Genomic DNA, 43687 nt, shown 5'->3' with positions numbered 1-43687 from the left:
TCGGCGGAGGGATTATTGGTCTCTCTGTTGCCTTTTATCTCGCCCGCGCCAAATACGGGCAGATTGTCGTGCTTGAGAAAGAACGTTTTCTCGGTTCAGGCTCCACCGCCAAAGCCGCAGGCGGTATCCGCGCTCAGTTCGCCAATAGAGTGAATATCGAGCTTTCGATGCTCTCTGAAAAACTTTTCCGCCAATTCAAAGAGGACACCGGATGGGATGCCGTATTCGATCAGGTCGGCTATTTATTCCTGCTCTCCGATGATTCAGATATCGCCCAGTTCAAAAGGAATTTCGCGCTTCAGCGGTCTCTTGGTTTGAATGTGGAGATGATGCAGCCATCGGATATCCCCCGTGTTGCGCCGCATGTCCGTCTCGATGACATCAGATGCGCGACCTTCTGCCCCGATGACGGACTCGGCGACCCGTACCAGTTTCTCTCAGGGTACGAGCATGCCGCCAGAACAAATGGCGCAGAAATAGAACCTGATACAGCAGTGACCGGATTTACCATGGCGGGCGATGTCATCACGCATGTTAATACTTCGAGAGGGACTATAGCGTCCCCTCTTGTCATAAACTGCGCTGGCGCGTTTGCTGGAGAGATCGGAAAAATGGCCGGATCGGATATACAGGTTCTCCCCTATCGCCGCCAATGCGTCACCACCGGCGAACTCGATTTTATTGAGCCGTACTTTCCTATGGTTGTCGATGTCAAATCCGGGCTCTACTGCCACAAGGAATCGCGCGGACTACTTCTCGGCTGGGCCGACAAAGCAACAAAACCATCATACGATATTTCAATCGATCCAGATTACACCGATGCCATTGTCGAGAAGGCTTTGGATCGAATTCCCGGTTTGGAGACGGCAGAGGTTGCAAATGTATGGGCCGGACTGTATGAAACGACCCCTGATCACCAGGCCATTTTCGGCTGGGACAGCGGAGTTCAGGGATTATTTCATGTAGCGGGGTTTTCGGGACATGGCTTTATGCAGGCGCCGGCGGCAGGGTTGATTACATTGCAAATTCTTACTGACAAAAAACCATCGGTCGATATTTCTGAACTGCGTCCGGATAGATTTGTTGCTGGAAGCGTAATAGCTGAAACAAATGTAATTTAATCAGTTGGATTATTTGAGCTGAAACTTTCTACTGTTCATTCTACTCTTTGCTCTCTTCTTTGCCATTCCCGAGATCAATCATTGTTGTGCCTTCGGCATACTCGATGGAGCGCGCGGAAGTGATTCTCAACAGCTTTTGTGTGACATCGCGAATTTTCATAGCTGAGGCTTCGATTGTCTTTAGCTTGTTGGTAAGCTCGGGGTCCAAATCCTGTCGTTTCAAAAGCAACAACTGCACATTACCGAGAATGGCCGTAAGCGGGTTGTTGATCTCATGGTTGACCGTGACGGCGGTTTCAATGATCGCCCCAAGCCTTTCCTTGTCAAGTGTTTCCCGCGTCGCGGAGGCATTTCGAATTGCGCCATCGGCAACGATGCTTAGCGATAAAGCGGCGCTAAGGGCTTCGAGAAATAAATCTTCACCAATAAGCTTCCCGTTTCCTGCCTGGATTCCCACAATTGCTCCGAACACTCTCTCGCCGTGTTTAAGCGGAAGGGTAAAAGATTGGAATGGAGCTTCTCCCCCAAAACTGAGATAGGCTGTGAGTAGTTGACGATGTCTTCGTAGCGAATCAAAAAGGTCTCGTTCTATAACTTGTAGACTCTGCTGGAAAGCCTCGGAGACAGAATGAGAGACGGAGAGAGTAAGCTCATGTTTGGCATCCCAGAGATAGACCGAGACAGCGGACAAGCCCACAAGATCGGCGGCTTGTCGGATAGCATCCCCCGCTGTTTTCTGCAGACCCTCGCCTGCTGCACCAGCAAGTGTCAGCCGTCTGAGAAACTCATAACGGTCATCGTTCGGATTGTGTCTTCCATCAGTCGTGGTCATCTATTCTCTTAGAGCAAAACCGTTGCTGGAGTAAGAAAAAACCCAAAATGGGCGAAGTAATCAGTTGAACTTTGCTAACATACCATCCTGTCATCGATTAATCCAGCCATTTCAGCTGTACAAAAAATGCACATCGCACTTTTGGCAAAACCGAGCATAATTCTCCTGCACTCTAGTTCATACTGTCGGAACAGATACTTCAGGAGGTTGTTGACAATAGTGAGCCGCCACGATACATTGGCGGCTTCCTGTTTCGGAAAATGAGAAAGGTCTCGGATGCTCGATTCGATGGTGCATGATAAGTGTGGTGTTTTTGGTATTCTCGGCAACCCGCGAGCCGCTGAACTGACTTACCTTGGATTATACGCGCTTCAACATCGCGGACAGGAATCAGCGGGGATTGTCACCTCGGATAAGGGGGCCATCCATATCCACAAAGGGATGGGACAAGTCGCCGATGTCCTCTCAAAGAAAGAAGTCCTCGAAAGACTGACCGGCGATATTGCGGTCGGCCATACCCGTTATAGCACAACCGGCGCTTCTTCAATCATAAACATCCAGCCTTTCCTCATCACCAACCGCTCAAGTTCGTTGGCCATAGCGCACAATGGAAATCTAACAAATGATGTTGAATTGCGGCAAAAGCTGGACGAAAATGGTTCGATTTTCCAGACTACTTCAGACACTGAAATAATTCTCCACCTTGCCGCTGTCTCCCGTAAAAAGAGCCGAATGGAACGTATCTGTGAGGCTCTCCAAAAGGTCGAAGGCGCATTTTCGCTTTTGATCCTCACTGAAAACTCGCTCATCGCCGCTCGCGATCCGAATGGATTCAGACCGCTTGCGCTGGGCAAATTCCGTGATGCCTATGTTGTGGCCTCTGAAACATGCGCCTTTGATATTATCGACGCTCAGTATATTCGGGATATCGAGCCGGGCGAAGTGCTCGAAATTACCCACGAGGGACTTCAGTCGCATTTCCCTATGAAAAAGGCCGAGCCATCGGCCTGTATATTCGAGTTCATTTATTTTGCCCGTCCGGATTCTAAAATTTTCGGCGAAAATGTAGACAAAGTCCGCCGAAGACTCGGCCGGCAGCTCGCCAAAGAGCACCCCGTTGACGCCGACATTGTCATCGGAATCCCCGACTCGGCTAACACCGCCACACTTGGATATTCCGAAGAATCAGGTATACCGTTCGAATTGGGTCTTATAAGAAATCACTACGTCGGCCGGACTTTTATTGACCCCCATCAGAAGATTCGCGATCTCGATGTTCGCGTGAAGTTTAATCCCGTCAAAGGCGTTTTGAAAGACAAACGGGTTATTGTTATCGACGATTCTATCGTGCGGGGAACGACATCAAAGAAACTCGTTTCAATGATTCGCGAAGCTGGCGCGAAGGAGATTCATTTCCGCGTCTCATCCCCGCCCATTATTTCACCGTGCTATTTTGGTATCGACATGCCCTCGAAGAGCGAACTTATCGGGGCAAACATGTCTATCGATGAGATCGAAAAATATTTAGGTGTGGACTCGCTTCGCTATCTCTCGCTTGAGGGAATGCTCTCGATGCCGTCACTTCCAAATACGTCATTCTGTCATGGGTGTTTTTCGGGGAATTACCCGGCACCGATCCCGAAGATAAATGGCAAGCATCGACTCGAATAACGGGTCAACACTAATCCGTTAAACGCTCCGCAACTACCTGTTTCTCGTCTACAGGAATGTGAAGATTGCGGCCTGGGAGAGCTTCAGAAGTTGCTCAGGGAAAAATCCGAATCCAAAAGTTCCGGCTAACGTCACCAAAATCACTATCGTAATCGACGGACTCAACGCGACTGGCGCGAACTGGCCCTCGAACTCATCAAAATAACTCGTTTTAACAACCCGCAAATAATAGTAGACCGAAACAAACGAGTTCAGTACACCAATTACGGCAAGCCAGATAAAGCCTGATTTAACCGCTGCAGAGAAGATATAGAATTTGCCGAAAAAACCAATGGTCGGCGGAAAACCAGACAACGCAAACATGAAGAGCGCAAGCGATGCCGCAAGATATGGATGTCTTTTGGCAAGGCCGGTCAGTTCCGAAAATTCTGATTTTGTCCCGGTTCGCGTCTCAAGCAGTGAGATGACAGCGAACGCGCCAAGGTTGAAAAGCGTGTATGCCACGAGATAGAAAATGGCGGCCGAGATTGCGTCTGATCCTCCCACAGCCACCGCTACGAGAATATAACCAGCATGGGCTATCGAGGAATAGGCAAGCATGCGTTTGATGTTATTCTGACGCAAAGCGAGCATATTTCCAACCGTCATAGTCAACACGGCAAGCACCCAAAAGACGTCAGTAAGCGGTTCCATATCCGCAAAGCCAAAGTTGAAAATTCGCAAAATTACGGCAAACCCGGCAGCTTTCGGACCCACAGAGAAAAATGCCGTAATCGGTGTGGGAGCGCCTTGGTAGACATCGGGCACCCAGGTGTGGAAAGGGACAGCGGCGACTTTGAAGGCAAAGCCTATGAGAATTAGCGCGGCACCGACAAGCATATATGCCCCGCGACGGGCAAGAATAAAGCTCAAGTCGGAGCTGATTTGGCGAAGGTCTGTCGATTCCGCCGCGCCGAAAACAAAGGCAATCCCCATCAGCAGGAATGCAGTGGCAAAGGCTCCCATAATAAAATATTTAATGCCGGCTTCGTTGGATTCAAGCGAGCGTCGGTTGAGAGCGGCCATGATGTAGAGCGGAACAGACATTATTTCGAGCCCGAGGAACATAACGATAAGATTGGTGGTGTTGGCCATGACCATCATGCCGATGGTTGAGACCAAGAGCAAGGCGTAAAATTCAGGTTTATCGATGCGCTTCACATTGAGAAATTTGTAGGCGATCAAGAGCGACAAAAGCGATCCGGCCGAAAAGATAATTCTAAAAATGATGCCGAAATTATCACTTGTGACCATCCCAGCAAAACCGGAATGCTGATTGTTCCATTGCTGGATAGACAATGCCAGCGCGACCGCCAGTCCGATTATTGCAGCCACCGGCGCAATAGTGTGAGCGCGTCGGGTGAATGCAGTCAGCATCACCACGAACGAAGCCAGCAGGAGCGCTATTTCAGGTCCAATCAGGCGAAAATCGACTGTGAGAAATGTAACGTAATCAGGCATATTTCTTTATTTCAAAAGGCATGGTCTTCAATGCGCGACGACCGCCGCGCGTCAATCAGACGCCTCATCCTCCCCCAAAGCCGAGTTTGATTTCCCCATCGCCTACAATAACTGGGACAATACTTTTGCCTCCGGTGAGCTCGAGCAATTTCTCTTTCGCTCCCGGTGTCTTCGGCACATTCACTTCCGTGAATGTTTTCCCCGCTTCAGTGTAGTGCTTCTTTGCAGCTGCGCAATAGGGACAGCCATCTTTTACATACAATGTCAGTTCACTCATTTTGTCTCCTCTCGTATTACTGCTGGTTCCGTTGACTCGGCCATTTTTTTTGCGTCAACAGGAATAAATTGTCCGCTCTTTTGGGCCAATGGCCCGCTTCTGGTAATTTGACCTAATGTGCTTCGAACGGCAGGTTCAATCCTGTCAAAGAACGGTTTTGGATAAATCCCTATCCAGAATATCAGCGCGACAAGCGGAACAAGAATTAGCTTTTCGCGCGGACTGAGATCTTTCAGGTGCTGATTTTCAGGTCTCGTAACTTTGCCAAATATAACCCGCTGGTACATCCATAACATATAACAGGCGGCCAAAATCACACCGCTAGCGGCAATCACCGCATAGGTTGCGTGGGCTTTGAAAGCGCCAAGCAGAATAAGAAATTCGCCGACAAAGCCATTTGTTAAGGGCAGACCTATTGAGGACAGCATCACTATCATGAAGAAAGTCGCAAAGGCCGGCATGGTGTTGGCAATGCCGCCAAAATCTTCGATAATTCTTGTATGACGACGCTCATATAACATTCCGACAAGCAAAAAGAGCGCACCTGTTGAGATGCCGTGGTTGAGCATTTGCAACACCGCTCCCTGCATCCCCTGCTCATTGACTACAAACATCCCAAGCATAATGAAGCCCATGTGCGACACCGATGAAAAGGCGACAAGAGACTTTATATCCCGTTGGACCATCGAGACCAAGGCGCCATAGATAATTGCTATCACAGAAAGTACACAGATATAAGGCAAATATGCGGCTGTGGCTTCGGGAAGCATCGGCATACAAATTCGCAGAAAGCCGTAAGTGCCCATTTTGAGCATGACTCCCGCCAGGATTACAGAACCGGCGGTCGGGGCCTGAACATGGGCATCGGGCAGCCAAGTATGAAAGGGCCAGAGAGGGACTTTGACCGCAAACGCCAATGCGAATGCGCCGAACAGCCACAGTTGGGGTTGAATCGGTAGTGAAATCGCGGTAAGCTTGAGGATGTCAAAGGTATATTCGCCTGATGTTGCCTGATATGCAAAATAAACATAGAGAATGGCCACAAGCATTAATAGCGAGCCAAACATAGTAAACAAAACAAATTTGATTGCGGCATAGATTCGCCGCGGGCCGCCCCAGACACCGATGATGAAATACATCGGCACAAGCATGACTTCCCAGAAAATGTAAAACAAAAACAAATCGAGCGAGCAAAATACGCCGATCATTCCGGTGGTAAGGACCAGCATCGATATGAAATATCCTTTGACTCCATGAGTGACAGAGTTCCAGGAGGCAAGAATGCACAAAACAGTCAGAATTGTTGTGAGCAATACCAGCAAGAGAGAAATGCCATCGATTCCGAGCTTGTAATGTATGCCAAGCGATGAGACCCATTCCCGGTCAATGTGGAATTGCATCCCGCTGGCAACCGGATCAAAGAGCCCGTAAATCCAAAACGAGAGCGCCATTGTGGCGAAAGCGACAAAGAGGCTGACGCTCTTGATTGTATTATGCTGGTGCGATGGCACAAGCATCAATAACAGCGCGCCAACAAGCGGCAAAAAGATAACAGCAGTAAGCGGATCCAAATTATACCATCCTAATACAAAAAGTAGGCGACCATGGCCACGACACCCGCGGCAAAGAGTGTGGCGTAGGTTCTGACGCGTCCAGATTGGCTATAGCGCATCGTGTCCGAGATTCCCTGCCCGAGTGTGGCCATGCCGTTGATGAGTCCGTCAATTATGACGACGTCGACTATCTTCCATAGAAAAACCGAACCAGCGACAACCGGCCGGATAATGAGCGTACCGTAGATTTCATCGACATAATATTTATTCACAAGCAGATTTTTAACTGCGGAAAGCTTTTGAGCTATGGTTGTGGAAAGCGAGCTGTGCGACTTATACAGTTTGCGCGAGAAGAGCCAGGCAAGCGCGACCAGAGCAACCGAGGCGGCCATTAGCATAAGTTCCATCCCGGTGTTACTGGTGGCAGAACCAAGTGCCGGCGCGGATTCAAGGCCATGTGTTCCGCCAATAACAGGCGCGAGCCACTCCTCAAAATAATTGGTGAAACCGAAGACATGCGGCATTCCGACAAAGCCGCCTACAACGGACAGGACGGCCAAAATAGAGAGCGGCACGGTCATGGATTTTGGCGATTCATGGATGTGACTTTTAACAGTGGCATCCATCCGCTCTTTACCATGGAATGTCAAATAGAGCAGTCTGAACATATAGAAAGCCGTAAGTCCTGCAGTTATGAAGCCGACGGCCCAAAAAATCGGATGGCCGAAGGGGGATGAAAATGATTTCCAGAGGATTTCATCTTTTGAGAAGAACCCTGAGAATGGCGGAAAACCAGAAATTGCAAGTGTCGCTAAGAAAAAGGTCAGATACGTCACAGGGAGATATTTTTTGAGGCCGCCCATTTTACGCATATCCTGTTCGTTTGACATGGCATGGATAACTGAGCCAGCGCCAAGAAACAGGAGGGCTTTGAAAAAGGCATGAGTCATCAAATGAAACACGCCTGCTGTAAAGGCGCCGACACCACACGCAAGGAACATATATCCAAGCTGGCTTATTGTCGAATAGGCCAATACGCGTTTGATATCATTCTGCACAAGTCCGATAGTCGCCGCCAAGAGCGCGGTCGCCGCTCCGATAACTGCAATGATAAATAATGTATCAGGAGACATCGCGAACAGCACATTCGAGCGGGCTATCATATAGACGCCCGCAGTAACCATCGTTGCGGCATGGATAAGGGCTGAGACCGGGGTTGGACCTTCCATCGCATCCGGAAGCCAGACATAGAGCGGAATCTGGGCTGATTTACCTATTGCGCCAACAAAGAGAAGCAGGCATGCCGCAGTCACCAATCCGCTTCCAAAGACGAAAGCTGTAGGCGCTTTTTGCATGACAGTAACGAAATCAAGGGAACCGCACTGCCAGAATATAATGAACATGCCGAGCAAAAATCCGAAATCGCCTATGCGGTTCACAATGAATGCTTTTTTGCCGGCATCTGATGCCGATTTCTTCTCATACCAGAAACCGATAAGCAGATACGAGCAGAGTCCCACGCCCTCCCATCCGACAAACATGAGGAGAAAATTGTTGGCAAGAACAAGCGTAAGCATCGAAAATGTGAAGAGATTAAGGTATGCGAAATACCTGCTGTACGACGCGTCGTGACTCATATATCCGGCAGAATATATATGAATGAGCAGTCCCACACCAGTAACGATCAGAATCATAATTGCCGAAAGCGGATCGAGCATGAATGCAATGTCGACATTGAACTCGCCCGATGGAATCCAGGTGAACAAAATTTGCTCGATTATCCGACTGTCAGAAGGCAAGGATACCAGGTCAAAAAAGAGCATGACGGAGAGAATAAATGCCAGCCCGACCGATCCGCATCCGATCAGTGTCACTACTGGTCTCGGTAGTTTATTCAAAAACAGGCCGTTGACGAGAAAGCCTATAAGCGGCAGAATCGGTATGAGATATAAATAGTCGGCCATCAGGTTACCATTTCAACATACTGAACCGGTCGATATTAGTCGTGCCACGATTTCGATAGAGTGTGACTATCATAGCAAGTCCGACTGCGGCCTCGGCTGCAGCAACAGTTAGAATTAGAAACACAAAGACATGGCCATCGACAAGATTCACGGCTCGTGAGAATGCAATAAGCGCCAAATTTGCGGCATTGAGCATAAGCTCCACGGCCATAAAGAGAATAATCATATTGCGAGAGATCAATACTCCAACGGTTCCTATTGCAAAGAGAACGATGGCTAAAATGAGATATGCGGCTATTGGAACCATATAATATCTATTTCACTGATTTTTGCAGAGGCTCCGGTGGAACATCGCTTGTAATGTGAATCGGAGGCAAATCATCACTTTCGTCATCATCGCTTGATTCTCTCTTAGCAATTACTACCGCGCCAACCACGGCGATCAACAGAAGGACGCCTGTCAGTTCAAAGGGATAAAGATATTTGGTAAACATGAGCATCGCGACGGACTTGATGGATCCAAAATCATCAACCGGGACGCTCACGATGCCGGTGGCCATTCCGGGGAGAAATACTTCCTTAATTGCAAAGACCAACTCGACAACCAAAAGAATACTGATAGTAAACTTTGTTGCCTGGTTGAGGGGGGCCGAGCCTGCTCCCAGATCCTCGCTTCCCCGAAGATTCAAAAGCATAATCACGAAGAGAAAAAGGACCATAATTGCGCCGGCGTACACTATGACGAGAATCGCGCCCAGAAAAAGCGCTCCAAGCTGGACATAGCAGACCGCCTGCGCGAGCAGGGAGAGAATGAGATAAAGAACCGACGCCACCGGATTGCGCTGAGAAATAATCATTGTGGCGCCAAAGACCGCGACAACGGCAGAGATAATGAAAATGACGCTATCAGGGCTCATCGACGGATGCTGCCTATTCCATACGCACGGCGGACAAAACGGAGTAATTCTTTCACTGGATTACCTTTGCGGGGGTGCGGCACAAGCAGCATTTCTTTGGTGTAGATGAAATCATCGCGATTATCCTTTGAGAATTCGTACTCGCGCCCCAAAAAAATGGCTTCTTCGGGACAGGCTTCCTCGCAGAATCCACAGAAAATACAGCGAATCATATTTATCTCGTAAACTTTTGCCAACCTCTCCCCTTTTTCGTTTTCCATCGGCTCCATGTAGATGGCATCGGCCGGACAGGCGGCGGCGCACAGTCCACAGCAAACACATCGCTCGCTTCCGTCATCATAGCGCTCCAAATACTGAAGTCCCTTGTAGCGCGGGGCCATCGGCTTTTTCTTCTTGGGATAATCAAGCGTCACCGGTTTTTTGAAGATATGTTTAAATGTCACCCAGAAACCTTGCGGCATTTTCCAGAAGACATTAAAAAGCGCTTTAAGCATTTCTTTCATTGTATTTCACTTCCTCGCATTATCTCAATCAAGAACAACAAAGAATGCGGTTACCATGGTATTGAGAATCGCCAGCGGAAACAAGACTTTCCATCCGAAATTCATAAGTTGATCGTATCGGAAACGAGGAAAAGTCGCGCGTAGCCAGATGTAGAAGAACATAATGACAAATACTTTGGCCAGAAACCAGAATATTCCCGGCAAAAACGGCCCGGTCCATCCGCCTAAGAATAGCGTCGTGCCCACTGCGGCGACAGCAAGCATGTTGGCATATTCTCCGATAAAAAACATTCCAAAGCGCATCGACGAATACTCGGTATGATATCCTGCGACGAGTTCAGACTCAGCTTCGGGGAGATCAAACGGCGCGCGGTTTGTCTCGGCAATCGCACACGTGAGGTACAGAAAAAAGCCAAGGGGCTGTTTCCAGATATACCAATTTGAGAAAAACCAGATTGAGTCTGAGGCTTGATTAGTGACAAGTTCGCGCATGGAAAGCGTGTTGGCTATCAGCACTACACCTACGATGGAAAGGCCGTAGGCAATCTCATAGGATATCATCTGAGCCGAAGCCCGTATCCCCCCCAGCAGCGAATATTTAGAGCCCGACGACCATCCCGCAAGAATGATGCCGTAAACTCCGAGCGAAGTAACCGCGAAAATCCAGAGCACTCCGATATTAAGATCCGACAGCGCGCCACGAACCGGGTAGCCAAACATAGTAAAATCGTCGGAAAACGGAACGACAGCAAAAGATAGAAGGGCTGGAATGAGCGTTACAATCGGCGCAAGAGCATAGGCGAATTTCTCCACCCGGTCGGGAACGACATCCTCCTTGAAAATCATCTTGATGGCATCGGCAAGCGGTGTGAGCAATCCCCAAGGTCCGGCAGTTATCGGACCAACGCGGTGCTGCATATAGGCAACCACCTTGCGCTCCATGAGTGTGGTATATGCGCAGGCAGTGAGCACTGCAAAGACGACGACGAGAACCTGAACCGATGAGATGATAATCGTTTCGAGCATTATCCCTGAACCTTGCTGAGCCTGACCCAATCAGTGCGTCGCTTGCGGGAGAGCAAACAGTTGACCGGGGTGGCGGAGAAATTCCTGGGGATAAAAACTGTGTCGCTATCGAGTACTGAGGAAATTTTCGCTTTCACAATAATTTTGCCGGTCTCCGATTCAACTCGTATCTGGTCTCCGGATGAAATCTTATGTTTGGCGGCCAAATCCGGCGACATTTCCATATAGGCTTCACTAACAAAATTAGAAAGCGAGATCGATTTTTCGGTGAGATGCCCGACATGGTGCGGGTCATCGCCGACCATCAAAGGTACCGGATAATCAAGCGGGCGACTCTCGGGAGAGATGGTGACCTGGAGATAGTCATTCGGCCACGCCGTGACGGTTGCGGATTTTAGCAGGTTTGTGATTTCGGCCTGCATTTCCGAAGCAGATCCGAAAAGAGGTCGGCCGAACTTGGAGGCGATAAGCGAAACTATTTCATGCGCCGGTTTCGATTCAAATTTTGGTTTGATTGCAGCTTCGGCAAATTGGACACGTCCCTCGAGATTTACATAGTGACCGTTGTACTCAGCCCATGAAGACAAAGGAAACACGACATCGGCCAGGGCAGTGGTCTCGGTTTCATAGAGATCAGCAACGACGAGAAAATCGAGCGCCTTGAACGCATCTTGGACAAACTGACGGTCGGGATAGAGCATCATGGGATTCGCGCCGACAATAAGATAGCCATTGAGCTCCCCTTTTTTCATAACAGAGAACATGGCGTCGGTCGACAGACCCGGTGCCTCCGGCGTTTTCCCCCAGAGATTATTCAGTTCGCTCTTGAGGTTGTCGGAAAGCTCGGGAAGAAGACCAAGCCGAGCGGCTCCGGCTGAATTGGCATGACGCGCCAGCACGCCAATCTGCCCCTTATTCTCGATTCCGAAAAGTTTGTTGAGATTGCACACTGCCGCCGAGATGTTTTCTCGAGCTGATGACCGGGTTATCAACTCGCCGCAGATAAATGTAATCTTCCGACCCTCAGCAATCGCTTTTGCTACAAGTTTGAGTTCTCCGGCATCGATTCCGGATGCCAGAGCAGTCTCGGCAAAATTCGCCGTTCCCAATTTCCCCTTAAGTTTTCCATCGTCCGAAAGTCCCAATTCGATTCCGGCAAGCGCGAGGGCGTTAAGGGCAAGTTCATCGCCGCCAACTGCGTAAATAAGCTCGGCATCGGCAATGTCTGCGGCTTTTGTGGCGAGGGGGTTTATGAAAAATACACGCGACCTGTTGAACTGTTTGGCTTTGCGAATGCGGAGGTATTCGTTTGGATGTTCTTTATGCAGGTCAGAGCCAAAAACTACAACAACATCTGAAGTGTCGATATCGGCAATTTTGAACGGACGCGAGGCGAGCGCAGCATACACAGTATCCCCAATTTTAGGAAGCATACGATACTCACCGCGGAAATCGACATTGTTGCTCTGAAAATTATGACGCATCAGCTTGTTCAGACTGTGCAAAGCGGCATTATCAAGCGAGGGCGCGGCAAGAGCGCCAAGACAAACGCCCCCTTTGTTCTCGGCAATCTCCTTGAATTTCTTGGCAACAAGTGTGACAGCTTCGTCCCACGTTGCCGGCGCCTGTTTGCCATTTTTCTTGATTAGCGGCGATTGCAAACGGTCTTCCGAAGTCGCTATTTGATATCCATAACGGGTGACATCTGCAAGCCAGCCATCATCGATCAAGTCATTGCGTCGTGAGGTCACTCGATAAATCTGATTCTGTTGCCGTTCTTTGTAAAAGAGAATATTTGAACCGGAGCTTGTAAACGGACAGATTGATGGAACTTGTTCGGTCAGCCAGACACGAATTTTGTAGCGCCAGTCGGTGTTAGTCAGGGCGCCGACAGGGCAAATTTCGACAAGGTTGCCGGAAAATGGATTGTCGACTTGCTCACCGGGCGCAGCATTTATTTCTGTAATATTGCCACGCTCGTAGGCGCCAAGGTCATATTCACCGAAAGCTTCTTTGTTCGCTCGAACGCATTTGAAGCAGAGAATGCACCGGTTGCGGTTCAAAACAATTTCCGGACCTATCCGGAGGTCATCGAAAGTCGACTGCTTGCCCTCCTCGGTGAATCGATATTTTTGAAATTCGAACCGGCTGTCATCATAGCCATGCGCGAAAGTCAAATCCTGAAGATCGCACTCGCCGCCTTTATCGCAGGTAGGACAGTCAAGCGGGTGATTGATGAGTGTAAATTCCAGTACCGCTTTGCGACCGCGTTTAACTAAATCGGAATTAGTGTGTACAACCATTCCGTTTGTGGCTTCGGTTGAACAGGAGACCATGAGTTTAGGCATCTTCTCAATTTCGACATAACACATACGGCATGCCCCGACTGATTTTAGTTTCGGATGCCAGCAAAACGAAGGGACGTGGATATTGTTATTAAGCGATGCCTCAAGGACACTTGTTCCTTTCGGAACGGTGATGCTTTGGCCGTCGAGAATGAAAGTCACCGTGTCGACTGCTTTTGCCGGCGGATTTGCCGCTTTTAATTCTTCTGCCACACTTCCCTCTTTAAACAAACGCGAAATTTGTGGTAACCATTGGTTTATGGTTATCTATTGCATACTGCCATTCATCGCGCCAGTGCTTAAGAGCCGATTGAATGGGCATGACTGCCGCATCTCCGAGCGGACAAATAGTACGGCCGAGAATATTCTCGCACAGAGATTCGATTTTCTCAAGGTCGCCCGGTTTGCCATTGCCATGCAGGATATTACTTACAATCTGTTCGAGCCAGCCGGTTCCCTCGCGGCAAGGAGTGCATTTCCCGCACGATTCATGTCGGAAGAAATGAATGAGCTTATATATAGTCCATATGATGCATGTGTCTTCGTCAAAAACAATAACGCCCCCCGAACCAAGCATCGAACCGATACTTGCAAGTGATTCATAGTCAAGACCGACATCGATCATTTCAGGCGTGAGAAAGGGGGTCGATGCCCCGCCGGGAATGACGCCCTTGAGTTTTTTATCGTTCAGAATTCCGTTGCCGTAGGCCGGATCATAGAGCAGCTTGCGAAGTGAAAATCCAAGCTCGACTTCGTAATTGCCCGGGCGTTTGACATGGCCGCTAAGAGAAAAGATTTTTGTTCCGGTTGATTTTTCAGTCCCCATTGTGCGATACCAGGCTGCGCCGCGATTGATGATATGCGGCACTGCAGCAAGCGTTTCGACATTATTCACAATTGTCGGGCAGGCGTAAAGACCTTCTATTGCCGGAAATGGCGGACGAATGCGCGCGAGTCCTTTTTCGCCTTCGAGCGAGCTGATCATGGCGGTTTCTTCTCCGCAGATATAGGCTCCACCGCCGGTGAACACGAGCATCTCCAGGTCATAGCCAGAGCCGTAAATATTTTTGCCAAGATGCCCTTTGGAATAGGCATCGTGCATTGCGGCTTCCATGACTTTTATCGAATAACCAAACTCCCCCCGAATATAACAAATCATGAGGTGACTTTTGATAGCGAAAGCGGCAATGGCCATACCTTCAATAACGGCATGCGGGTCACGCTCCAGCAGCACACGGTCTTTACATGTCCCGGGTTCGGATTCATCTGCATTGCAGACCAAATAACGCGGTTTTGGAGAATCTTTCGGCACGAATGTCCATTTCATACCAGTTGGAAATCCGGCGCCGCCTCGTCCCCGAAGCCCTGAGTTTTTCACTTCAAGTGCAACCTGTTCGAACGTCATTGATGATAAAACTTTGCGCCATGCCGTATAGCCGCCGTGTGATTCATATATTGCAAGTTTCTGTTGCTGCGGGTCCTCGACAAACTTAAACAAATGCAGCCGTTCGCTCGCGGTAACTTCTTTGGCGTTGGTAATGACAGGTGAATAAAACATCAGTTTTTTGTTTTCAACTCCTCAATAACCTGGTCGACCTTGACGCGCGTAAGATTCTCATAAAACTCATCATTAACCTGAACCATTGGAGCTGTGGAGCATGATCCAAGACATTCCACCGAAATGAGGGTGAACTTATTATCAGGGGTTGTCTCCCCTTTTTTGATGTTAAGCTTCTCCTCGAGATAGCCAATCATGTTATCCGCGCCGACTAAAGCGCAGGATATATTGTGGCAAACTTGGATTAGATGTTTTCCCACCGGTTTTTTCGGGAATAGTGTATAAAAAGTTGCCGCTTCGGCAATCTCCACATAGGGGATATGTATGACTTTGGCTATCTCCCTGTAGATGGACTCGTTTAAATGCCCGACCTGTTGACAGGCGATTGTCAGACAAGGTAAGATTGCCGATTTGCGCTGTGGATACTCGGCCGCCTTTTGTTTCATCGCGGCAACTGATTCAGCGGTAAGTATCATCGGTCAACCTCCCCCAGCACTATGTCAATAGAACCAATAGCGCACACAACATCGGCCAGAAGTTGTCCTTCGCAGAGCGCAGGCAGTGCCGCAAGGTTTATGAATGATGGTGGCCGCACACGAATGCGATTGGGTTTATTTGTTCCATCCCCGGATATGAAAAATCCAAGTTCCCCCTTGGGCGATTCAATCCCCTGATAGACTTCGCCAACTGGCGCATTAAAGCCCTCGGTGATAATTTTAAAATGAAAAATGAGCGATTCCATTTTTGTTAACATGTCCTCTTTCGGAGGAAGCACCACCCCCGGAACATGGGCTCGAAACGGACCAGACGGCATCCCATCTATTGCTTGCTTTATAATTCGGAGTGATTGGCGAATTTCCTCAAGGCGGATATTGTAGCGGTCGTAGGCATCGCCGGCCGTTCCCAAGGGCACATCAAAATCGAATTTTTCGTACGCCGAATAGGGATTGGCTTTGCGCAAATCATGGTTGACCCCGCTCCCGCGAAGCATTGGCCCCGACAATGACCAATTGATTGCGTCCTCGGCAGAGATGACAGCGACGTTTTTCGTTCGGTTAATGAAAATTTCATTGTTTGTCAGAAGTGTTTCATAATCTTTTAGTCCCTCTGGAATCTGCTTGAGGACCTTGTGTACAATTTTGTCGAAATTCTTGGGCAGTTCCTCAGCAAGCCCGCCGATGCGAATGTACGTCGTCATCATTCGCTGGCCGCCGCACGCCTCATAGATATCGATAATGGATTCTCGCTCACGAAAGGCATACAGGAGCATAGACATCGCGCCCAAATCAAGAGCGTGGGTTCCAAGCCAAACGAGGTGAGAACCGATGCGTGTGAGTTCTGCCAGACAGACTCGCGCCCACTTTACTTTCTCGGGGACTTCAATATCCATGAGCTTTTCGACAGCCAGACAAAAACCAAGATTGTTTGACATCGGCGCCATGTAATCTATGCGATCGGTGCAGGGGATCGCCTTATAATAGAGCTTGGATTCCATTGTCTTTTCAATGCCGGTATGGAGATAGCCAACTATCGGTTTGCATCGAACAACAGTCTCGCCATCGATTTCCAATTCCACGCGTAACACACCGTGAGTCGATGGATGCTGGGGTCCCATGTTGATATTGAGTGTTTTTGTTTCCACTACTTAATCACCTCGGGCGGATTATTTTTATTCCAGCTGAAGTGCGGAACCTCGTAGGTGAGCGGAAAATCGCGCCGAAGCGGATGCCCTTCGAGTTCATCTGTAGTCAATATTTTTGTCAACTCAGGATGGCCGATGAAAACTATACCCATCATATCCCAAACTTCGCGCTCCATCCAATTTGCGCCGTTCCATAGCGAAGTCAGACTTGCGATCGCGGGCTTCGCTTCAGGCAAATGCACTTTGAGGAAAAAACGGTATTTGTGTTTGAGCGAATAAAGATTATAGATGACCTCAAAGCGTCCTTCGATTCCTCGGGGATGGTTTAACCAGTCAACAGAGGTAATATCAGCCAGAAAATTGACTGTGAGTTCAGGGTCATTCATGAGCGTTTCGCAGATAGAGGGGAGCGCCTCTGACTTTATATAAAACGAAAGCTCGTTACGGAAATTAGTTTCCCGGACAAGAGCGTCTGGGAATGCCGCGGTGAGGAATCGTCTAAGTTTGTCTTCCATGATCTATCTGTAGTTTGTGCCCTTTTTCACAAAATCCGCGAAACCATTTCTCTGTATATAGATAAAATCTCGTGCATTAGCCGATCTTACGTCCCCACTCTTCGCGGCTGTCTTTGACTGACTCCTTGTCGATTTTAGCCTGGAGTTTCAATATACCGTCCATGAGTTGTTCCGGCCGGGGAGGGCATCCCGGGACGTAAATATCGACCGGAATAATGCGGTCGACGCCCTGAACTATGGCATAGTTATTAAATACACCGCCGCATGAGGCACACGCGCCCATGGAGATTACCCACTTGGGGTTTGGCATTTGTTCGTACAGAGTTCGAATTACCGGAGCCATTTTGACTGAGACGCGGCCAGCGACAATCATCAGATCGGCTTGACGCGGCGAGGGCCGCATCACTTCCATCCCATAACGGGCGAGGTCAAAATGCGAGGCGAAAGTGGAAATCATTTCGATCGCGCAGCAGGCAAGCCCAAATCCAAGCGGCCACATGGAGCGTTTGTGCGCCCAGTTGACCATTTTGTCGACTGTGGTCAATATTATCGAATCGGGTATTCTCTCTTCTAATCCCATTTGAGGGCTCCTCGGCCTAACTCATAGAAATACCCGACAAGGATAACAACGACAAAAACCGAAATAGCCAGAAAACCAAACATTCCTAAATCGCGAGCTACAACCGCCCAAGGCAGCAGGAAAATGACTTCAATATCGAACAAAATAAACGAGATAGCGACCATATAAAATTTAACCGGAATGGGATCGGTTGTCGTTCCCTTCGCTGGGATGCCGCACTCGTAGGCTTCGCCTTTATGACCAAGTTTAGTGCGTTTACCAATAAAAATTGACAGCCCGCTCAATAATAGTGCAAGCCCGGTTGTGATGACAATGAGAAGGATTATGGGATAAAAATCTTGAAACATCGCCTCTTGAACTTCTCCAGTCATATTTGCGGAACAATTCCGACTAGATTACTACATTCCACTATCATTGTCAATAACATTTTCATACTGAAAATGTCGTAGGATCAGGGAGAAATCTTGTTGTCTCAGTTGGTCTTACACAAACGGTCAGGCACTTTCAATATATGAAGAAGCCCTATAGCCATTAGAGAAGTGTTTCACAAGCTAAGAGACAGAATAAAACAAATGACAGTTTCAATTGGTATGCTTTGCGAAACGAAGCTCAGCATTAGCGGATTACGATTGTTGGAAATTCTCGAAGAAATGCGTCGGACTTCAAAATTGAATCCAGATCCTCCTCGCTAAATCTTCCGTAGGCGGTCGAATGACCATAGATTTCAAGGCGCTTTTCACTTTGCTCGATTTTCATCCATCCCCCGCCGCGAATTTTATGATGTGTATCAAATATTTCAACGCGTGAATTGCCGGCCACCCACCCGGACGGTATTTCTCTTTCTCGGCAGAAACGATTCACAAGATGGGCATGGTAGGGATAGTCTGACACTGGCCCGATGAGCAGAAAGAGATTCGATCTGTTGGCTAGAAGTACAAATTTACAAACAATGCATCGTGAGCGCCCGGCCTCAAGGCCGGACTGAACATCTTTGTTAAAATACAAGCAGACTTCGGCCGGCATGGTGTTTTCCTGCAAATTGCTCAATTTCCCACTCTGATATGGTTTGAAAATATCCAGCCACGTCTCCCCTTCCAAACCTCGACCCTGTAAATCCCGGGACGGGAAACATCAAAATCGATTCGATTCCCCGTAACGGTCAGGATTAGTTCACCGTTGTGAACCAGATTCATCCTTGCCTTTGAAGGCAGCCGGACCTGCAGTTTAGCCTCATTGGGCGAACTCAACCAGCCTCCGCATGTTACAGATTCGCCGGGTCTGACAGCAAGAAACTCGAAGCCTGTCGCATCCCCCCATCTGATATTTGAACAAAAAAGCCGGCAGTCGCGAATGGCACTCAGAAGCTGGCTGCTTGCTGTTTCGAAATGCGAAGACAGCGGTTCATCGAGGAGAATGTGTGTTCTAATACAGCGGAAATGAACTTTGTATGGGAAAATTTCTACTCTTAACGGACCAAATTGAACAGGAAAGGCATGGGCATCGACCGAGGCAACTCCGGCGCACTTTGACTTCATATTGAGGGCATCCCATTTTTTCAAGATGCGTTGAGTAGGACCGATCATCGATTTTCTCGGTGAAAAAACCATATGGAACTTATTGAACGGTGTGAGTTGTTCCATCCATTCAGACATCTGATTCCACAATTCGATCCCGGTAAACCCCGAAACCGACCAGTCATTCCAAGGATATGGTGGGTACTGTTTCATCCGGTTTCTGATTTCATCCGGGTGCGCGATTATGCCGACCGCGCCGTCGCGTGCCGCGGCGGCAACATATTCTTTCGGTGACAATTTATCTGAATACACACCGGGCGATCCGAATATGAGGTAATGGTGTTTGTCGCTCGTATCGTTATGCTCATATCCAATTACAACCAGTGTCTTGCCATAAAATCCCTCTTTGCTGGCATCGCGGTTCGAAAGGGTCATATGGTCCGACACCATCATGAAATCAAGCCCCGCTTCCTGGCCGATTTCGGCTATTTGTTCGAGAGATTTTGTGCCATCGCTCTCGGTCGTGTGCATATGAATCGCACCCGAATACTGATACCACTCTCCTATTTTATGCGGCATGAGTATCCTTGCGATAACGGGTGTCCGGTACTCGCCGAAAAATAATGAGGCCAATTATCATGATTATGGCCAAAGTCAAAAGCGCAATTTGGTAAGGGAGTTTTGTCATCGATTCAAGGCTAATATTGAAAGTATCCTGAACAAACTGCGCTGATGACCCGCCAGGGGCAAAGAGCAAAACAGTTCCAGTCCAAATAAGCGGTCCGAAAATCGCTGAGGCTCTCCCCGTAACGGCAAAAAGTCCAAAGAATCGCCCGAGTTCTTCTTTTGGCACGAGTTCGGCAAGCATCGGGCGAGTTGTCGTCCATAGTCCACCCAAAAGGATTCCGACAAGCGAGCCCATTGCCCAGACAAGCGGCTCATAGTCAACAAACACAAAACCAGAGAGAGCTACTATCCAGCCAAATACAATCCATGTCACAAGTTTTTTTAGTGACATAAAGATTGACAGTTTGCCTATGATAAACGAGCCTACCACAGCAGTTATAGTTGAGACAATAAGAAAAAGACTAATGAGATTGTCCGAAAAACGAAGCACAATTGCGCAGTAGAGGCCGATATTGAGAATGACGGTATTTACCGCATCCTGGAAAAAGAAATTGGCGACGAGAAAGCGAAGTACACCGGGATACTTTTTGGTCTCAGCAAGTCCAGACCAGACTTCGCTGTACGCCTTGCGGATTGAAACCTTGGATGTCTGTGCGACTGGCTTTTCTTTTACCACAAGAAAGAGGGGCAGAGAAAAAAGAAAGAACAAAACTGCTGTTGGAACAAACGCGCCGACTTTGCCGCTTCCGTCAATAAATGGTATATCAAGTGAAAATATTCCGCCAGTCACAAACGGCAGGACTAAAAGCATCCCGACAACTGAGCCGACATAGCCGAAGGCCACACCAACGCCCGAAATGTAACGAGCATTCTTTCCTGCTGATACGGAATACAGCAAAGCATTATAAAACGGCTGACCAGCTTCATAGGCAAAATTGGAAATGACAGAGAGTGTCAGTAGCGCAATGATGCTCATCTGCCCGGCGAAGCCCATCCCGGCAACGGCGATGCAACAGGTCAGCGTAAAAAACAGAAGGAAATACTTCTTCTTTGTTTGGTGGTCAGAAATTGCCCCCAAAGCCGGTGCGACAATGGCAGTAAGAAGCATCGCAAACGAGAATGGTAAATCAAAGTAAAAGTCGGGGTAGGACAGGTCTTCGATAATGTATCGTTTGAGATAGAGCGAAATTATGTTCATCGAGTAGATCGTGTTGGCAAAATCATAGAACGACCAACTGATGACTTCCTTGTTCCAGACGAGCTTCGTTGGCTCTGCTTTACTCAGGTTTGTAACAATTACTGACGGCATACGAGCGGGTATCTCGCTCATAGACCAAATTTGGTTGAGATGATTATCATGGGGTCAATTAACCGTTCGAGGCGGGGCAAGTCAAGAAGTCTGAAAATAATGAGCAACACGCGCTCTGCGCTATGATTCGGTGAGCAAACGACCCGCCTCACGAAAGCCGCTCAGGATACGAATAATCCTCAACGATTCAGTATCAGACAAATAAATCACAAGATAGGTGTGCACTGGCCAGAAACGAAACGGCTTGGATGTTAAATCTGAGCGAAGATGACCGATATTCGGGTGACGTGATAACAGTTCGAAGGCCAGAATAAAATCGACAAGTACATTCTCAGCGCCACTAGGACTGTCAAGCGCAATGTAATCGATTAGAGATTTCGAGGTCAGTCTGGGCCAACGGCGTGAGCTGGTAGGTTCCCACCGCTTATGGCTTACGCTTGCTAATCTTCTGCTTAAGCTCTTGAACAAATGAAGAACCATCAATAAGGCTACCCGAATCGGCCTCTTTGATTCCAGCCTGAATTTCTTTGCTTAACTGGTTTAGCCGTAAATCCCGCAGTTGCTCCTGCTCCTGAAGAAGTCTGAAAGCTTCGCGGACAACTTCACTAGCCAAGGATACTTTCCAGACTTTACTTTTTTCTGGATAAATTTTTCGTGCTCTGGAGTCAATGAAACATTCATATACCATTATACGCAATACGCAAAATAACAAAAACTGTCAATATTTGGCGGTGTCCTAATTTGAAACGTGATTACGACAATTTCATGATGCCGTGTATCTTCAAAAGCTGAAGACATACAGCACAAACTGAGATGTTGCGAATTTGATCGGCTGATTTGACCTCGTATTGAACTTGCCCAGTTTCCAACATTATTTCGTCTTGTGCCAAATCAGACTTTGTTCGCCGACAAACCCAACATGAGTCAGAATTGAGGGGGGGATAATTGTTCATGAGCGTTCTCCTTTTTGATCGTTAAATTCACTTCTGATCGAAGCTCTGACCGCATCCGCCGGAGACTCAACAGGCGGAGAGTGCAGTACAGCATAATATTTCATTTTCGACGATCCCTCAATTGGTGACGACCACGCATAGCAAAGAGAGGCCATAGGATGTCCCTTAATAGCAAAGACAGTGACTTCGCCCTCCCAAACAATTTTGTCCTGAAAAGACTCGACAACCCAAGTCGTTTCAAGTAAGGTCGCTTGGCAGTTGTGAAGTGACTCGACAGCTTTCTTGAGGTCGTCTATTTGTCTATATCCTCAGCATCTTCGATGGTATCACTTAGAATGTCATCCAGCCATTTCTTGATCTTGTCAATGTCCAGCTGTTTGTATGGGTATGGCACGCGCAAAATGGCGGTTCTTCCACCCTTTAATGGGATCGGATAGTCGCGGGTGATTATGGCCTGAGGTCCTGCCGTACCCATGACCATTGTTGCGGGCTGTGGCGTGACCCTGACTCCGGGCATTTGGTTTAAGTCCATGAGATTCCCTTCAAATTGATCGGCTTGTCTCGTCTCGGGTGCCTCAAACTTGATACCTGCCTTGATACCTGCATAATCCAGCGTCTGCCTAAAATCCCTAATAAACCCCTCAACCGCCTTTGGGTTGAATCCCCGTTCCATCACCAACAAGGTTCGCAGAGTATCATCGCCGGGAAGTCCACCCCTTTCGGCGAACTCTCGCCACAACTCTTTGTAGATTTCCGGCTTTAAGGCGCATCTCTTAAGAGCGGCTAACTTCTCAGCCTCGCTACCACCCTTCAAGACGATATAAAGTGCGTCTCTTGTAAGGACAATACGCCCATTTTCCTCACTTGTCAATCCAAATTTTCTTAAGGCGGAAATTGCGGTCAATGAGGCCCCATGTTCTCCCTTATACCCTAAGTGCTTTAGGACGGCCTCGCGGGTACTACCCGCATTACCGTCTTTTGCATAGATGGCATTGATTTTTTCGACAGCCTCTTTTAGACCCATCACGGGGAAGTTTGGGCTCCGCTGTTTTTTACCCCTTAAATCAGGAGCCGTACCGCCAGACTGTTCAGCCATAATCAGGCCTCCAAAGGTTTGAGTTTCTAATGACAATGTATGGGAGGCGAAAAGATTGTCAAGATGTTTTTGGCGTTAAGCTCACGATAAAAAAATATGAAATACTTTCAAATAAGTATTGTACTACTCGATGCTATTACATATATTGTTGAGGAGATCGAAAACAGAAGCCCCCGAAGGGTAAGTTCGAGGGCCGGATTTGGGGTGCGAAATGGTTTCTGGGTCGGGCTTGACATCTGACGCCACGGGGTTCGAGCCCCCGGCACTCCACTTCATTATACCTTATCGGCAGGAGTTTGTCAATGAATAACTTGAAGCGAGACAAGCAAGAAGTTGTTATCAGGTGTCTTGTCGAGGGTGCTTCAGTTCGATCAACTGAACGGATTACCAATGTCCACCGAGATACAATTCTAAGACTCATGGTCAAGGTTGGTAATGGTTGCAAGAATATCATGGCAAGTGAATTCCATGATCTCCAATGCCGTCGGGTTCAGCTTGATGAGATTTGGGGGTATGTAGGTCGGCATCAACGCAGACTAACCGAGGCTGACGATCAAAACAGAACTGGTGATTTCTGGACATTCGTTGCAATAGACGCTGACACTCGTCTTGTCCCTGCTTATAGGGTTGGCAAACGCAATCTTGAAACTACGACACAATTCCTTAGTGAGTTATCCGGTCGTTTGGCTAACAGAGTCCAAATATCATCTGATGCTATGCCCTCATATATAGAGGCGATTGATCGTGTGTTCGGTGCTAACGTCGATTACGGTCAGATTGTAAAGTCATACGAAGCAGAACCAGTCGGGCCGGGTAGGTATAGTCCGCCGCGAGTTTCATCAATTAAAAGGTCAGTGAGGGTTGGCCGTCCAGAAGAAGGACATATCTCGACAAGCTATGTTGAGAGGAGCAATCTTTTAATGAGGATGAGTATTCGACGCTTAACGAGGCTAACCGACGCTTTCTCCAAAAAGTTGGAAAATCTTGAGGCTTCTATTGCATTACACTTCGGTTACTACAATTTTGTCAGGATTCACAGGTCTTTGAGAGTTACGCCCGCAATGGAGGCTGGGGTTACTAAGAGCGTGTGGACTATAAACGATTTGGTCGATGCTTGTGATAGCCATGGAGCCAGATCAAAGCCAGAGGGTAAATGATGGATCAGAGTGCTCTACGATTTAGACGAGTCGACATGACGAATGAAGCCTACAAAGAATTAAAGTGCCACCGAGACAAAATCAGTGATTGTTCTGAGATTGACGAGGTCATCTTTGGCATAAGATACCATTTGGAGCGGAATGCGGACATTTGCGATACGGTAGAGGGGACAAATGTCCGTTGCTACAAAGCGCGGCCTATGCGTTCAGGCTTTTCCGTGTCGGTTCTCTTTCGCATCAATGACAGAAAGGTTGAAATCTGTAGAGTTCTTCATAAAAAGTTGGGGGAGAACTAAGTCGATTAAGCCTGTCGCTCTAGTGCGACTGCTATTTTGATAATCTCAGGAGTAATATCCGACGGCTCTTGTTCTCGGCAATAAACGGTGCTGTACGGAATGTCCTCTTTAAGGCTCGCCAATTCGTAACCTATAAACTTATGTGACCGATTACTAATTTCGTCGGCAGTTTGGTCTTTGTACTTCACGATCATATCATTTACAATATCAATTTCCCATGCCTCAAAAAATTCAAGATTCGACTCTCTAAGCGGAGTTGGCCGGTGCTGGATACGATCATAGCATTTCTTCCGTATGATAGCCAATTCAGCATTGGCAATCATTTCGTCAAGGATAGACGGCATAAGACGAGGGGATGGCCCCATTTTCAATTTCTGGTAATTGGCTCCCGTAATTGACAGCCCTCTACGTCTAAAGGCTGTAAAATCAGAAAAGAACAGTAATTTATTCAGCTTGACCTTGCCAAAGAACTCATGTTCCTGACACTTGGCTGAAATATAAAGAACCAGCTCCTTAAATTTTCTCTTCTGAAATCGCACCGACTACCCTCACCAAACCGCTGTGTTATGTGTATTTTAATATAATGGATCGGCTTAAAAATGTCAAGAATTTAAACCCGTACTTCATCTTGCAATCAGATTGCCCCTATTTTCAAATTAGGACACCGCCCAATATTTGTTATCGAAGTAAAATTTCCTTCAATCGAAGAAATTCCAGATAAAACCATACGAATTGAATCGCCCCACATCCTCAAAATATTCCCTCGGCTCATAGCTATTCGAAAGCAGATTCTGAATGACATAATGAAAGCGAAAGGTATTCAATTGGAATGAGAGAGAGACATTCAGGAGCGGAATCTCGCCGAGGAATCGACCTTGGTATCCTTCGTATGGCCCCAGGAAAATAAACTCGCCGTACCCATAGAGATGAATCAGTTTTGCTTTCCAGAACCAATGAAGTTCAAGGTTTGAGAAAAAATGAAAATCGGGTGTGTATGCCCTATCAGCAAAGGCATCGTAATCCACGGTGTAATGACTCGCGCCAGCTGAGGCGGTGACGACATCCTTCCACTGCAACTTCCCGCGCGCGGTTACATTTAGAAATGTCACATTCCCGTTCATTGGAAAGAATGTTGTCTCGTCAATGCTGTTGCGGTATCGCCAATCGATTCCGTCAAATATCTTTCCGCCGGCAACCGACAGGCACAGCGATCGCGCGACATTCCCCCATCCGACATCGGCTGAGCCGACAAGCTGGCGCTCCTGCTCCAAATTCGGATTGCCGATATCGGAATAGATCCCGAACGACGACGGATAGACCAGCGATCGCTGATGACGAAGATGAAGTTCATGCAGAGTCGGTTCCCGTTCCTGGTAAAGCGCAGAGAACATGAAAAATAGATTCTCGGATTCTTTCTGCCATACTGCCGATACCGACGGAAGCAGTCCGACACCTTCAACCGCACGCGCCGAGAAGCGCACAGCGTAATTCGAAGGTTTTGTAAGAGTCACAAAACCAAATGAAAGTTCACCATGATACCGGTCGAAACGCTCAAAGCCGTCATCATATTGATTTGAGTGCAGTTCGACGTCCGAGGAGAAAGCCTTATTCCCCTTGAGCCATTCGCGGCCAGTCTCGAGAGAATGCCCTGTGATATTAAAACGCCCCTTGTACGGGCCATCAATATTGGAGCCTTGGCGTAAATGACTGTAACCGAATGAATTTGTTGCAGTAAAATTATTGGTGTGGGCGAGAAAGGCAACGCGCAAGGAACGATCAAACCGCTTGCGCTGAATTGACGAACCGCCAATATCAGGATACAACGGAAGCGGTCCCTCGGCATCATTGAGCGATCCCGCCACTTTCAGCGCGTACCGGCCAGTCAGAGGCTGATAGAGATCGGCGGTGTAGGTGTATGAGTCATGCTGACGATTAACAACAAGACCATCGGCAGTTTTATAGCCGAGCGATGCTGTCAGTTTTCGTCCGTTTGAAAAATTGTTGGCGTATCTGCCTCGTACATTCGAGTAGCTATAAAAGCCCTTGTCGACAATGAATGCCGTGTGCGGGGATGCTGTGTCACGTTTTATCGGTATAGTCAAAAGGGTCGCCACACCGTTCCCGTCGCCGCCAAAAACAGCCCCTGCTCCGGCCGGCAGGACATAGATACTCTCATCAAGCGTGGTCGGCAGATCATTGAGGTCAACCAAACCGTCCGGTTCTATAATATGTTCGAAGGGGCGGTACTGTTGACCAGCCATAAGATAGTTCATGCGGTCGCCCTGAAGTCCGAACGGCTGCACGGTTGTCCTCATCGGTGTGGTCTGATGGGCAAGAGAGAAAAACCCGGGGTGAGTGCGAAAGTAATCACCGGCATCGCGGGTGAAAAACCTACGCACCGCGGAGCCGTTATCCAGCCGCGGAGATAACAGATATGCCGAAAGCGAGTCGAAGTAAAAAAAAGGTTTTGGACGAGGCTCACGTTCTTTTTCAAGTTGTTGCCGAACGCGAATGCGGGCTTCAAAATCTTTGAGCCGGTCGCGTTCGGTTCCCAAACTATCCTTCACATCGAGGGTGTCGGCGACATCGATTGTATCATAAACTGGAGGAAGCGGAGAGCGGGAGGAATCGACAGAATCAGCCTTGGTGGCATTGCAGAACATTAGCGCACCGAGCAGAACAAGCGCGGCAATTCTCTTCATGATCGAGACGTCTCCCGTTTATAGAGATGAAGTGTCGCTCCAAAGAGGAGGGGAAATATAAGCGCGTTTGAAAGAAGCGACGGGCCTGACCAGAGCATGCCAGTATAGAACCACGGCCAGAACGGCTGGTTGATTGCGGCATCGACAATGTTTACCGGGATGTAAAAGGCAAGGGTTGAGATCAGAGCGGTAATTACAAGTGAGAGAATCTTTGTCGCGGCGGACATTTTCCAGAATGATGTCTGGCGGTACAGGGCGCCGATTGCTCCGCTTAACGCCATGCCTCCCATCTGCGCCAGCATAACAGGCAGGTTCACCGGGCCATAGGGATTTAAAAATGACCAAAGTCCGGTTCCGATGACGCCAACAAGCATTCCTGAGAAAACTCCCCAGACAAATCCGGCGGTGAAGACAATGAAGAAGGTCAGTTTAACATTTATCGCATAGGCAGTCGCATAGGCGAGGACATAGACAAGCGCGGAAAAAAGAGCAATACGCGTCAAGCTATGAATTTTTCCGAGGGACAATTCGCGCTCGGATGCGGAAGTCATCGGATAATCGCCACCTTGACTTTGTCTTCGGCCAAAAGAGTCTTTTTGTCCGGAGAACTGTACAGCCGGGCGTAGGCAAAATAGACACCCGACGAGACCGGCGATCCCGACTGGTTTTTCATATTCCATTCGGATTCAAATAATCCTGCGCGGTAGAGCCCAAGACGATCTTCGCCAGCAAATGTTCCCTCAAGCGCCTGAACAAACTCGCCTGAAACTGTAAAGAGATCAACCAATAGCAAGGGGCTGCTGAAAACTGGAATTGTTATTGAGTCTGTGGGAACAGCAAAGCGGAATTTGAGATTCTCCCCACCCATTTTTGAGACAACGGCAGGGTTCGGATACGGGGTCAGCACGGCGGCTGGTCTACTAATGAGCGCCGGGTTAACTTCGCTGGAATCGGTGCCGCCTGTTGTATAGGAAATACCAAGCTCGGTAGCTTGCGAATAAAGCGAGGCGTTTGTTGTTCCGGTTGTAAATATTAGGCTAATTGAGCGGTAAAGATCGGGATTCAGAAATTCGAGGACACCAGATAATCCAGGCACGGGGGACGTCTCTACAAAATGTGAATCAGGCAATGCTTCGAGTTGATATACGACTGAAAGCACCCAAGGTTGAGGAAGGGAGCTGAGCACAAAACCGAGTATCTGAATTTCTGATGAGTCCACGCATACGCCACTGTCTGTGCTGTCACAGCGGAATCTGTCATATGTGCGGGATTGAAGTTCTTCCAGCCGGATAAACGTTGACGCATTATGATGCGGCTGATAGGGATTGCCAAAAACAACATTGAAGGGATAACTGGTGTGCCGTGCCATTTCGGTGAGTGGAATAATAGGATAGGCGACGGCTTCTTCGTAACCAATTCCATTTGGGGCAGTCTCAGTATATTGCCCGGTAAAGTAGTTCCACAGCCAGAATTCATTGAAGGCCCCTGACAGTGAACTGCCATACATCGGGTTGGCCAATATCTGATTGATAGCAGTGAATACTTGTCCGCCGAAGCCGAGTGTGCCGCAGCGCAGCCAAATTTCCCGAATAAGAGCCGGGTCGAACTTTTCTGACAAGTACAAGGGGAAGATAGCCGCGCCATAAGGATGAAAATCCGCGAACCCGATAAATCGTTGAAGGGAGCTCTGCGGATCTTCGAAGAAATACGGCAGGTATGAATAGTAGTCATTTATGTGGTCGTATAATTGTTCTTCCATCCAGACCGCCGACATCTCCATCCAATATCGTTTGACCTGCTGGTTCACAACATCGGCCTCGGTGTGATCAATGCCGAACTGTATGGCATGGAAATATTCATGGGCGAGGGTGACCCGCACGGCATCGAGCGGGCGATCTTTGTATCTATCAATCTGCTGGAAATCATTTTCGAGTTCGATAAACGAAGTCGCGCTCAGGGTTATCGGATTGCCAATGTAGGTGGAATCAATATATGCCAAGCCAAAAATTCCGGTGCCAAGATCGGTGAGATAAATGTCATACTTCTCATCTCCTCCCGAAAGATAAAATGAATCTGCAGGAGGAGCAGGATATCCCATAACATTGACAATTGAGTTATACACTGAATCGGCAATGACCCCTACCATCTCTACGTAGTTAGGATGACCATCACCGTCTGAGTCCACATTCGCCTGAAAGACCGCATCGGTCCCGGTCTTCGTATAATGAATCAGAAAGAGACCGCTCGGGGAAACATAACTCGTATCCAATATCGGGCGTGACTGCAGCGCATCGCCTCCAAGAGAAAGCAGAAGTTGTTTGTCCAGTTTGCTTCTGTTAAGGCTGAAGTCGGCAGCGGCAGTCATGCCGCACTTAATAGGCAGACCATTATATTCGTGTTCTTCGATAAACTCAGCCGCGGATTTAGAGGGTAGTGACCGCCCTCCTTTGACAAACAGATAGTCTTCGATAATCTCACGCTGGCGCTCTATCGACAGATCTTGATCGTTGGCCTGAACAGGAAGATATGCAAGTATCAACACGAGAAGAATAAATCGCTTCAATGGGCACTCCCATGATCACCGGCGAAACTTTCCACCCGCCGCTTAAGGTTTTCAAGACAGTCTATCGGCACTTTAAGGGCTCCAATTGGTACCTCTCGTCCCGAACGACCATGAAAGTCCGACCCTCCCGTGATAATCATACTATATGTTTCAGCAAGTCCCAGCAGTTGCGTAATCATCACTGTCGAATGAGCATAATGAAAAACTTCAATTCCATCAAGGCCAAGCGGCGCAAGGTGCGGGATATGACGGTGCATTTCAGCAATTCCAGCATGGGCCATGACAGCGACACCCCCGGCTTCGTGAACCAAGTCAATCGCCTTGCGCGGTATCCACGACGCTTTGGCTTCATAGCCTGGACCGTCGAAGCCGATATATTTCCTGAAGGCTTCTTCCATCGTTGAGACTTGTCTCATCTGCAGGAGCGTTTCAGCAATATGCGGTCTGCCGATAACAGCTCCGTCGGCAATACGCAATACGTCCTCGAAAGTAATCTGTAAGCCCAGCTTCTGAAGTTTTTTCACCATATTGAAACCCCGCGTACTTCGCTTTTCTTTGAATTCTTCCAGAGCATCAGTAAGCCTCGGGTGTTCAGGGTCAAAGAGGTAGGCCAGCATATGCATATCATCACCATCCACATTTACTGACAGTTCGACGCCCGGCACCAATTCCGGGTCACTTCCAGTTAACAGCGGACTCATTTGTCGATACCCTTCAATTGTGTCATGGTCGGTCACAGCAAAGGCATCAAGATTTTTTGTTCTTACTATGTCGAGCAATTTTTGTGCGGAGTACAATCCATCGGAACAACTGGTGTGCATATGCAAATCGACATATTTGGTCATCTACTTAACTTACTTTCCACTACTGATTGGATTTGGGAAGCAAGTTGTTCGCCGTAGTCTTGCGCGGTTTTCCATTCCTTGCGAAGCGAAGCGACCAGATTTTTGTCTTTAAGCGAGGCAAGATTAATACGGACATTGTACCCCGCTCCAGTAATTGCCGCCCTTCCCATCAGTCCGGCTACACCCGCATCCGAAATTGAATTTTCATTTCCTTTTTGAGCGACCACCAATGCAAGTCGGAGAACTTCAAGTGTTGTCTTCATAACTGTCAGCGGCACACGAGCGGCCTCGGCGGTAGTTTCCTGGATCATCTTATCCCGGTGGGTGGACTGTTCGTCGCTTGCTTTGGATAGTTTGAAGGCGGCCATAACGGCATTAAAGGCTTCTTTGTCAGTGTCGATTAGGCGAGTAAGCTCGGCGCGAAGATTGTCGGCTTTGTCGCGGATTTCGCTCAATTCATCTTTGACAGTTGCGTAGTTTTTCTTTCCTACGGTCAGTCGGCATACCATTGCGGTAAGGGCCGCAGAAAGCGCTCCAGCCGAAGCCGCAACCGAACCTCCGCCCGGAGCCGGGGATGCCGAAGCAACTTCATCGTAGAAAGTTTCGACAGCGGCCTCGGTTTTGTGGCCGACCTCGCTCAGCTTCACTTCGAGGATTTGGTTCCGTGAAAATTTCTCGAGACGGAGATAGAAATCGGCAACATCAATAATCGCATCCTGAGGGACCAGACCAATAATTTCGGATGAGGTGACCGCAACGCCGTATCGCGCGGCCTCGCTCTTTATTGTCTCGAAAACCCTGAAAATAGGGGTTTTGGAATAATTGACAAGATTCATTGAAATCTGAACTTGGTTCCGCTCTTGAATTTCAAAGCCAAGCGCTTTGACAAAACGAAAACCGCCGGTCAGACTTCGCACAGCATCGGCTATTTTGGATGCGACCGTTATATCATTGCAGCCAAGATAGACGTTGAAAGCAACAAGCGGCAATCGAACACCGATCGCCGTAGCTCCGGACTTCAGATTCATATGAGCTGGCCCATAATCCGGCTTGCGCTCAGGATCGGTCGCGATGCTGTCACGAATCCCTTCGTATTCTCCGACCCGAATATTGGCAAGATTTTTTCGCTTGGTTGAAGTCGCGGCGTCTTCGTAAAGATAGACCGGTATCGCAAGCTCGGTTGCTACGCGATTAGCCAGCGTATTCGCAAGTTCAACAGCTTCCTCGATTGATACGTCTGTCAGCGGAATAAATGGGCAGACGTCGCAGGCGCCCATCCGAGGATGTTCGCCAGTATGGGTTTTCATATCGATGAGTTCTGAGGCCTTTTGGTAGCCTCTGAATGCGGCTTCGACCAGCTGGGTTGGATGGCAAACGAAAGTGACAACCGAACGGTTATGGTCTCGATCCATTTCTTTATCAAGCAGGGATACGCCGGATATTGAGGTTATGGCATCGCAAATGGCCTGCACAACTTCGGGTCTTCGTCCTTCAGAAAAATTAGGAACGCATTCAATTAGTTTTGCCATAAGCGGAAGATATGCCTTGGGTACTGAAAAGGGAGAAATTATTTTCGAGCCAGGCTTTTGAGGCTCCAGGCCAATAATGGGATGAAAAGTTCATGATGACCGACAAATGTGAATCCCTTGCCGGCATTGAAAGTGGGTCGGGTGACAATATTCATGTGCGGTCGGTAGTGCTCCAGCATATCAAAGTTAGCGGTCGTCAGACGACTTTTGCCCCCGTTTAGATTTCTTGCCACCGTTAACGCTTTTAGAAAGACCTCAGGCAGAATTACAGCAGACCCAATATTAGCGGCGACGCCTCCTTTGTCAATATCAGCACAAATTGCGGCGAGGATACGAAAATCAAGGTGTGAAGCCTCGCCCACCTTCGCGGCATCGAAATCCGGGTGCTGAGAGACAATATCTGTACCGATTCCGACATGGACCGTCGCTGGCAGGCCTAATCGCTCGGCGGCTGAAAATATGGATTGCTTGCGATGCGGAGCCTTCTTCTGATTAATATACTGACCGCAGGCCTCGCCAAGACCTATTTTGTGGTCGAAAGCCAATTCCACAACTGCCGCATAGAGTTCGCCTGTTTCTCTGACCATACCAAAACTGCCATCGCTCAGGCCCGATTGAACGTCTTCAGATGTCCCGCCAAAAAAGGCCAGTTCAAGGTCATGTATCAACCCAGCTCCGTTGAAAGAAAATCCGGTGACAAGTTCCTCTTCCATAAGATCAATAAGCAACGGTGATAGGCCGACTTTTATGGTATGGGCGCCTAAAAGAAGATGGAACGGTTTGTCCTGCTTTCGTGCGGCAAGCACCAAATTCATGAACTCGCGTAAATCTGCGGCTTTAAGGAATCGAGGAAGGGATTCGAGGAGAGTAATGGCGGAAGCCGAGGCTTTCATCGGTCGGGCGAAAGCCTTCACTTCGGTTTTGTTCTCTCGTTTTTTGACTGAATAACGATTGACTCGGCTCAGATCGGCGGGTACAATTCGTCGGTGTGAGCGAATCATTGAAGTTAAAACTCGCTGATTTCGCCGAGGGAATATTTGGTCAGTTCGGCTGAAATGGAGCCGATGAGAACTTTCGATTTCATCAATACTGGCATACGCAAGTAATCATCAGTTAGCCAGATTGTGATTTTACCTTCATTCTTAAACACTCCCACCGCGGCAGTCAGCGGCTCGACGACAAAACAGTTAAATGTCCCGGCGTCGACTGTTATCTTTTCTTTTTTGACAACTTTTACTTCCAATTTAAGGATTTTTCCGTCGACGAAACTGTCCATGAAGACCGATTTACCAACCTGAAGCGGCTGGGTACGAACATAATAAAGCGATGTCAGCGCGTCCTGACTGAACGGTTCAAGCGTGTAAAGGCTATCCTCATAATCGACAGTAAAATTGCGTTGGTCAAAGACATATACGCGGTCATTGGAATAGCCGCCTTCGCGCAATCGTTTTTCGAACCGCCAACTGAACAAACCTGCGGCATCCATTATCGACTCAACGCGATCATCTACTTTGAACATGCCGGAGAAGAAATCATTTGAATTTGCGCGGGTGACAATTTGATACGACGGACGCTCTTCAAATTCGACAAGCGAAGCTACTTCCATCGTCGCCGTCCCGGCGTTTATGAACCCATAGTTGACATCGAAAGTAAACTTTTCGCCTACACCGAAGGCGACATTTTCCACAAATCTTGTATCGAGAGTCATCCCACCAGTTGAAGGCGCACTTTCAGATGACGGATCGGCAATACCAAGCTGACTTGAGAAAAGATAGACGACTGGGCTGATTGCAATAACTAAAAGAACCCACGATATGGATTTTTTTAGGCTGAATTTAAACCGCATGCACGGCTCCATCAATTCGCCGAATAATCTCATCCAAGTTTTTGCCGAGATATTCGCCTATTTCAAGAAAGGTTTCATTATAGCGGTCGAGGGATTGCCCTACAGGGTCATCGACACCGTCGCCGACAGGACTTTGATCAGGGAAATTTTTGAAGAGAAAAACCTTATCGACAGCTTCCGGATCGAGACGCAAAATTTCCTTGTAATGCTCAGGCGCCATTGCTAAAATAAGATCGGATCTCTCGATCAGGTCTGCTGTTAGCAATTGCGACTCATGGTCGGAAATATCAGCATCCCACATTTTGACCACTTCGCTCGCGAAACGCGTAGCTGGAGATTTATAGGATGCAGAAATGCCGGAAGAGATAACACTGAATTTTCCCTGACGTTTTTTGTTAAGCAGCACCTGAAGCGCTCCTGCAGCCATAGGGGAGCGGCAGGTGTTACCGGTACAGACGAACATAATCGTATACTTTTTAGCCATGATACTTTCCCAATTTAAGATGGGAATAAATCAACGATGATGCAATGGCTCCTTCGCGCAAAACAACCGGAGGGTTGACACTGCAATCGACCACGGTTGATGTTTTACCAGTCAGTGCGCCGCCATCAAGGTAGAGATCGACTTCGTCTCCAAGTTCGGCTCGAATTTCAACGATTGTGCTATGGTCGGGGCTTCCGGTTCTATTGGCCGATGTCGCGCTCACCGGAAAATTAACACCATCCATAATTGACTGAATAATCGGAGACGAAGACAATCGAAGTCCGATCTTTCCATCTTTCAGGATTTCAGGTTCAATTGGGGCCTTGGCTTTGAGAATCATAGTCAGTGGCCCCGGCAGGAATTTTTCCGCCAAAATAGAAGCCGAATCCGACTGCTCGCCGTATTCAAAAAGATCTGCTTTATTTTTAACAAAAATGGCTGTAGGAGAAGTCATGGGGCGTTTCTTTAATTCAAACAGTTTCTTCAATGTCTCTTTTCGGTCAGCTCGAATAAGAAGACCGTAACGTGTTTCTGTAGGCGCAACAACAAGGCCGTGATTTTGCAATATCATGCAGATTTGCTTTATGACCTCCGGCGTAATTTTATTCCCTATCACCTCTATAATGTCAGCGGCCATCATTCGTTCCCGACGAATCTCGAACTGAAAGCGAATCGTAGAGTTTCATAGAATCTTGATAGAGACGAGCCGCTTGTTTAACTCCGGTAGTTACTGGGACAACCCAGGCATTCGCGTAACCTGCCCCTTTTGCTTTTTGTTGATATGACTCGGCTTGGGCACGGGATTCAAAGTTTCCAACACGGACTTTGAAATTGGGGACCTCGTAATCAGTATAAACAGGCTGGTCAAATATTTCTTCGGCAACGAGGGCCGCCTTTCGGGCTTCGCTGAACAATTCGCTCGTCAGCAACTGTACGCGAAAGACTTGGCTTTTTAAACTATCTCCCTTTGTGGAGACATCCGGTTTAACAGCGGTATCAGTAGAAAGCGTCGAAGGCTTTGCTATAAAAGTAGATAGAGGAGTATCTGTCTTTGATATTTTCTGCTTCACGGGGACGATTCGTTTGTCTTGAGGAAGCTCCAATGGGTCATACCCGCGCTTGTCTTTTCTGGAAGCATTTTCATCGGCAGAAAGCGTAAGTGGCGTTGCAGCGCAGAGCGCAAAGCACAAAGCAGACAAGGCAAATGAACGCCGCGCTTTATAAATAAGATCGTGTTTTTTCATCGGCGTTCAGCTTAGCCAGAAGCTCTTTGATTTGGCCAATTTTGGTTTTGTGAGCCACCAAGGTTATGTTTGCCGATCGTACGACGACCAAATCGGAAACACCAAGAGTGGCCACTATTCCTTCTTCGTCATTATATACCGTTGTCTCATACGTTTCGACAGTTGCTGTCTCGCCGATCAAGACATTGTTGTCTGAATCCTGATCTTTGTAGCGCTCAAGAGCAGTCCATGAGCCGATATCATCCCAGATAATATCGGCCTTCATAACTACCACATTATTAGCCTTTTCCAAAACTGCATAATCAATAGATATGGACATCGTCTTGTCATATAGCTCAGTTCGCGCCTGCTCTTCATTCGGAGTTCCGACATGTTTGGCGTATGTTGAAAGAAGGTTTCCTATCTCCGGTTGGCACTGGTTGATTGCGTTCAGGATCGAGTTGGCTGACCAGATGAACATTCCGCTATTCCATAGGTACTTTCTGCTGAAATAGTATTCCTGAGCCAGAGGGGCTTTGGGTTTTTCTACAAAAGCCGCAACCTGATAGATAACCGAATCGCCCTGATTCTTATAGAGCTCGCCAAGCCTGATATAGCCGTAACCCGTCTCGGGTCGTGTCGGGACAATTCCGATCGTAATGAGTTTGTCTTCAGCCTGAGCCAGCGCTGCGCTATCAGTAAGAATATCAAGTAGCTTTTCTGCGGGTCGGATCAAATGGTCAGCTGAGAGCACTACCATAACAGCTTTTGGGTCGGTTTGAATCAGATGAATAGCGGCCAAGCCGATCGCAAGACAAGTGTTGCGTCCGATTGGCTCGGTTAAAATATGTTTATTCGAAAGATTCGAATTGTTGTCAAGAATCAGCCGGGTCATCGATTGGCCGGTGACTATTCGGATATTGTCTTCCGGGATGAGTGGACGAACTCGTTCGATAGTCTCGACAAGCATTGTTTTGTCTGATGTAAGGGCAAGAAATTGTTTAGGACGCTCAGCCCTCGAAAGAGGCCAAAAACGTTCCCCTTTTCCGCCTGCCATTATGACACCGTAGACCACTGATTTTAACCTCGTCTAACTTTTGATGCTCAAAGCCACTTAAAGAAGGATCGCACCTTCATGTTCTCTTGCTTCGATACTGAAAGTAATCCTGTTTAATGGTCTGAGTCAAGGAAAGACTCTCAACTCCATATTGTCCGCTTAACTCATTGACAATCAGTAGTTTTCGGCGTGTTTGGTGAATATCAACGGTCAATTCTTGCCATATCTTTGATTTAGGAGCAACTGCATGGAACTGAATCACAGCCATTAATGTTAAAAAAGCTAAATTAAATCTTTACAAAACTGTATAGATTTAATAGTTTATTAAATAATTAGCACGTTGATTACTTTTTTGGGTACTAATTTTTTGGACGAGATAAGTTTATGAGAATAACAGCTGTCGAAGAATTTGGATTGCGATGCCTCCTAAGTCTGGCAAAAGAGGGGGCATATTCGCAGCTTTCTATTGCTGATATAGCCGAGCGAGAAGGAATCTCAGTGCCCTATGCATCGAAACTTCTCTCGCTTTTACGAAAGGCCAATTTGGTGGTAGCAGTACGTGGCAGAACAGGCGGGTTCACCATTGCCCGCCATCCCAGCGAAATTACATTGTTCGAAGTTCTAACCACGCTCGGCGGGCCGCTCTTAGACCCCAACCACTGCACACGTTATTCGGGACTTGGCTATACCTGCGTACATATCGGCGACTGCTCGATCCATCCTGTGCTTGTCGGCTTGGCTGGATATCTTAAGGATTTTTTGATTGGAACGACAATCGAAGATTTGATAAACCGCGATACCCTTGCCTCGCTGAAGCGAAAAGTAGTGACAGCGACAACCTTGGGACTGGAGGCCAGAAAATAATTGAAGTCATTGTGTTGCGATAAAAAGAAATATTTGATTAAATATAGATTGAAGAGGATTACTTATGTCAGACAAACAAGTCTTGTTTGAATTCAAGGACATTCATGTTGAAGTTGAGGGTAAGGAAGTCGTAAAAGGGGCTTCGCTTAGAATAAATAAAGGGGAAATTCATGCCATCATGGGTCCCAACGGCAGTGGAAAATCATCACTGTCAAATGCTCTCATGGGTCATCCGGCCTACCAAATAACAGTCGGAAAGGCCGTGCTTGATGGAGCCGAGATAAATGAGCTTGAGGCCGATGAGCGTTCACGCGCCGGGCTTTTCCTCGCTTTTCAGTATCCCTTGGCGATACCGGGAGTTACCGTCGCAAACTTTCTCCGCACGGCATTGATTGCCCATCGAGGGAAAGAGGCCGATATGTCTGATTACCGCAAACTGCTCAAGGGCCACATGGCCGATTTGCAGATTGACCAGCAGTTTGCCGCGAGGTACTTAAATGATGGTTTCTCAGGTGGTGAGAAGAAACGAATTGAGATTCTTCAGATGGCGGTGCTCAATCCAAAAATGGCGATTCTGGATGAAACCGATTCGGGCCTCGATATCGACGCGCTCAAGACTGTCGCGCAGGGGATAAACAGATTCCACACGAAAGATAACGCGATCCTTCTGGTGACGCACTATCAGCGTTTGCTGGATTATGTCAAACCGGACTTTGTGCATGTTATGATGGATGGAAAATTAGTCAAATCCGGGGGCACGGAACTGGCCCTCAAACTAGAAGATCAGGGATATAACTGGATCGAGGAATCACTCGGCCAGAAAGTAGGAGTACTTTAATGTCTAATGCAGGAGTTGTAGAACAACAAAAGAGAGATCTATCGACAATCGGGGCGGATTATACTGCCAAGTATGGTTTTCATGATCCAGTCGATTATTTTCATAAAGGCGTGCGCGGCGTAAATCACGAAGTCGTTGAGATGATTTCGCGCATGAAAAAAGAGCCGAAGTGGATGAACGAAATCCGCCACGAGGCCTTTGAAATCTTTTTGCAGAAACCGATGCCGACTTGGGGCGACAGCGCGCTTTTGAATGAAATAAAATTTGACAACATCTACTATTTCATGAAGCCTATCGAAAACACTCAGAAAAGCTGGGATGATGTCCCCGAATATATCCGCAAAACTTTTGACAAGCTCGGTATACCCGAGGCCGAAAAGAACTTTTTAGGCGGTGTTTCAGCGCAGTATGAATCCGAGGTGGTCTATCATTCGCTTCGCGAGGATTTGGTAAAACTCGGCGTGGTCTTTTTAGATATGGATACCGGACTTCGCGAATACCCGGAGATCGTGCGGCAATATTTCGGCACTGTAATTCCCGCATCTGATAACAAATTTGCCGCGCTCAATACGGCTGTCTGGTCGGGCGGGTCGTTTATTTATGTCCCGCAGGGTGTGAATGTCACTGCGCCATTGCAGGCCTATTTCCGTATCAATGCTGAGAATATGGGACAATTTGAACGGACACTCATCATCGCCGATAAAGGTGCACGGGTACACTATATTGAAGGATGCACTGCGCCAGTCTATTCGACCGAATCGTTGCACTCCGCGGTTGTCGAGATGGTGGCTATGGATGAATCTTATATTCGCTACACGACCATTCAGAACTGGTCGCGCAATATTTATAACTTGGTGACCAAACGCGCTAATGCGTACAAAAATTCAACTGTCGAATGGGTCGATGGAAACCTCGGCTCGCGTTTGACGATGAAATTCCCCTGCATTCAACTTCTCGGCGAAGGCGCCAAAGGGGAAATCCTCTCGGTCGCATTTGCCGGAGTCGATCAGCATCAGGATGCTGGCGCAAAAGTTATCCATGTCGCGCCTAATACATCCTCTCGGATTACATCAAAATCTATTTCGAAAGACAACGGACGGGCGTCGTATCGCGGGCTTGTCAAAGTCCACAAAGGCGCGACTAACTCCAAAGTCTCGGTCGAATGCGACGCGCTATTGATTGGCCGGGACGCCCGAAGCGATACCTATCCGACGATGGAAATTGATAATGACCAGGTAAAAATCGAACATGAAGCGCGAGTTTCAAAAGTAGCTGAAGAACAACTTTTCTATCTGACTAGCCGCGGCTTGACTGAAGATGGAGCGCGACTGTTGATTGTGAACGGCTTTATGGAACCTTTCACCAAGGAATTGCCGCTTGAGTATGCAGTGGAGTTGAACCGACTCATAGAACTCGAAATGGAAGGTTCAATAGGATAATGATGAAGAATACAGAATTAGAAACATCGGACAAACAGACATGGCTGAGCGAAAAACGAAAGCTGTCTCTGGAGCGATTCAACGAACAGCCTCTGCCCCGCCGCGGCCTGAATTTGTGGCGTTACACCGACCCGAATAAATTTATTGCAGTTCCAAATACTGCAGGTGTCGAGGCTAAAACCGGAAGGCAGCCCCCCGGGGCAGAAAACGAGAAGAAGAATTTAGCCAACGGCCATCTCGCTGCACTCGCCGTTGATTTTGCGTGCCGTGAGATAGGTGTGGAGATGGGCAGCGAAGCCCGATCCAAAGGCGTGGTTGTTTCTTCGTTGAGTGCGGCTGTACTCTCGCATCCGGAAATAGTCGAAAAATATCTCTACTCGCTCATCAATGATCAGTTCGGGAAGTTTGAAGCAATGAATGGCGCGATGTGGAACGATGGGATATTTGTATATGTCCCAAAAAACATAACTATCGAAAAGCCTATTCATTTAGTTCGCGAGTCCGCCGAGGCTGGCGCTTCTCAGTTTCCGAGACTGCTTATTGTTATCGGTGAGAATGCCGAAGCAACAATTATTGACGAATACCGGGGCGGTTCGCTTGATTCCGACAAAGCTCCGACACAAAGCAATGGCGCGGTCGAAATTATCGGTCTGGCAAATAGCCGGACGCGCTATGTCTCGCTTCAACGTCAGGGATCAGGAGTCAATGCCTATCTGACCCACCGCGCACGTATTGAGAAGAGCGCGACTATGCTGACCATTCCGCTCGCCTTTGGCGGATCGACGACCAAGCAAAACTTCGGCGTTATCCTCGATGGTCAGGGGGCTGACAGTAAAATGGCCGGCCTTTTGTTCGGTACCGATTACCAACACTTTGATAATCATACTTTGCATCATCATTCCGCCGGACAGACGACATCGAACATTAATTTTAAGGTGGTCCTGAAAGACAAAGCGCATTCCGCCTACACCGGTCTTATCCGAATTGATAAGACTGCGAAAACCTGCGCGGCCTATCAGGAAAACCGGAACTTGCTTTTAAATCCAGGCACTAAGGCTGAGACTGTTCCTGAGCTTGAGATTCTCAACGAAGATGTTTCCTGTACCCATGGCGCGACTGTGGGACCGATTGACCCACTACAATTGTTCTATCTCTCATGCCGCGGTATTGCGCACAAAGATGCCGTTCGGATGATTGTCTCAGGCTACGTGGCATCGACATTTGGGTTGCTTCCCGAGGATTTGCGTGAACAGATTTCGGCCTATGTGACCGCACGGCTTGAAGAGATTTAGGCTATGAGTACTTTTGTTCGAATTGCTTCGACGGAAGATATCCCGCAGGGGAAACTCAAAGCCTTCGAGGTTAATCATGTTCTAATCGTGGTCGCTCATACTGTCGATGGATTTTACGCTGTCGCGGATGAATGTACCCATGACTCAGAACCTATTCACACGGGCAGGATCCGCGGCAACGAGATAATGTGTTCGAGGCATGGAGCGCGCTTTGACCTGAAAACTGGCGCGGTGACTGCGCCTCCGGCGGTCGTGCCGATTGATACGTACGAGTTGAAAATTGAAGGAGAAGAGATTTTTGTCCGTGTGTAATACACGCGTGCAACAGGATATTTGAAGATATGTCAACACATGTGCAGCAGAAAAGTATTAAGGTCGGCGACCTGACGCTCGGTCTGGACGTCGAGAAGATCAAAGCCGATTTCCCCATTTTGCCTCAGCAGATAAATGGTCACAGATTGGTCTATCTCGATAACGCTGCAACCTCGCAGAAGCCGAATGTGGTTATCCACTCGTTAATCGATTACTACAAGAAAAATAATGCCAATGTCCATCGCGGGCTTCATACTCTCGCCGAGCGGGCAACCGAAGGATATGAGAGAACCAGAAAGCACACAGCCAAATTTATAGGCGGCACGCGTCCCGAAGAAATAATCTTCACCCGGGGCGCGACCGAAGCTATAAATCTTATTGCCTATTCATGGGGCGAGGTCAATATTTCAGAAGGGGATGAGATTGTCATCACCGAAATGGAGCACCATGCCAATTTTGTGCCTTGGTTTATGATTGCCCAACGCAAGAAAGCAATCCTGAAGAAAATCCCGATAACCCTCTGCGGCCATCTCGATCTGAGTTCGATTGACGAGATTATTACATCCAAGACCAAACTTGTGGCTGTCAGCCACATGTCAAATGTACTGGGGACGATAAATCCTCTCGATGAAATTATTGCAGCTGCCCACAAACATGGCGCCGTTGTCGTTGTCGATGGAGCGCAGGCGGTGCCGCATATGCCGGTAAATGTGAAAGAGCTGAATGCCGATTTCTATACTTTTTCGTCGCATAAAATGCTCGGTCCGACTGGTGTCGGCATTCTCTATGGCAAAAAAGAACTCCTTGATGCGATGCCGCCGTTTAATTTTGGCGGGGAAATGATTCGCGAAGTTCGTTTTGATAAAGTTACGTTTAATACCCTGCCGAACAAATTTGAAGCTGGCACGCCGAATATCGCCGATGTTATCGCATTCGACTCCGCCCTCACCTATTTGGAAAATCTCGGCATGGACGCTGTCCGTCTGCATGAGCGCGAATTGACCCGTTACGCTATCGAAAAATTATCTGCCATTCCGAAACTTGAAATTCAGGGTCCGCTCGATGCCGCTCATCGCGGCGGAGCGATTTCATTTACCGATGCCGATCTGCACCCCCATGATATCAGCACATTTTTAGACTCACGCGGCATTGCCATCCGCGCCGGACATCACTGCGCTCAGCCGCTCATGAAGGCATTGGGGAAAGTCGCCACCGCTCGCGCCTCGGTCTATATTTACAATGACGAGACCGATATCGATGCGCTAGCCGACGCCATTATCGAGATGAGAAAGTATTTTGGTGTATGAACGCTTCACTCGATGACATGTACCGCGAAATTATTCTCGAGCACTACCGCTCTCCCCGGGGGAAAAAACAGGTCGCCCGTGTCGATATCAGCTCCGATGGCATTAATCCGTCATGTGGCGATGAAATCGCGCTCCGCGTTGAAATGAACCAAGGCAATCTTGCGGATATCCATGTTGATTGCAAAGGCTGCGCGATATCGGTGGCTTCGGCATCGATGCTCGTCGAGACTGTAAAAGGTAAGAGCTTCGAAGATGCCCGGCGTATAGTGGAAGCAGTCAGAAGCATGCTCAAAGGGGAAGGGATCGCGCCCGAAATTCAGGATTTGGGGGATCTCAATTCTCTGAGCGGCGTGCAGAAATTTCCAGTTAGAATAAAATGCGCCTTGTTGGCCTGGGTGACGCTGCTTGAAGGAATGAGAAACTATTCCGC

At 48.1% G+C, this 43687-nt stretch carries 42 protein-coding genes and 1 pseudogene (1 of these 43 running past the window's edge); 9 read left to right on the top strand and 34 right to left on the bottom strand.

Features of this window, described 5'->3' with window-relative positions; all coding sequences use genetic code 11:
• Positions 1 to 1121 (top strand): FAD-binding oxidoreductase (locus tag SGI97_04765; GenBank protein ID MDZ4723201.1); only part of this gene is annotated, 1121 nt, incomplete at its 5' end.
• A gap of 40 nt (positions 1122 to 1161) precedes the next feature.
• Here the strand turns inward: SGI97_04765 and SGI97_04760 are convergent.
• The gene (locus SGI97_04760) at positions 1162 to 1953 is read right to left on the bottom strand and encodes a histidine kinase dimerization/phospho-acceptor domain-containing protein (protein ID MDZ4723200.1); all 792 of its coding nucleotides are present in this window, start codon (positions 1951 to 1953) and stop codon (positions 1162 to 1164) included.
• A gap of 276 nt (positions 1954 to 2229) precedes the next feature.
• On the opposite strand from SGI97_04760, the gene purF reads away from it, so the two are divergent.
• Positions 2230 to 3624: an amidophosphoribosyltransferase gene (gene purF / locus SGI97_04755; GenBank protein ID MDZ4723199.1), complete on the top strand. Its 1395-nt coding sequence runs from the start codon at positions 2230 to 2232 to the stop codon at positions 3622 to 3624.
• A gap of 48 nt (positions 3625 to 3672) precedes the next feature.
• On the opposite strand, the gene SGI97_04750 is transcribed toward purF, so the two are convergent.
• The 33 genes and pseudogenes from SGI97_04750 to SGI97_04590 all read right to left on the bottom strand — a co-directional run bounded on the left by SGI97_04750 (position 3673) and on the right by SGI97_04590 (position 37223).
• A complete protein-coding gene (locus SGI97_04750; protein ID MDZ4723198.1) occupies positions 3673 to 5124 on the bottom strand; it encodes an NADH-quinone oxidoreductase subunit N in 1452 nt (483 codons plus the stop codon).
• A gap of 64 nt (positions 5125 to 5188) precedes the next feature.
• A complete protein-coding gene (locus SGI97_04745; GenBank protein ID MDZ4723197.1) occupies positions 5189 to 5401 on the bottom strand; it encodes a glutaredoxin family protein in 213 nt (70 codons plus the stop codon).
• Positions 5398 to 6972, bottom strand: coding sequence for an NADH-quinone oxidoreductase subunit M (locus SGI97_04740; GenBank protein ID MDZ4723196.1), 1575 nt, complete (start codon positions 6970 to 6972; stop codon positions 5398 to 5400). Before SGI97_04740 ends, SGI97_04745 begins: the two co-directional genes overlap by 4 nt.
• Before the next feature lie 11 nt (positions 6973 to 6983).
• Positions 6984 to 8918, bottom strand: coding sequence for an NADH-quinone oxidoreductase subunit L (gene nuoL, locus SGI97_04735; protein MDZ4723195.1), 1935 nt, complete (start codon positions 8916 to 8918; stop codon positions 6984 to 6986).
• A gap of 4 nt (positions 8919 to 8922) precedes the next feature.
• Positions 8923 to 9225, bottom strand: coding sequence for an NADH-quinone oxidoreductase subunit NuoK (gene nuoK / locus SGI97_04730; GenBank protein ID MDZ4723194.1), 303 nt, complete (start codon positions 9223 to 9225; stop codon positions 8923 to 8925).
• A 7-nt stretch (positions 9226 to 9232) separates the two neighbouring features.
• Positions 9233 to 9835, bottom strand: a complete 603-nt coding sequence (locus SGI97_04725) for an NADH-quinone oxidoreductase subunit J (protein ID MDZ4723193.1) — start codon at positions 9833 to 9835, stop codon at positions 9233 to 9235.
• Positions 9832 to 10338, bottom strand: coding sequence for an NADH-quinone oxidoreductase subunit NuoI (gene nuoI / locus SGI97_04720; GenBank protein MDZ4723192.1), 507 nt, complete (start codon positions 10336 to 10338; stop codon positions 9832 to 9834). The genes SGI97_04725 and nuoI overlap by 4 nt, the downstream gene beginning before the upstream one ends.
• A 24-nt stretch (positions 10339 to 10362) precedes the next feature.
• On the bottom strand, positions 10363 to 11364 hold the full coding sequence (gene nuoH / locus SGI97_04715; GenBank protein MDZ4723191.1) for an NADH-quinone oxidoreductase subunit NuoH: 1002 nt from the start codon (positions 11362 to 11364) through the stop codon (positions 10363 to 10365).
• On the bottom strand, positions 11364 to 13922 hold the full coding sequence (gene nuoG / locus SGI97_04710; protein ID MDZ4723190.1) for an NADH-quinone oxidoreductase subunit NuoG: 2559 nt from the start codon (positions 13920 to 13922) through the stop codon (positions 11364 to 11366). The genes nuoH and nuoG overlap by 1 nt, the downstream gene beginning before the upstream one ends.
• Positions 13923 to 13932: 10 nt before the next feature.
• On the bottom strand, positions 13933 to 15267 hold the full coding sequence (gene nuoF, locus SGI97_04705; protein MDZ4723189.1) for an NADH-quinone oxidoreductase subunit NuoF: 1335 nt from the start codon (positions 15265 to 15267) through the stop codon (positions 13933 to 13935).
• Entirely contained in the window at positions 15267 to 15743 is a 477-nt protein-coding gene (nuoE, locus tag SGI97_04700; protein MDZ4723188.1) for an NADH-quinone oxidoreductase subunit NuoE, read from the bottom strand. The genes nuoF and nuoE overlap by 1 nt, the downstream gene beginning before the upstream one ends.
• On the bottom strand, positions 15740 to 16882 hold the full coding sequence (gene nuoD / locus SGI97_04695) for an NADH dehydrogenase (quinone) subunit D (GenBank protein MDZ4723187.1): 1143 nt from the start codon (positions 16880 to 16882) through the stop codon (positions 15740 to 15742). The genes nuoE and nuoD overlap by 4 nt, the downstream gene beginning before the upstream one ends.
• 26 nt (positions 16883 to 16908) lie before the next feature.
• The gene (locus tag SGI97_04690; GenBank protein ID MDZ4723186.1) at positions 16909 to 17424 is read right to left on the bottom strand and encodes an NADH-quinone oxidoreductase subunit C; all 516 of its coding nucleotides are present in this window, start codon (positions 17422 to 17424) and stop codon (positions 16909 to 16911) included.
• Positions 17425 to 17539: 115 nt separating this feature from the next.
• A pseudogene (locus SGI97_04685) lies at positions 17540 to 18004 on the bottom strand (NADH-quinone oxidoreductase subunit B family protein).
• Positions 17995 to 18351 (bottom strand): NADH-quinone oxidoreductase subunit A, encoded by a 357-nt coding sequence (locus tag SGI97_04680; protein MDZ4723185.1) that lies wholly within the window; start codon positions 18349 to 18351, stop codon positions 17995 to 17997. The pseudogene SGI97_04685 and the gene SGI97_04680 overlap by 10 nt, the downstream one beginning before the upstream one ends.
• A gap of 268 nt (positions 18352 to 18619) precedes the next feature.
• On the bottom strand, positions 18620 to 19027 hold the full coding sequence (locus SGI97_04675) for a hypothetical protein (GenBank protein ID MDZ4723184.1): 408 nt from the start codon (positions 19025 to 19027) through the stop codon (positions 18620 to 18622).
• Between the two features lie 20 nt (positions 19028 to 19047).
• Positions 19048 to 20097, bottom strand: coding sequence for a histidinol-phosphatase (locus tag SGI97_04670; protein ID MDZ4723183.1), 1050 nt, complete (start codon positions 20095 to 20097; stop codon positions 19048 to 19050).
• Entirely contained in the window at positions 20087 to 21454 is a 1368-nt protein-coding gene (locus SGI97_04665) for an MFS transporter (protein MDZ4723182.1), read from the bottom strand. The genes SGI97_04670 and SGI97_04665 overlap by 11 nt, the downstream gene beginning before the upstream one ends.
• A 120-nt stretch (positions 21455 to 21574) precedes the next feature.
• Positions 21575 to 21934 (bottom strand): type II toxin-antitoxin system RelE/ParE family toxin, encoded by a 360-nt coding sequence (locus SGI97_04660; protein MDZ4723181.1) that lies wholly within the window; start codon positions 21932 to 21934, stop codon positions 21575 to 21577.
• Entirely contained in the window at positions 21879 to 22067 is a 189-nt protein-coding gene (locus tag SGI97_04655; protein ID MDZ4723180.1) for a type II toxin-antitoxin system ParD family antitoxin, read from the bottom strand. The genes SGI97_04660 and SGI97_04655 overlap by 56 nt, the downstream gene beginning before the upstream one ends.
• Before the next feature lie 632 nt (positions 22068 to 22699).
• On the bottom strand, positions 22700 to 23503 hold the full coding sequence (locus SGI97_04650) for a hypothetical protein (GenBank protein ID MDZ4723179.1): 804 nt from the start codon (positions 23501 to 23503) through the stop codon (positions 22700 to 22702).
• Positions 23504 to 24961: 1458 nt separating this feature from the next.
• A complete protein-coding gene (locus SGI97_04645) occupies positions 24962 to 25495 on the bottom strand; it encodes a Panacea domain-containing protein (GenBank protein ID MDZ4723178.1) in 534 nt (177 codons plus the stop codon).
• A gap of 159 nt (positions 25496 to 25654) precedes the next feature.
• A complete protein-coding gene (locus SGI97_04640; protein ID MDZ4723177.1) occupies positions 25655 to 27658 on the bottom strand; it encodes a hypothetical protein in 2004 nt (667 codons plus the stop codon).
• Positions 27655 to 28209 carry a hypothetical protein gene (locus tag SGI97_04635; GenBank protein ID MDZ4723176.1) on the bottom strand — a complete coding sequence of 185 codons (555 nt, stop codon included), beginning with the start codon at positions 28207 to 28209 and terminating at the stop codon, positions 27655 to 27657. The genes SGI97_04640 and SGI97_04635 overlap by 4 nt, the downstream gene beginning before the upstream one ends.
• Positions 28206 to 30221 carry a hypothetical protein gene (locus tag SGI97_04630; protein ID MDZ4723175.1) on the bottom strand — a complete coding sequence of 672 codons (2016 nt, stop codon included), beginning with the start codon at positions 30219 to 30221 and terminating at the stop codon, positions 28206 to 28208. Before SGI97_04630 ends, SGI97_04635 begins: the two co-directional genes overlap by 4 nt.
• Positions 30218 to 31066 (bottom strand): PHP domain-containing protein, encoded by an 849-nt coding sequence (locus tag SGI97_04625; protein ID MDZ4723174.1) that lies wholly within the window; start codon positions 31064 to 31066, stop codon positions 30218 to 30220. The genes SGI97_04630 and SGI97_04625 overlap by 4 nt, the downstream gene beginning before the upstream one ends.
• Positions 31063 to 32595 carry a glutamate formimidoyltransferase gene (gene ftcD / locus SGI97_04620; protein MDZ4723173.1) on the bottom strand — a complete coding sequence of 511 codons (1533 nt, stop codon included), beginning with the start codon at positions 32593 to 32595 and terminating at the stop codon, positions 31063 to 31065. The genes SGI97_04625 and ftcD overlap by 4 nt, the downstream gene beginning before the upstream one ends.
• Before the next feature lie 38 nt (positions 32596 to 32633).
• Positions 32634 to 33596 (bottom strand): hypothetical protein, encoded by a 963-nt coding sequence (locus tag SGI97_04615; GenBank protein MDZ4723172.1) that lies wholly within the window; start codon positions 33594 to 33596, stop codon positions 32634 to 32636.
• 5 nt (positions 33597 to 33601) lie between these two features.
• Positions 33602 to 34441: a DUF3108 domain-containing protein gene (locus tag SGI97_04610; GenBank protein MDZ4723171.1), complete on the bottom strand. Its 840-nt coding sequence runs from the start codon at positions 34439 to 34441 to the stop codon at positions 33602 to 33604.
• Positions 34431 to 34925 (bottom strand): low molecular weight protein arginine phosphatase, encoded by a 495-nt coding sequence (locus tag SGI97_04605; protein MDZ4723170.1) that lies wholly within the window; start codon positions 34923 to 34925, stop codon positions 34431 to 34433. Before SGI97_04605 ends, SGI97_04610 begins: the two co-directional genes overlap by 11 nt.
• Positions 34918 to 35565 carry an L-threonylcarbamoyladenylate synthase gene (locus SGI97_04600; protein MDZ4723169.1) on the bottom strand — a complete coding sequence of 216 codons (648 nt, stop codon included), beginning with the start codon at positions 35563 to 35565 and terminating at the stop codon, positions 34918 to 34920. Before SGI97_04600 ends, SGI97_04605 begins: the two co-directional genes overlap by 8 nt.
• Positions 35552 to 36169, bottom strand: a complete 618-nt coding sequence (locus SGI97_04595; GenBank protein MDZ4723168.1) for an SPOR domain-containing protein — start codon at positions 36167 to 36169, stop codon at positions 35552 to 35554. The genes SGI97_04600 and SGI97_04595 overlap by 14 nt, the downstream gene beginning before the upstream one ends.
• On the bottom strand, positions 36144 to 37223 hold the full coding sequence (locus SGI97_04590) for a sugar phosphate nucleotidyltransferase (GenBank protein MDZ4723167.1): 1080 nt from the start codon (positions 37221 to 37223) through the stop codon (positions 36144 to 36146). Before SGI97_04590 ends, SGI97_04595 begins: the two co-directional genes overlap by 26 nt.
• Before the next feature lie 366 nt (positions 37224 to 37589).
• Here SGI97_04590 and SGI97_04585 point away from each other — a divergent pair, with 366 nt between their 5' ends.
• The 7 genes from SGI97_04585 to SGI97_04555 all read left to right on the top strand — a co-directional run.
• Positions 37590 to 38069 (top strand): Rrf2 family transcriptional regulator, encoded by a 480-nt coding sequence (locus SGI97_04585; protein ID MDZ4723166.1) that lies wholly within the window; start codon positions 37590 to 37592, stop codon positions 38067 to 38069.
• A gap of 64 nt (positions 38070 to 38133) precedes the next feature.
• The gene (gene sufC / locus SGI97_04580) at positions 38134 to 38907 is read left to right on the top strand and encodes a Fe-S cluster assembly ATPase SufC (GenBank protein ID MDZ4723165.1); all 774 of its coding nucleotides are present in this window, start codon (positions 38134 to 38136) and stop codon (positions 38905 to 38907) included.
• Positions 38907 to 40346 carry a Fe-S cluster assembly protein SufB gene (gene sufB, locus SGI97_04575; GenBank protein MDZ4723164.1) on the top strand — a complete coding sequence of 480 codons (1440 nt, stop codon included), beginning with the start codon at positions 38907 to 38909 and terminating at the stop codon, positions 40344 to 40346. Before sufC ends, sufB begins: the two co-directional genes overlap by 1 nt.
• Positions 40346 to 41638, top strand: a complete 1293-nt coding sequence (gene sufD, locus SGI97_04570) for a Fe-S cluster assembly protein SufD (GenBank protein MDZ4723163.1) — start codon at positions 40346 to 40348, stop codon at positions 41636 to 41638. Before sufB ends, sufD begins: the two co-directional genes overlap by 1 nt.
• Before the next feature lie 3 nt (positions 41639 to 41641).
• Positions 41642 to 41950, top strand: coding sequence for a Rieske 2Fe-2S domain-containing protein (locus tag SGI97_04565; protein MDZ4723162.1), 309 nt, complete (start codon positions 41642 to 41644; stop codon positions 41948 to 41950).
• A gap of 29 nt (positions 41951 to 41979) precedes the next feature.
• Positions 41980 to 43257: a cysteine desulfurase gene (locus tag SGI97_04560; GenBank protein MDZ4723161.1), complete on the top strand. Its 1278-nt coding sequence runs from the start codon at positions 41980 to 41982 to the stop codon at positions 43255 to 43257.
• On the top strand, positions 43254 to 43687 hold the 5' portion of the coding sequence (locus SGI97_04555) for an SUF system NifU family Fe-S cluster assembly protein (protein ID MDZ4723160.1). The gene runs 52 nt beyond the window's last position; 434 of the gene's 486 nt are visible here — the first part of the coding sequence; it begins with the start codon at positions 43254 to 43256; its stop codon lies beyond the right edge, outside the window. Before SGI97_04560 ends, SGI97_04555 begins: the two co-directional genes overlap by 4 nt.

This window comes from Candidatus Zixiibacteriota bacterium (genome assembly GCA_034439475.1).
In the GTDB taxonomy this organism is placed as follows: Bacteria; Zixibacteria; MSB-5A5; order GN15; family FEB-12; genus JAWXAN01.
This window is presented reverse-complemented; position numbering and strand designations above follow the sequence as displayed.

Coding starts and splice junctions, on each gene's coding strand:
- ftcD (MDZ4723173.1), bottom strand. CDS start 32,595: ATGGCAAAACTAATTGAATGCGTTCCTAATTTTTCTGAAGGACGAAGA.
- nuoE (MDZ4723188.1), bottom strand. CDS start 15,743: ATGATACTTACCGCTGAATCAGTTGCCGCGATGAAACAAAAGGCGGCC.
- SGI97_04750 (MDZ4723198.1), bottom strand. CDS start 5,124: ATGCCTGATTACGTTACATTTCTCACAGTCGATTTTCGCCTGATTGGA.
- SGI97_04560 (MDZ4723161.1), top strand. CDS start 41,980: ATGTCAACACATGTGCAGCAGAAAAGTATTAAGGTCGGCGACCTGACG.
- SGI97_04670 (MDZ4723183.1), bottom strand. CDS start 20,097: ATGCCGCATAAAATAGGAGAGTGGTATCAGTATTCGGGTGCGATTCAT.
- SGI97_04635 (MDZ4723176.1), bottom strand. CDS start 28,209: ATGACTTCCGCATCCGAGCGCGAATTGTCCCTCGGAAAAATTCATAGC.
- sufB (MDZ4723164.1), top strand. CDS start 38,907: ATGTCTAATGCAGGAGTTGTAGAACAACAAAAGAGAGATCTATCGACA.
- sufC (MDZ4723165.1), top strand. CDS start 38,134: ATGTCAGACAAACAAGTCTTGTTTGAATTCAAGGACATTCATGTTGAA.
- purF (MDZ4723199.1), top strand. CDS start 2,230: ATGCTCGATTCGATGGTGCATGATAAGTGTGGTGTTTTTGGTATTCTC.
- nuoL (MDZ4723195.1), bottom strand. CDS start 8,918: ATGGCCGACTATTTATATCTCATACCGATTCTGCCGCTTATAGGCTTT.
- SGI97_04745 (MDZ4723197.1), bottom strand. CDS start 5,401: ATGAGTGAACTGACATTGTATGTAAAAGATGGCTGTCCCTATTGCGCA.
- SGI97_04595 (MDZ4723168.1), bottom strand. CDS start 36,169: ATGAAAAAACACGATCTTATTTATAAAGCGCGGCGTTCATTTGCCTTG.
- SGI97_04690 (MDZ4723186.1), bottom strand. CDS start 17,424: ATGGAAGACAAACTTAGACGATTCCTCACCGCGGCATTCCCAGACGCT.
- SGI97_04565 (MDZ4723162.1), top strand. CDS start 41,642: ATGAGTACTTTTGTTCGAATTGCTTCGACGGAAGATATCCCGCAGGGG.
- nuoF (MDZ4723189.1), bottom strand. CDS start 15,267: ATGTTTTATTCACCTGTCATTACCAACGCCAAAGAAGTTACCGCGAGC.
- SGI97_04650 (MDZ4723179.1), bottom strand. CDS start 23,503: ATGGCTGAACAGTCTGGCGGTACGGCTCCTGATTTAAGGGGTAAAAAA.
- nuoK (MDZ4723194.1), bottom strand. CDS start 9,225: ATGGTTCCAATAGCCGCATATCTCATTTTAGCCATCGTTCTCTTTGCA.
- SGI97_04680 (MDZ4723185.1), bottom strand. CDS start 18,351: ATGTTTCAAGATTTTTATCCCATAATCCTTCTCATTGTCATCACAACC.
- SGI97_04605 (MDZ4723170.1), bottom strand. CDS start 34,925: ATGGCTAAAAAGTATACGATTATGTTCGTCTGTACCGGTAACACCTGC.
- nuoI (MDZ4723192.1), bottom strand. CDS start 10,338: ATGAAAGAAATGCTTAAAGCGCTTTTTAATGTCTTCTGGAAAATGCCG.
- SGI97_04615 (MDZ4723172.1), bottom strand. CDS start 33,596: ATGATTCGCTCACACCGACGAATTGTACCCGCCGATCTGAGCCGAGTC.
- SGI97_04640 (MDZ4723177.1), bottom strand. CDS start 27,658: ATGAAGAGAATTGCCGCGCTTGTTCTGCTCGGTGCGCTAATGTTCTGC.
- nuoH (MDZ4723191.1), bottom strand. CDS start 11,364: ATGCTCGAAACGATTATCATCTCATCGGTTCAGGTTCTCGTCGTCGTC.
- SGI97_04760 (MDZ4723200.1), bottom strand. CDS start 1,953: ATGACCACGACTGATGGAAGACACAATCCGAACGATGACCGTTATGAG.
- SGI97_04585 (MDZ4723166.1), top strand. CDS start 37,590: ATGAGAATAACAGCTGTCGAAGAATTTGGATTGCGATGCCTCCTAAGT.
- SGI97_04610 (MDZ4723171.1), bottom strand. CDS start 34,441: ATGCGGTTTAAATTCAGCCTAAAAAAATCCATATCGTGGGTTCTTTTA.
- SGI97_04725 (MDZ4723193.1), bottom strand. CDS start 9,835: ATGAGCCCTGATAGCGTCATTTTCATTATCTCTGCCGTTGTCGCGGTC.
- SGI97_04660 (MDZ4723181.1), bottom strand. CDS start 21,934: ATGGTTCTTCATTTGTTCAAGAGCTTAAGCAGAAGATTAGCAAGCGTA.
- SGI97_04625 (MDZ4723174.1), bottom strand. CDS start 31,066: ATGACCAAATATGTCGATTTGCATATGCACACCAGTTGTTCCGATGGA.
- nuoD (MDZ4723187.1), bottom strand. CDS start 16,882: ATGGGACCCCAGCATCCATCGACTCACGGTGTGTTACGCGTGGAATTG.
- SGI97_04665 (MDZ4723182.1), bottom strand. CDS start 21,454: ATGCCGTCAGTAATTGTTACAAACCTGAGTAAAGCAGAGCCAACGAAG.
- SGI97_04675 (MDZ4723184.1), bottom strand. CDS start 19,027: ATGCCGGCCGAAGTCTGCTTGTATTTTAACAAAGATGTTCAGTCCGGC.
- SGI97_04600 (MDZ4723169.1), bottom strand. CDS start 35,565: ATGATGGCCGCTGACATTATAGAGGTGATAGGGAATAAAATTACGCCG.
- sufD (MDZ4723163.1), top strand. CDS start 40,346: ATGATGAAGAATACAGAATTAGAAACATCGGACAAACAGACATGGCTG.